This window comes from Acidiluteibacter sp. (genome assembly GCF_055129545.1).
Map to the genome: position 1 here is coordinate 1 of NZ_JBSRUB010000032.1, position 57671 is coordinate 57671.

Annotated in this window: 54 protein-coding genes and 1 pseudogene (1 of these 55 running past the window's edge); 12 read left to right on the forward strand and 43 right to left on the reverse strand. The window is 40.7% G+C overall.

Features of this window, described 5'->3' with window-relative positions:
* The 3 genes and pseudogenes from ACTB0X_RS15200 to ACTB0X_RS15210 all read left to right on the forward strand — a co-directional run.
* A pseudogene (locus ACTB0X_RS15200) lies at positions 1–150 on the forward strand (ergothioneine biosynthesis protein EgtB); the annotation flags it as partial.
* Positions 151–173: 23 nt separating this feature from the next.
* Positions 174–1157 (forward strand): L-histidine N(alpha)-methyltransferase, encoded by a 984-nt coding sequence (gene egtD, locus ACTB0X_RS15205; RefSeq protein WP_463025907.1) that lies wholly within the window; start codon positions 174–176, stop codon positions 1155–1157.
* A 6-nt stretch (positions 1158–1163) separates the two neighbouring features.
* The gene (locus tag ACTB0X_RS15210) at positions 1164–1445 is read left to right on the forward strand and encodes a DUF427 domain-containing protein (protein ID WP_463025908.1); all 282 of its coding nucleotides are present in this window, start codon (positions 1164–1166) and stop codon (positions 1443–1445) included.
* Here the strand turns inward: ACTB0X_RS15210 and ACTB0X_RS15215 are convergent, their stop codons facing one another.
* A complete protein-coding gene (locus ACTB0X_RS15215; RefSeq protein WP_463025909.1) occupies positions 1446–2243 on the reverse strand; it encodes a hypothetical protein in 798 nt (265 codons plus the stop codon).
* Positions 2244–2335: 92 nt separating this feature from the next.
* On the opposite strand from ACTB0X_RS15215, the gene ACTB0X_RS15220 reads away from it, so the two are divergent.
* Positions 2336–3400: a 2Fe-2S iron-sulfur cluster-binding protein gene (locus ACTB0X_RS15220; protein ID WP_463025910.1), complete on the forward strand. Its 1065-nt coding sequence runs from the start codon at positions 2336–2338 to the stop codon at positions 3398–3400.
* Here ACTB0X_RS15220 and ACTB0X_RS15225 read toward each other — a convergent pair.
* The 3 genes from ACTB0X_RS15225 to ACTB0X_RS15235 all read right to left on the reverse strand — a co-directional run bounded on the left by ACTB0X_RS15225 (position 3397) and on the right by ACTB0X_RS15235 (position 6358).
* Positions 3397–4665 carry a choice-of-anchor L domain-containing protein gene (locus tag ACTB0X_RS15225; protein ID WP_463025911.1) on the reverse strand — a complete coding sequence of 423 codons (1269 nt, stop codon included), beginning with the start codon at positions 4663–4665 and terminating at the stop codon, positions 3397–3399. The genes ACTB0X_RS15220 and ACTB0X_RS15225 overlap by 4 nt on opposite strands.
* On the reverse strand, positions 4665–5201 hold the full coding sequence (locus ACTB0X_RS15230; RefSeq protein WP_463025912.1) for a PH domain-containing protein: 537 nt from the start codon (positions 5199–5201) through the stop codon (positions 4665–4667). The genes ACTB0X_RS15225 and ACTB0X_RS15230 overlap by 1 nt, the downstream gene beginning before the upstream one ends.
* Before the next feature lie 65 nt (positions 5202–5266).
* Positions 5267–6358 (reverse strand): acyltransferase family protein, encoded by a 1092-nt coding sequence (locus ACTB0X_RS15235; RefSeq protein ID WP_463025913.1) that lies wholly within the window; start codon positions 6356–6358, stop codon positions 5267–5269.
* Between the two features lie 328 nt (positions 6359–6686).
* Between ACTB0X_RS15235 and ACTB0X_RS15240 the strand changes: the two genes are divergently transcribed.
* Both ACTB0X_RS15240 and ACTB0X_RS15245 read left to right on the forward strand, forming a co-directional pair.
* The gene (locus tag ACTB0X_RS15240) at positions 6687–7007 is read left to right on the forward strand and encodes a hypothetical protein (RefSeq protein ID WP_463025914.1); all 321 of its coding nucleotides are present in this window, start codon (positions 6687–6689) and stop codon (positions 7005–7007) included.
* Between the two features lie 324 nt (positions 7008–7331).
* The gene (locus ACTB0X_RS15245; RefSeq protein WP_463025915.1) at positions 7332–7652 is read left to right on the forward strand and encodes a hypothetical protein; all 321 of its coding nucleotides are present in this window, start codon (positions 7332–7334) and stop codon (positions 7650–7652) included.
* Positions 7653–8058: 406 nt separating this feature from the next.
* Here the strand turns inward: ACTB0X_RS15245 and ACTB0X_RS15250 are convergent, their stop codons facing one another.
* The 6 genes from ACTB0X_RS15250 to ACTB0X_RS15275 form a co-directional block, all read right to left on the reverse strand.
* Positions 8059–8637, reverse strand: coding sequence for an REP-associated tyrosine transposase (locus tag ACTB0X_RS15250; RefSeq protein WP_463025994.1), 579 nt, complete (start codon positions 8635–8637; stop codon positions 8059–8061).
* A gap of 144 nt (positions 8638–8781) precedes the next feature.
* A complete protein-coding gene (locus ACTB0X_RS15255) occupies positions 8782–9882 on the reverse strand; it encodes a porin (RefSeq protein ID WP_463025916.1) in 1101 nt (366 codons plus the stop codon).
* Positions 9860–11242, reverse strand: coding sequence for a TrkH family potassium uptake protein (locus ACTB0X_RS15260; RefSeq protein WP_463025917.1), 1383 nt, complete (start codon positions 11240–11242; stop codon positions 9860–9862). The genes ACTB0X_RS15255 and ACTB0X_RS15260 overlap by 23 nt, the downstream gene beginning before the upstream one ends.
* Before the next feature lie 256 nt (positions 11243–11498).
* Positions 11499–12176: a response regulator gene (locus ACTB0X_RS15265; protein ID WP_463025918.1), complete on the reverse strand. Its 678-nt coding sequence runs from the start codon at positions 12174–12176 to the stop codon at positions 11499–11501.
* Positions 12169–13254 carry a sensor histidine kinase gene (locus ACTB0X_RS15270; RefSeq protein ID WP_463025919.1) on the reverse strand — a complete coding sequence of 362 codons (1086 nt, stop codon included), beginning with the start codon at positions 13252–13254 and terminating at the stop codon, positions 12169–12171. Before ACTB0X_RS15270 ends, ACTB0X_RS15265 begins: the two co-directional genes overlap by 8 nt.
* The gene (locus tag ACTB0X_RS15275; RefSeq protein WP_463025920.1) at positions 13251–13745 is read right to left on the reverse strand and encodes a hypothetical protein; all 495 of its coding nucleotides are present in this window, start codon (positions 13743–13745) and stop codon (positions 13251–13253) included. Before ACTB0X_RS15275 ends, ACTB0X_RS15270 begins: the two co-directional genes overlap by 4 nt.
* A 138-nt stretch (positions 13746–13883) precedes the next feature.
* On the opposite strand from ACTB0X_RS15275, the gene ACTB0X_RS15280 reads away from it, so the two are divergent.
* A complete protein-coding gene (locus ACTB0X_RS15280) occupies positions 13884–16328 on the forward strand; it encodes a DUF5916 domain-containing protein (RefSeq protein ID WP_463025921.1) in 2445 nt (814 codons plus the stop codon).
* Between the two features lie 5 nt (positions 16329–16333).
* Here the strand turns inward: ACTB0X_RS15280 and ACTB0X_RS15285 are convergent, their stop codons facing one another.
* From ACTB0X_RS15285 to ACTB0X_RS15300, 4 genes are all read right to left on the reverse strand, one after another.
* On the reverse strand, positions 16334–16510 hold the full coding sequence (locus ACTB0X_RS15285; RefSeq protein ID WP_463025922.1) for a hypothetical protein: 177 nt from the start codon (positions 16508–16510) through the stop codon (positions 16334–16336).
* 44 nt (positions 16511–16554) lie between these two features.
* The gene (locus ACTB0X_RS15290) at positions 16555–17694 is read right to left on the reverse strand and encodes an MBL fold metallo-hydrolase (RefSeq protein ID WP_463025923.1); all 1140 of its coding nucleotides are present in this window, start codon (positions 17692–17694) and stop codon (positions 16555–16557) included.
* Positions 17695–18007: 313 nt separating this feature from the next.
* Positions 18008–18649 (reverse strand): DUF6266 family protein, encoded by a 642-nt coding sequence (locus tag ACTB0X_RS15295; RefSeq protein ID WP_272987509.1) that lies wholly within the window; start codon positions 18647–18649, stop codon positions 18008–18010.
* A 178-nt stretch (positions 18650–18827) separates the two neighbouring features.
* On the reverse strand, positions 18828–19262 hold the full coding sequence (locus tag ACTB0X_RS15300; RefSeq protein WP_149393321.1) for a DUF6943 family protein: 435 nt from the start codon (positions 19260–19262) through the stop codon (positions 18828–18830).
* Between the two features lie 1541 nt (positions 19263–20803).
* Here ACTB0X_RS15300 and ACTB0X_RS15305 point away from each other — a divergent pair.
* Positions 20804–20989, forward strand: a complete 186-nt coding sequence (locus tag ACTB0X_RS15305) for a hypothetical protein (RefSeq protein WP_339697618.1) — start codon at positions 20804–20806, stop codon at positions 20987–20989.
* Between the two features lie 159 nt (positions 20990–21148).
* Here ACTB0X_RS15305 and ACTB0X_RS15310 read toward each other — a convergent pair whose 3' ends face one another.
* The 24 genes from ACTB0X_RS15310 to mnmE form a co-directional block, all read right to left on the reverse strand.
* Positions 21149–22123 (reverse strand): DUF1259 domain-containing protein, encoded by a 975-nt coding sequence (locus ACTB0X_RS15310; protein WP_339676742.1) that lies wholly within the window; start codon positions 22121–22123, stop codon positions 21149–21151.
* A gap of 36 nt (positions 22124–22159) precedes the next feature.
* Positions 22160–22900 (reverse strand): hypothetical protein, encoded by a 741-nt coding sequence (locus ACTB0X_RS15315; protein ID WP_339676744.1) that lies wholly within the window; start codon positions 22898–22900, stop codon positions 22160–22162.
* A gap of 11 nt (positions 22901–22911) precedes the next feature.
* Positions 22912–23628, reverse strand: coding sequence for an ABC transporter ATP-binding protein (locus ACTB0X_RS15320; protein ID WP_149393319.1), 717 nt, complete (start codon positions 23626–23628; stop codon positions 22912–22914).
* Positions 23621–25177, reverse strand: a complete 1557-nt coding sequence (locus tag ACTB0X_RS15325; RefSeq protein ID WP_339676748.1) for an ABC transporter permease — start codon at positions 25175–25177, stop codon at positions 23621–23623. Before ACTB0X_RS15325 ends, ACTB0X_RS15320 begins: the two co-directional genes overlap by 8 nt.
* Complete coding sequence (locus ACTB0X_RS15330) at positions 25162–26169, reverse strand: extracellular solute-binding protein (protein WP_339676749.1); 1008 nt, start codon at positions 26167–26169, stop codon at positions 25162–25164. Before ACTB0X_RS15330 ends, ACTB0X_RS15325 begins: the two co-directional genes overlap by 16 nt.
* 46 nt (positions 26170–26215) lie before the next feature.
* A complete protein-coding gene (locus ACTB0X_RS15335) occupies positions 26216–26569 on the reverse strand; it encodes a four helix bundle protein (RefSeq protein ID WP_463025924.1) in 354 nt (117 codons plus the stop codon).
* A gap of 91 nt (positions 26570–26660) precedes the next feature.
* Positions 26661–28817 (reverse strand): DUF5916 domain-containing protein, encoded by a 2157-nt coding sequence (locus ACTB0X_RS15340; RefSeq protein WP_149393315.1) that lies wholly within the window; start codon positions 28815–28817, stop codon positions 26661–26663.
* Between the two features lie 11 nt (positions 28818–28828).
* Positions 28829–29902: an efflux RND transporter periplasmic adaptor subunit gene (locus tag ACTB0X_RS15345; RefSeq protein ID WP_149393314.1), complete on the reverse strand. Its 1074-nt coding sequence runs from the start codon at positions 29900–29902 to the stop codon at positions 28829–28831.
* 44 nt (positions 29903–29946) lie between these two features.
* Positions 29947–33081, reverse strand: coding sequence for an efflux RND transporter permease subunit (locus ACTB0X_RS15350; RefSeq protein WP_149393313.1), 3135 nt, complete (start codon positions 33079–33081; stop codon positions 29947–29949).
* A 2-nt stretch (positions 33082–33083) separates the two neighbouring features.
* Positions 33084–34457, reverse strand: coding sequence for a TolC family protein (locus tag ACTB0X_RS15355; RefSeq protein ID WP_149393312.1), 1374 nt, complete (start codon positions 34455–34457; stop codon positions 33084–33086).
* Between the two features lie 110 nt (positions 34458–34567).
* A complete protein-coding gene (chrA, locus tag ACTB0X_RS15360; RefSeq protein ID WP_272987528.1) occupies positions 34568–35917 on the reverse strand; it encodes a chromate efflux transporter in 1350 nt (449 codons plus the stop codon).
* Positions 35918–35996: 79 nt separating this feature from the next.
* Positions 35997–36725: a superoxide dismutase gene (locus ACTB0X_RS15365; RefSeq protein ID WP_226334942.1), complete on the reverse strand. Its 729-nt coding sequence runs from the start codon at positions 36723–36725 to the stop codon at positions 35997–35999.
* Positions 36726–36811: 86 nt separating this feature from the next.
* Positions 36812–38095, reverse strand: coding sequence for a sensor histidine kinase (locus tag ACTB0X_RS15370; RefSeq protein ID WP_463025925.1), 1284 nt, complete (start codon positions 38093–38095; stop codon positions 36812–36814).
* Positions 38092–38775, reverse strand: coding sequence for a response regulator transcription factor (locus ACTB0X_RS15375; protein WP_149393309.1), 684 nt, complete (start codon positions 38773–38775; stop codon positions 38092–38094). Before ACTB0X_RS15375 ends, ACTB0X_RS15370 begins: the two co-directional genes overlap by 4 nt.
* Before the next feature lie 186 nt (positions 38776–38961).
* Entirely contained in the window at positions 38962–41019 is a 2058-nt protein-coding gene (locus tag ACTB0X_RS15380) for a Piwi domain-containing protein (protein ID WP_149393308.1), read from the reverse strand.
* Between the two features lie 253 nt (positions 41020–41272).
* Entirely contained in the window at positions 41273–41563 is a 291-nt protein-coding gene (locus tag ACTB0X_RS15385) for a helix-turn-helix domain-containing protein (RefSeq protein WP_149393306.1), read from the reverse strand.
* 193 nt (positions 41564–41756) lie between these two features.
* Entirely contained in the window at positions 41757–43574 is a 1818-nt protein-coding gene (locus ACTB0X_RS15390) for a DUF3987 domain-containing protein (RefSeq protein WP_149393305.1), read from the reverse strand.
* Between the two features lie 3 nt (positions 43575–43577).
* A complete protein-coding gene (locus ACTB0X_RS15395; RefSeq protein ID WP_149393304.1) occupies positions 43578–44498 on the reverse strand; it encodes a BT4734/BF3469 family protein in 921 nt (306 codons plus the stop codon).
* Positions 44485–44781: a helix-turn-helix domain-containing protein gene (locus ACTB0X_RS15400; RefSeq protein ID WP_149393303.1), complete on the reverse strand. Its 297-nt coding sequence runs from the start codon at positions 44779–44781 to the stop codon at positions 44485–44487. Before ACTB0X_RS15400 ends, ACTB0X_RS15395 begins: the two co-directional genes overlap by 14 nt.
* Complete coding sequence (locus tag ACTB0X_RS15405; protein WP_336093176.1) at positions 44778–45125, reverse strand: helix-turn-helix domain-containing protein; 348 nt, start codon at positions 45123–45125, stop codon at positions 44778–44780. The genes ACTB0X_RS15400 and ACTB0X_RS15405 overlap by 4 nt, the downstream gene beginning before the upstream one ends.
* A 150-nt stretch (positions 45126–45275) precedes the next feature.
* Positions 45276–46301, reverse strand: a complete 1026-nt coding sequence (locus ACTB0X_RS15410; protein ID WP_272987538.1) for a DUF6617 family protein — start codon at positions 46299–46301, stop codon at positions 45276–45278.
* Entirely contained in the window at positions 46298–47392 is a 1095-nt protein-coding gene (locus ACTB0X_RS15415) for a site-specific integrase (protein WP_149393300.1), read from the reverse strand. Before ACTB0X_RS15415 ends, ACTB0X_RS15410 begins: the two co-directional genes overlap by 4 nt.
* Positions 47389–47742, reverse strand: coding sequence for a helix-turn-helix domain-containing protein (locus ACTB0X_RS15420; protein ID WP_149393299.1), 354 nt, complete (start codon positions 47740–47742; stop codon positions 47389–47391). The genes ACTB0X_RS15415 and ACTB0X_RS15420 overlap by 4 nt, the downstream gene beginning before the upstream one ends.
* A 241-nt stretch (positions 47743–47983) precedes the next feature.
* The gene (mnmE, locus tag ACTB0X_RS15425; RefSeq protein ID WP_463025926.1) at positions 47984–49384 is read right to left on the reverse strand and encodes a tRNA uridine-5-carboxymethylaminomethyl(34) synthesis GTPase MnmE; all 1401 of its coding nucleotides are present in this window, start codon (positions 49382–49384) and stop codon (positions 47984–47986) included.
* 160 nt (positions 49385–49544) lie between these two features.
* Between mnmE and ACTB0X_RS15430 the strand changes: the two genes are divergently transcribed.
* Positions 49545–50126: an acyl carrier protein phosphodiesterase gene (locus ACTB0X_RS15430; protein WP_463025927.1), complete on the forward strand. Its 582-nt coding sequence runs from the start codon at positions 49545–49547 to the stop codon at positions 50124–50126.
* Between the two features lie 23 nt (positions 50127–50149).
* Here the strand turns inward: ACTB0X_RS15430 and ACTB0X_RS15435 are convergent, their stop codons facing one another.
* A complete protein-coding gene (locus ACTB0X_RS15435; RefSeq protein WP_463025928.1) occupies positions 50150–50443 on the reverse strand; it encodes a hypothetical protein in 294 nt (97 codons plus the stop codon).
* Positions 50444–50478: 35 nt separating this feature from the next.
* On the opposite strand from ACTB0X_RS15435, the gene ACTB0X_RS15440 reads away from it, so the two are divergent.
* From ACTB0X_RS15440 to tnpA, 3 genes are all read left to right on the forward strand, one after another.
* Complete coding sequence (locus tag ACTB0X_RS15440; RefSeq protein WP_463025929.1) at positions 50479–51279, forward strand: DUF3667 domain-containing protein; 801 nt, start codon at positions 50479–50481, stop codon at positions 51277–51279.
* A 24-nt stretch (positions 51280–51303) separates the two neighbouring features.
* On the forward strand, positions 51304–52506 hold the full coding sequence (locus tag ACTB0X_RS15445) for an NAD(P)-dependent oxidoreductase (protein ID WP_463025930.1): 1203 nt from the start codon (positions 51304–51306) through the stop codon (positions 52504–52506).
* A gap of 124 nt (positions 52507–52630) precedes the next feature.
* Positions 52631–53089, forward strand: coding sequence for an IS200/IS605 family transposase (gene tnpA / locus ACTB0X_RS15450; RefSeq protein WP_463025931.1), 459 nt, complete (start codon positions 52631–52633; stop codon positions 53087–53089).
* A gap of 484 nt (positions 53090–53573) precedes the next feature.
* Here tnpA and rpe read toward each other — a convergent pair whose 3' ends face one another.
* The 4 genes from rpe to rpsO all read right to left on the reverse strand — a co-directional run.
* Positions 53574–54230 carry a ribulose-phosphate 3-epimerase gene (rpe, locus tag ACTB0X_RS15455; protein WP_463025932.1) on the reverse strand — a complete coding sequence of 219 codons (657 nt, stop codon included), beginning with the start codon at positions 54228–54230 and terminating at the stop codon, positions 53574–53576.
* 75 nt (positions 54231–54305) lie between these two features.
* Complete coding sequence (locus ACTB0X_RS15460; RefSeq protein WP_463025933.1) at positions 54306–55172, reverse strand: sigma-70 family RNA polymerase sigma factor; 867 nt, start codon at positions 55170–55172, stop codon at positions 54306–54308.
* Positions 55173–55394: 222 nt separating this feature from the next.
* A complete protein-coding gene (gene pnp, locus ACTB0X_RS15465; RefSeq protein WP_463025934.1) occupies positions 55395–57539 on the reverse strand; it encodes a polyribonucleotide nucleotidyltransferase in 2145 nt (714 codons plus the stop codon).
* Between the two features lie 107 nt (positions 57540–57646).
* Positions 57647–57671, reverse strand: partial view of a 30S ribosomal protein S15 gene (gene rpsO, locus ACTB0X_RS15470; RefSeq protein ID WP_463025935.1) — the final stretch only. The gene runs 245 nt beyond the window's last position; the window shows 25 of its 270 coding nt (coding positions 246–270); its start codon lies off the right edge, out of view; the stop codon is at positions 57647–57649.

Here is a 57671-nt window from a genome sequence, read left to right on the forward strand (position 1 = left end):
TACAATGGCAAGTTTATGATTAATCAAATGGTACTTCGAGGTGGTTCAATTGCCACTCCAAAAGATCATTTCAGGATAACTTATCGGAACTTCTTCCACCCTCAATTGCGGTGGTTATTTAATGGTTTCCGATTGGCAAAATCTTTATAAAAAACGACAACAACTTAAATTTAATGGACACAGAACAAGTAGAAAGCGAGCAACAAGTAAATTTCAAGAAACAGTTTGCAGCTGATTTAATAGAAGGGATGTCTCAGACACCCAAAAAAATGTATTCCAAGTATTTTTATAATGAGCGAGGCGACGAGTTGTTTCAATCCATTATGAAGATGGATGAATACTATTTAACTGCGGCAGAATACGAAATATTCTCTATGCAAAAAGAGAAAATGGTGGCCGATATGAAGTTGGCGCAATCTCCATTTCAGTTGATCGAATTTGGAGCAGGAGATGGCTACAAAACCAAAGTGCTTTTGCGGTTTTTATTGGAAAGTGGAATTGATTTTGAATACATGCCCATTGATATTTCAAGTTCGGCCTTGGAGCAGTTAGAGAGCAGCTTAGCAGAAGAGTTGCCTGCTTTAAAAGTTAGACCCATCGCAAAAGACTACTTCAGTGCATTGGAAGATTTAAAATCGAACAATATCCGAAAGGTGATTTTGTTTTTAGGTTCCAATATTGGAAATTTTACGAAGAGCAATGCTCCAGATTTCTTGACGCAACTGTCTGATCGGATGAATGAAGATGATTTATTCTTGATGGGGGTGGATTTGAAAAAAGATCCAAATGTGATTCTTGCAGCTTACAATGATAAAAATGGAATAACTCGAGCCTTTAATTTGAATCTATTGAATCGAATTAACCAAGAGTTAGGTGGAGATTTTGATATTTTCAATTTTGAACATTTCCCCATTTATGATCCAGTAAGTGGCGCCACAAAAAGCTATTTGATCAGTAAAAGAGAACAAACGGTTTGCATTAGTTCCATTGATTTACAACTGCATTTTGAAGAGGGAGAGCCCATTGATATGGAAATATCTCAGAAATACAGCATTAAAGAAGTTGAACAACTAGCAGAACGATCAGGATTTAAAGTGGAGAAAAACTACTACGACTGCAAACACTTATTTACAGATACGCTTTGGCGAAAAAAATAGAAGTCTATGAAAGCAATATGGAACGGCCAAGTTTTGGCAGAAAGCAAGGAGACGATTAATATAGAAGGGAATCAATATTTTCCGGCAAGTAGTATTCAGTCTAAATTTTTCAAACCGACAGAGACACATACAGTGTGTCCATGGAAGGGCACTGCGTCTTATTACACCCTAACAGTTGATGGGAAAGAAAATAAAGATGCGGCATGGTATTATCCCCAAACGAAAGAAGGTGCTAAACAAATAGAAGGGTATGTTGCTTTTTGGAAAGGAGTGGAAGTGAAGGAGTAGTTACAACTTCACCACCACGCCCAATGAAACACGAACAGTCTTGCCAATATTTCGACCATCCAAAGTATAGGCTGCTCCGACAACTCCGCCTATATGTTTAGTGAATGGCTTGTAAAAGTTCCCACCAACTCTAAGAAAGCTCACGCCTAATTCTTGAAATACAGGGCGAGGCTTTCCTATTGCATAATCGCTACCTCCTTGTGCGTTTAGGTAATCTAAGAAAATGTCGGCGTAAAAGGTTTCTTTAGCGATACCAACTTTGGCAACCAATGGAATGGCATCCGTATTGGGATCATTTCTAAAGCTATATCCGCCTTTTAACATCAAAAAGTAGTTTCCTTTTTCAAGTTGCAGGATTCCTCGAATTTCTTTCGATTCTGCTTGTTGCCCGATTGAGAAGGCGCTTTCTGTTGCGTAATCAGAAACAGGAAATTGATATCCAGCACCCAGCATAAATCGAGCTTTTACCGACTTGATCTCTGTTTCAAAAAGCTTAGCACGTACAAAAAAGGAAGCATCTTGAAGCCCTGCCTCATTTCCGCCATTTGAAATGTAAGGCAAAGAAGCCACAAAATCAATTGAATTGGTAATGCCATAAGCAGTAAATATACTTATAGCAGAAATATCTCTTTTTAAGGTGGACAATTCCTTCCCACGGTAAAAGTCTTTACCTGATTCATAGGAACCTGAAAGCGCAAGGTCTAGGTTTCCTTTTTCTTTCATATAGCCATCTAGTAGACCTTGAGCTGAACTATAAAAAGGTGAAATCAGAAGTATGAAAATTAAAATAACTCGCATTGGTTGTATTGTTAAATTAGAATAAACTCCCAAAATCAATTGGAATTAGGTGATTACAAATAGTATCTTTACGGACGTAAAAATAGTAATATATGAGTAAGCATTTTCGTCAGCTAGTAGTCAAAGAAGTAATTAAAGAAACCAAAGACGCTGTTTCAATTGTATTTGAAATTCCATCAGATCAAAAACAAGATTTTAAATACAAAGCAGGTCAGTACTTAACCATCAAGGCCGACATCAATGGAGAATCAGTAAGGCGATCATATTCGTTGTCTTCATCACCTTCGATTGATTCTTTTCTGAAAGTGACCTCTAAGAAAGTAGAAAATGGAAAAATGTCTCATTATTTATACGACCACGTAAATGTGGGTGATACCATGGATGTGATGTTGCCTGACGGTAATTTTGTGTTGGATACAGACGCTATTAGAGGCAATCGGTATGTGCTTTTTGCAGCAGGAAGTGGAATTACACCTATAATTTCGATTTTAAAAACGGCCTTGGAAGACGAACCAAGAAGCACCGTTCATTTGGTGTATGGAAATCGAAAAATCGAAGACATTATCTTTTATGATGAATTGCAAACCTTAAGCACTAAATATTCCGGTCGATTATCGTTACAGTATATTATTAGCCAAGGAGCGATAGATGGCGGAAGAAACAATACGCGGATCACTCCTGAAATTGTAAGTGCAATAGCGGCAGAAGAGCAACAACACGCTGCGGCTAAAATGTATTTCATTTGCGGTCCTGAAGGAATGATTGAGGTAACGGATGAAGCATTGAAAAGTGCAGGAATTGATTCTAATGCCATCCACATTGAGCATTTTACTAATTCTGCAGTTGACGAAGGCAAAGAGACCGTTTATGAAGGTGAAGTCAATGAAGTGACTGCCATTTTAGATGGTGTAGAGCATAAACTAATTCTTCAAAAAGGAGAAACTATTTTAGAAGCAGCTGATCGTCATGGGATAGATCCTCCATACTCTTGCCAGTCTGGGGTTTGTACCACATGCAAGGCTTTAGTGACAAGAGGAGAAACCGAAATGGGCGAAAGCTTTGGATTGGATGATGAAGAAATAGCAGAAGGTTTTATTTTGACCTGTTGCACTCGACCAAAGTCTGCAGGAGTGATTGTTTCTTACGACGATATTTAATTCAACCGCAATTGAAATTCCACTCTTCTATTTTCTAAACGATTAGATTCTGATGAGTTCGGAACAACTGGTGAAGTATCCCCTTTCCCTTCAAACGACAATCGATTTGGAGCAATACCTGACGAAATCAAGTAATTGTAAATCACATTTGCCCGCTTGGTAGAAAGTGTTTTGTTGTACTCAGCACTTGCTGTGTTGTCGGTATGTCCAATTACTTTTAGTCGGATTCGATCATCGGCTTGCAATAAGGAAACTAGTTTGTTGAGCATGGGGCGCATGTCAGCTCTCAGATGGTATTCATCAGTGTGGTAATTGATTCTTGCGCTGATTGCAAAGCAGTCTTCATTCACTTTTTTAAATGCAGGGGAGTTTTCCCAGGTTATATTTTCAGCGATCAACTTTAAGTATTCTATGCCTTCTAATTTTTCTCCATCGCTTTTCAAAGAGCCGGCTTTTAAGAAAACTGCCGAGTCATAGATTCGATCGCCAATGTCTGCAATGGCTATTTTAATTTGATACCGTTCGCCGGGAATCACTTTTGTTTTCACATGGATCAAACGGGTAAATCCATCAAATTGATACTGCAATGAACGTTCGCCTCTTGCTCGGTCATCTTTCCATTTATTGATGTCTTTGGGGTCCCAAAAAGAATTGGCAATGTATAAATGATTGTTTTTTTGTGCATTGATTTGATCCACAGAAATGGGAATAGCCGCATTTTCAAAAACGGCCAAATTCCGACCAACGGAATCTCCTACTCGTTTTACAATAAATGCGAAAACGTCATTCACTCCTTTATTGATAAACTCAGGGTATTCTTCAGAAGCAAAGAAGTAATCAAATGAAAATGAATTGGAAGTCGGAATAAAATCGATGATCAATATGGCAGCATCATAGCTTTTTCCGTTTCCCAAAAGTTCTAAATCCTCATCGCTTAATCCACTGCTGCTTTCTCCTTTATGATCAGAATCGTTGGGGCCGATGGCATCAAACACATTTCCTGTACTGATCGCGACTCCTTTGGAAATGATGGCGTAATTGCTTGGATCATTGAAGCCTGCAATCGATTTTCGATGACCTTGATATTGAACGGCATTCACAATGATTCCTGAGGTAGGTCCGATTAAATATTCCTTCACCATTTCTTGGTAAGTGGTGTTGGTATCCAAGGATAATTGAGCAAAAGTTAGGGACGTGGAAAAAGTAAATAGGATAATCAGGATGTTTCTCAAAAGCGTTGGTTTGGATAAAAACGTTGATTTCATTAATTAGTTGTTTTCGTTTTTAAGAGGTCCCGAATCTCACGCAATAAATCATTAGTCGCTTTCCAATCTGGTTGATCGCTTGTCACATTAGAGGAAGATTGACGACCAGTTTGCAGGTATTCACGTTGCAGCAACACTTGTTTTTTAAAGTTTTCCGCATCTATGATTCCCACCAATTTCATGTCTGATCCATGAGCTTGCGCATTTCCGGCAGTTTCTACTTTTAGTATTTTTAAGTCCAATAAGTTGAGGATAGGGTTCTGAATAAAAGTCAAGTCTTGAATATTTTCCAATGGAATGGTTTTTTCTATTTTGAAAAAGGCACCTTTCTTAAACTCCAAGTGATGAGAAGTCAGCTGACAAGATAGGTTGTCATAGAACTTTCTACTTACAAATTGTCCTAAACCCAATAACCAGATTAAAATCAATGGAATTCCGAATATAGTCACTGTTAATAACAATACACCAACGAAAAGGATGTAGGATTTTATTTTTGGATTGAAGTTAGCTTGAAGAATAACGGTGGATGAACTCATTTTAAGTGGTTTTTAAATTCGACTCAATTTAAACTATTTCGTCGATTTAGCAACAAGAAATTTCACTATTTAAAGAATTTCTTATCCCGTAAGTTGGTGAATGGCAATTCGAAGTATTTATAAATCAAACTAGAAACCACAACCACTATCACCCAATAAATACCATATTTGATCAAACCATCTGTGGCGTTTTCTTTAATTGGGAAGTTAGTACTGATGACTACTGAGACTAATCCCAAGTTGATCAAATACATGGAGTATGAAATCAAACTGATGTGGGTGACTGCTTTTCCAATGTTTGTTTTGAATGATTTGTAGCCATCAGCTAATGGTAATAAAAGAGTGGCAGAAATAGCGACTAAGTTAAATCCTAGTGTGTTTGAAAACCAATTGGGGAAATTAAAGTAAGGGATGGTTAAGGCCAAAATGATGCCCCAAATGAACAATGGAGGAGCGTATTTTTTCCAAGAATCCAAATAATAAAACTTGATGTAAGCTGCTAACACGCCATACATAATGGCATCTAATCGCATTAATACTACTTTTCTAAAAGTGACATCTCTCCAAAAATCGTCCAATACCAAATCAGCATGAGCGAAACGGTAGAGGAGGGGAACCACCAACATAATGATGATGACGGTTAAAATTCCTTTGCGGGATGGCAGCAACTTTAGAATGAGGAGTAATAAAAATGGTAGAAAAATGTAGAACCACTCTTCGATGGATAAACTCCAGGACTCCCAAAAGAAATCGTAAAAAGGACTTGAAAAGTTATGTAAGAAGAAGAGGAATTTCCAATTGAATTGAGAAATATCACCTGGAATGACTTCCAGTTTTACCACCAAATAATTAGCAAGAAGTATTAAATAATAAGTTGGCAAGGTTCTAAACCAACGTCTTTTCCAAAAAGTGTACAATTGAGAAGGACTAAATTTGAACTCACTTTTGGCCACTTCTTTGATGAGGATGGAACCGATTAGAAATCCACTCAAGACAAAGAAAAACTCCACCCCATCAATCAATTTAATCCACGGAAAACCATCTAAGAAAGTATATTCGAGCATCCCAATGGCGTGCCCGTGCACGACGAGGAGTATCGCCACCGCTCGAAAAACATCTAATCCGTAAGTACGTTTGGAATAATCTAAAACCGACATTAAACTGATTTAGGGCATAAATATACTGACCATAATTGAACTTCGTCTAAAAGGGAATTGATCGAATTCGATTAATTTTATAGGTGGAAATTGGAAAGTGTTGGTGTTGCATACTAGACTTTTGAAGTATATTTCTAGCAGTCAGTAGAGTAAAATGAATATTTGGATGTTTTTGGTTAATTTAGGCTGAATTATAATATGGATATGACGCAGAGCCTGTCCGCCTTTGGAGGGTGTGTCATATTTAAATGTTTACATTAATTAAAAAACGAAACATCAAACGAATAACTTTAAAATCAATCCGATGAATACATTTCAGAAAAAATTAATGCTAATAACGATCGTTATTGCTACCTCTTTATTCACATATGCTTTCTCTGTTACTGAAAATTCCCCCGGTATTTTAACTGTGCGGACAACTGAAGCAGTGAGTGGCATGGTGGATAACAGCATGACGACAGTTTATCCGGATGGCACTCAAGAGAAAGTTGATTTAGAGAAACTTAAAGTAAATAATTTAAGTGGTAATCTGAAAATGATAAATCAACATTTGAATTCTTTAGTAATAAAAGGATACAAGCTCAATTCAGTTGCAGGTGGAAGTGGAGATGGTATTATAGTGACAACCTACACGTTTTTAAAAGAATAAAAACTGATGCTACCTCAGTTCGACCCTACTAGCGATCCGTTTGCACCCTAATATAATCAGACTTTAAGTCCACTGCCTAAGCGTTCTCATTTTTAAAGCATTATTTCTGCCATCCAAAATAATGAAGAATAGTTTTTAGTTAGTTTTGACTGAATTAGAATTAGATAGAATGCATTTTGTCAAACCTTAGAGTCAATTAATCAGATGCCGATACTTTCAATATCCTTTTGGCAGTACTTTAAGCTCAATAGAGTTATTGGAATCTATTGCCTAAAATTTTGCACAATATTATTTTTCAGCATTGGAATTTTAATCGCTGTGGCTTTGTACCTAACAAAAGGATTTGACGAAGACCCATTTACTGTCATAGTTAGTTCTGCTCTATTCGGCTATTGCCTTGCTATCTACATTTTTGGTCTTGCTATTTCAACTGCTTTTCAAAAAGCTAAAAAAGTGTTTAAACAATACAATCAAATACCTGAAAGAATAAAAGAAGAAAAATTATTAAGTGTTAGTTTAAGGGTTTATCCAAACGTAGACCCTAGACACTATTTTATAGAGTTTGTAATATTAAAAGAAAAGGATGGTAAATTGGAATTCGTCACTGAGCTAGAAATAAAAAACTGGCTCTTACATGAGCTATAACAAAAGTGCTAGTTCTTCCAGTTTCGCAGGATGTTTTTTTATGCGGAAAGCTCACGTTCCATGATTTCACAATATGTAATTTTAAGCAGGATGCTCCGCAGTGGTTTGCAACCCTGCGGAATATTTTTTCTACCAACTTATTTAATTAGTAGTCATTACCATTTGAGTTAAACATACTAATTCATTCAGTAAAATTATTTCTGCTTCTGCGTAGTTTGGAGCTGAAGAGTACAACCAACCAGTTTTGTAGGATGTTCTTTTAAGTAGAAAGCTCCCGTTCCCCCAGTTTTGTAGGATGTTCTTTTAAGTAGAAAGCTCCCGTTCCCTGATTTCATAAGAGGTTATTTTAAGCAGGATGCTCCGCAGTGGTTTGCAACCCTGCGGAATATTTTTTCTACCAACTTATTTAATTAGTAGTCTTTACCATTTGTGTTAAACATACTAATTCATTCAGTAAAATTATTTCTGTTTCTGCGTAGTTTGGAGCTGAAGAGTACAACCAATCTTCTTGATTTTTGACCCATCCGGCTCTCACAGGGTTTTGATGAATGTAATTTACTTTTTCCCATGTAAATTTCTCACTGTACAATTCAATTGCATGATTGCCGCTTTTCCAAACCTTATATATTTTATTTTTAGGATCATCCGATCCCGCTTTTCTAAAAATAGTCAATAACCATTCTTTTCTGCTTTCTGTTCCATTTTTTATCTCTGATATTATCTGTTTTGATGTAAATTTTTTAAAATCTCTAATAGTATCTTTTAGTTCAAATGGTTGATTGCAGTTAACTACGAGATGAATGTGGTTCGTCATAATACAATAGGCGTATACATTCAATCCTTTTGATTTTATACAATAACTCAATGAGTTTATTATTATATCTCGTTGCTCTTTACGGCTAAATATATCAACCCACTCAACAATTGTCATTGTTAAATAGTAGGACTTATTCTCTTTAATAGTATGTTTTACACCTTGTTTGATACTTAAATATAACTAATTAATAAACAAAATTCTGCTTCTAATTTCCGCAGGGTTGCAAACGCCTGCGGAGCATTCTGCTTTAAATATCAGCCGAATGGACTTGCAGTCCATTTGCAACCCAATTGAAGTAGACTTACATTCCTCCTACTTCCCAAACTTCACCGCCAAAGAAGCAGCAATAGAAAACGAAGTATAAGGCGAAGAGGTCAACACATTAAAGTCGGAGTCTTTATTTTCTAGGTAGCGCCCTTCTATTCTGCAAGCCACCATTTTATTGGGTGTGTAATCTAAGTTGAGAGAGGTTCCCCAAATGCCAACACCGTTTGGATCCGCTTGTGGTAGAATAACTTCCGCTTCATCCAAGAAGTATTCTGCTCTGAATGAAGTGCTCCATTGTTTATTCCATTTGTATTGAACAATTAAAGTAGGCGCAAACCAATTGTAATATCTATCGCTTTCTTTCCCTGCTTGCTCTAATCCAATATCCACTCCGGCTATCATTTTCCATTTATCAGACAACTCAAAAATGCCATAAAAGTTATTGAAATAGCGCATTCTTCTGGTGGTGTCCGGATATTCAGACCCTATAAAAGTGCTCCAATTGATATTGATTTTATCTGTCAACTGATAATTGACTTGTGTTCCAAAAGAAGGAATGGAGTTGGCTTCTAATCGCTCGATGCGTTGCCATCCATTAGAAATCAAGGCGGCCAATTCTAGTTTAGAAGAGGGGTTGTAAGTCAGTTTAGCGCCCGTTAAAAAATAAGGCGAATTCTCAGCAGCCAATGAACGCATTAATGTTAAATTATCCATAGAAATGGCACTTTCAAAACCCAAGTTGGATGGAAACAACCCAGCATCAAGCCAGAGGTTATTTTTCTTATTCAAGCTGATTCCAACATTGGCCTGAAATACATTTCGAAATACACTGGCTTCTGCCGCATAATTGTCTTGTGGATAGGTTCCGGCTTGTAATCCGATGTTGGCTCGGTACTTTTCATGACTCACTTTCACTTCGAATAATGCCAAGTTGATGTTAAACTCATTGTGTCGGTTGTGATTAAAAAGAAACGGTTGTCGCTTACTATCGGCAGGTTCATTAAAATCGTACACATAAAATGCATCTACGAAACCTCCAAAATTGATGGTTGGCTTTTTGGCCCAACTGCTGTCGGTTTGAGCAAATAAGGAGTTGAAACATAATGTAAATAGTATGATTAGGTTATATCGCAAGGTCTTCTTCATATTGTGTTGTAATTTCATTTTTTCTTCTTGCTAGTATCGCTAGCCCAAAAGTTAGTAAGCCCAATCTTCCTACAAACATTACCGCAATAATTACCATTTTACCAAAAAATGATAAGTCTCCAGTTATTCCAGTGCTTAATCCAACTGTGCCAATTGCAGAGGTCGTTTCAAAAAGGATACGCTCAAACTCTACTTCTTCTGTAAAAGTTAATAAAAATGTAGCGATAAATATCACTGATGCGTATAGAATAAAAATAGAGGTAGCTACAAACATGCGCTCTAAAGGTATTTTCCGACCTAAAAAGGTCACTCTTTTATTACCTCTAATTCGACTCCACATAATGGCGATAAGCGCGGTTAAGGTAGTCGATTTCATTCCACCTCCTGTTCCGGATGGGGATGCTCCAACATACATTAAGAAAATGATAATTAGAAGAGCTGAGCTGCTAAATTGCCCAATTGAAACGGTATTGAAACCAACAGTAGTTAGCGCAGACATTGACTGAAAGAAGGCAATCATGAGTTTATCATTTCCTGAATAATTAGCCATACTTGGCTCAATGAAATAAATAATTGCTGTACCTGCAAGAAGTAATATGGTTGTTACCAAAAAGATGACCTTGGTAGTAAAAGTAATTTTTTTACTGTTTTTTGAAATTCGATTCCAGAGATCAGTCACAACTATAAATCCTAACGATCCAGAAATTGCAAGTACTGATATAATGGCATTGATATATCCATTGTCGGCAAATTGCTCAAAGCTATCATTATAGAGTCCAAATCCTGCAGTGCAAAAAGCTGACACACTGTGGAAGATACTGCTCCAAACGGCAAATGTTGTTTCCACCCCTTCATTTTTAAAAGCAATGTAAAAGCATACTGCCCCAATAGATTCTATGATAATTGTAAACAGGATCACTGATTTTAAGAAATCTTTAACACTGAATCCTTTCGGCATAGTAAACTCAGTAGCAATTACTCTTCTGTGCCAACTAGTAATATTAGCACTCTTGGCTAACAGAAGGTAAGTTGTAAAAGTCATGTAACCCACACCACCGATCTGAAAAAGTAGTAGAATGATGAGTTGTCCTACCCAATTGTATGAATCAAAAATACTGACCGTAACAAGTCCTGTAGTGGAGATGGCTGAGGTGGCTATGAATAAATTGTCAATGAGCGAGGTGGATTGTTTTTGTACTAAAGGAATTGACAGTAGTAAACAACCGATGAGTGTGTAGGAGAGAAAACCGAATAGTAAATTCTGTTGAGGAGAGAGGTTGTGTTGGAATTTTCTGTAGTGGGAGATTAATTTTAGAAATACATTTTTATTTCGAGAATCGTCTACTTTGGGTAGTTTCATTTTTTAAGGGTGTGAATTAAAATAACAAGATGATTAGAACAAAAATGAGTGCGAGAAAAATAAAGAAGGGAAGGAGTAAGTGATTGATTTCTTTTTTCCATTCTTTAAACGAATGAATGTCTTTTTGATCTTCCTCACCATCATAAAAAAAGTCCCACTTCATAGTTGTAATTTTTTGATACTACAAAGTTGAGCAAGGAGAAGAGCTTAAAAAATCAAGAAAAGTGGAGAGAATATAAAGATTTTATAAAGAAAGTTATTGGAAACGGTACCCGATGCCACTTTCTGTGATAATGTGTTGAGGTAAGTTGGGGTTAACTTCTATTTTCTTTCGTAAGGAAGCAACAAATACTCTTAAATACTGCGTTTCATTCTCATACTGTTTCCCCCAAACTTCTCTAAGCAAGTAATTGTGCGTAAGGATTTTATTTTCATTTCTGGCAAGCAATACCAGTAAGTTGTATTCGGTAGTGGTTAATTTTACAAGTGCATCATTTTTGTAAACCAATCTTGCAGTCAATTCAATTCTAAGCGATCCTATTAAAATAGTCGAGTTTTTGTTCTCTGACTGATTATCTCGAATCGCTACTCTAATTCGGGCCAAGAGCTCGCCTGTTCTAAAAGGTTTGGTTAAGTAGTCAGTAGCACCATTGTCTAAAGCTTTTACAATATCTTCTTCAGCATTTTGCACGGATAACATAATAATTGGCTTAGTAAACCATGTCCTTAAATCAATTAGAGTATGGTGCCCTGAGATGTCTGGAAGTCCTAAATCCAATAAGATCAAATCAGGTTGATGACTCGCTGCTAACAATATACCCTCTTTCCCAGAGTATGCTTCAATCACTTTGTATTGGTTGCTTTCCAAGTTGATTTGTAATAGCTTTTGAATTTGAGGTTCGTCGTCTATAACTAATATCTTAGCATTATTCATGTTCTAAATTATTTGATGAAATCGATTCGCTTGGGATCGTAATTATGAAATGTGCACCCATAGAAGAATCAATTTCGGATAATTCTACTTTTCCTGCCAGTGCTTCTGAAAATCCTTTTACAATGGATAAACCCAATCCCGTACCTCCTGCTTTTGAGTTGGATAACCTATAAAATTTATTAAATACATTTTTCTCCTCGGCTTTTGGGAATCCTGGACCATTATCAGAAAAGTTAAGAATAAAGCCATCTGCTGATTGATCCAATTTGATTTTGATGGTTGAATTTTCAGGCGTATAAGTCATCGCATTTTTTAACAAATTATGGATGATCTGTTCCATAAAGAATTGATCTGTTCTGTAAAGCGGAAAATCGGCTTTAGGATCAAACTCTATCTGATGAGCTGCTGATTTTTCTTTGTTCAGTTGAATGGCTTTGTAAACGACCTCGTTTAAATCTGTCCAGTCTAACTTGGGTTTTAAAAGACCTGACTCCAACCTGCTCATATTTAATAAGTTTTCCACCTGATCATTGAGTCGAAGACTAGCTTGTTCAATCTCTATGTACAATTGATTTATATTCTGTTCGCTCAATTGATCGCTGTGTTCTCTAATTGTATCGATAGATCCAATAATGGTAGCAATGGGAGTTCGCAGTTCATGGGAGAGAGAATTTAACAATGTATTGTACAATTTGATGCTTTTCTCACTTTCCTCTTTATCCCTAGCTTTTCGTTCAAACTCTTTAATTTTAAAGGTCAGTACCGCATTTATGGTCGCAATAACAAAATACATCAAAAAGAGCAATCCATCTTCAGGGTTTCCGATGTGAAAAGTAAATTTTGGTGGAATAAAACAGAAGTTCCACAAAAGAGCACTAAGTAAAGCCGTTAGCAATACCGGAAGAATATCAAAAATCATTGCAAGAATCGACACACAAAGCAGCAATATAAAGGCAATGATTCGATAGCCTATGACATCATCGAAAAGATAAGCGATGAAGGAAATAATCAATACTAGAAGAAAGCTGAGTAAGTATTGATAGACTAATTTAAAATATCGATCTTTTCTTATGCTCAAGGTTTATTGTTTAGTTGTTTAATTAACCCGCTTTCGATATTGAATAACCAAGCGCTAGCTTGTTTTGAAACTGATAAACTATTTAATTGTTCGGCATCAATAGAAGCACGAGAGGATTCAAGGATGACTATTAATTTGGAGGCATCAATCTCTTTAGAAATAACACTCTGAAGTGTTTCTAGGTCCTTGAATGTTTCGGTATCAAGGACTGATAATTTAGATTTTGGCTGCTCCAAGACAAAATCTCTGCCATTCAGCGCTTGACTTTTGATGACCCATTTTTGACTGTTTTTTGCAATGAAATGACCTAGGGCATTCACTATTTTGTTGTTCTGAATTTTATCTTCTTGCGATAATTTGGAAGCATCTACCTCAGATAAAAATTTGCCAACATGGTCAATGACTTCATTATTGACACCTTCATTTTGCTTATTTCGTTGCTTGAAAAAGTTTTGCAGGTTTTTGAGTTGATCTTTTGATGCTTCTTCCATGCAGTAAAATTAACTGTTTTTGAAATAGAAATAAGAGGTGTTAAAATACGCTTGAAAGAATGAGTTGCAGTTCATTATATTTGCAGCCGTTCAGTCGGTTAGTTGGATGAATCAAATTAACTTCAAAGCACTTCAATATTGATTAAATACATTACTGTTTTTTTAGTTTTTATTTTTCTTTTTCAAGGCAATGGTTTTGCGCAGAAGAATCAAATTACAACCAATCAATTGTTTGTGGTTTCAACTGATGTCCCACCGAAAATCGATGGAAAGTTAGACGATGAAGCCTGGGTCAATCAACCAAAGGTTTCTGGGTTTTTACAAACCAACCCGAAACCCAAGAAAAAGCCAACAGGTGAAACGGAAGTTCAACTAATTTATGACGATCAAGCCGTTTATATTGCTGCTCGTTTATATGACAATCCCGATAGCATCAATAATTTCCTAACCGAAAGAGACGACATTGGAAACGCTGATTTTTTTATGGTGATTTTTAATAATTACCAAGATGGAATCAATGGAGATGGCTTTATCGTAACGCCAGCAGGAGTGCAAATCGATACCAAATATTCAGCAGATAACGAAAGTGTGGCTTGGGATGCCGTTTGGGAATCAGCCACCAACATAGACGACAAAGGATGGACGGTGGAAATGCGGATTCCGTATTCTGCTTTGCGATTTCCTGAAGTGGAAAAACAGCAATGGGGAGTGAACTTTGGTCGAGAAATCAGACGAAATCGAGAACGTTCGTATTGGAATTTTGTAGATCCGGCGATTGATGGCTTATTAACTCAAACCGGTTTGGTGAATGGAATTGAGAACATACAGCCACCTGTTCGCTTGTCCTTTTTTCCGTATGCATCTGCTTATTTGGAGCACAGCTCAGCAGACAATCGAACTTCTGAATCCGTCAATGGAGGAATGGATGTAAAGTATGGCATTAGCGATGCATTTACATTAGACATGACGCTGATTCCTGATTTTGGACAAACTCGATTCGACAATCAAATTTTAAACTTATCACAATTTGAAGTGGAGTTCAATGAAAACCGACAATTTTTTACAGAAGGATTGGAGCTGTTCAATAAAGCCGGTATTTTTTATTCGAGAAGAGTAGGAGGTCGACCATTGTTTGCAAGAAGCATTTCTAATGAATTGGAAGTGGACGAACAGTTAACCGAGTTGCCTGCGCAGAGCAAATTATTAAATGCAACCAAAGTTTCGGGGCGCAACAAGAAAGGATTGGGTATAGGTGTGTTTAATGCTGTGGAGAACCGAGTGTATGCAACACTTGAAGACACCATTAGTAAGGCTCAACGAACGGTGGAAGTGAATCCATTGACGAATTACAATGTGTTGGTGTTTGATCAAGTTTTGCGCAAGAATTCTTTCATCACATTGACCAATACCAATGTTGCTCGTGAAGGTTCAGCGCGAGATGCAAATGTTTCTCAATTGGATTTTAAATTGGCCAACAAAAAAAACATGTATGCCATTTCAGGGCAAGCAGGAATGAGCCATGTGCTGAATACTTTTGGTACAAAAAGTGGCTATAAGTGGCAAGCAGCCGCTGAAAAAATCAGTGGAAACTTTAAATTGAAATTGTCTCAAGAAAACATTACTGACGATTATGACCCCAATGATTTGGGATTTTTGAATATCAATAATGTCAAGAATTCATACCTGTTTGCACGCTATGCAATCTATGAGCCTTTTTCCATTTTCAATTCTGCTCGCCATGATTTTGAAGTATTCTATACGCGGTCCTATCGTCAAGATGACTTTATGAATTTTGCATTGAGTTACTTCACCGTTTATTCATTGCGAAGTTTCCATGCCATCAGTTTGAATTTTTCATTGGAACCAGTTGAAACGAATGACTTTTTTGAAACTCGAACATTTGATCAATCTTATCGCTATCCGACCAACTTTACTTATGGCGGTTTTTTCTCTAGTGATTACAGTCGACCTTTTGCATTGGATGTTAGCACCTCACAGCGTGTTTTTGATGAGCAAAGTCGATACAACACCTATTATGAAATTTCTCCACGGTTCCGACCAAATGATAAGCTGTTTTTTGTGTTGGAGCACAATTGGGGCGCTCGAAACAATGAAATGGGTTTTGTGTCCAATAAAAATGACTCCATCATTTTTGGGCGAAGAGATGTGAAAGAGTATGAAAGTTCTGTTACTGGAAATTACATATTCAACAATCGAATGGCGCTTAATTTGACGCTGCGTCACTATTGGTCAACAGCTGTTTACGACCGTTTTAATCGAGTTGATCCGGGAAATGGTGAACTATTGCCCACTGATTATGAAGGCTTCAAGGACAATGGCAAATCGATTCACGACATTAGTTTCAATGCCTTTAATATTGATTTGGCTTATAACTGGCGATTTGCTCCTGGAAGTGAAATTTCTTTGGTTTGGAAAAATATTATTTTAGAGCAAGGAGAACCTCTGGACATTAACTACCTCCAAGAAGTAGAGCAGTTGTTGAAATCACCACAATTGAATAATTTCTCAATTAAGGTGCTTTATTACATTGATTATTTGGACTTAAAGAAAAAGAGGAGTTAAGTTTTTTACTTAATAATCGCCTTTTTTCTTTTCGAAATTAATGCAACCGTTAAAAGTCCGATGCCAATTCCCATTAAACCACCATTGATCAAATCTGGAATATTGAAATAGTGTGCAATGATTTGACTTACAGCTATCATCAGTGCTCCTGCTGTGATTAAGGTATTTGGATTATTCTTCATGATAATTTTTTATTTCCATAAAGGTAGGACTTTCTTATGAACGATTATATCAATTCCTTCCACCAATTGCTATTACTGACTTTTAAATCTTCCAACCAAATGGATTCTCCAATTTTGGGAACAATAACTTCGAGTTTAAGCTTTTCAGCTGCAGCAGTTACTCGTCTTGCAGGATCTGTCCAATCGTGGAGGGCTAAGGTAAATGCTCCCCAATGGATCGGCATTATTTTTTTTGCTTTCACATCTAGGCCTGCTTGTGCTGTTTGTTCAGGCATCATGTGGATTTGAGCCCATTTTTCATTGTATTGTCCACACTCCATCATCGCAAAATCGAACGGGCCGTATTTGTCGCCAATGGCTTTAAAGTGATCACCATAACCGCTATCTCCACTAAAGTATAACGTATCTTCTTTCCCGATGATTACCCAACTGCCCCAGAGTGTAGAGTTTCGATTGGTGACTCCTCTACCCGAGAAGTGTCGGCTTGGAGTAAAGGCCAATTGAATGTTTTCCAATTTCGTTTCATCCCACCAATTCATCTCATGAATCATTGACGGGTCTACTCCCCACGCTTCGAAATGCGCACCAACACCTAAAGGAACGTAAAAGGCTTTTGTTTTGGATTTTAACTTTTGAATCGATCCATAATCCAAGTGATCGTAATGATCGTGAGAAATAATAATGGCATCTATCGTTGGTAATTTTTCAATTTCTATTGGTAATTCTTTAGAATAACGCTTTCCGCCTAGCATTGGATGGGGAGCTGGTACATTCCCGAGCATAGGGTCTAACAGAATATTTTTTCCTTCCAATTGCAACAGGAATGCAGAATGTCCAAACCAGATTAATCGCGTTTTCTCAGTATTCTCGACTACTTGTAATGAGTCAATTTTAATCAGCGGAAGCGCTTTATTTGGGCGTCCGTTTGGATTGCCTTTGATGAACTCGATCATGGTTCCAACCATCGATTGGAAACCCATATCCATTGTCGTTTCAATTAGGTTTTCAAATTTTTTATCCTTTGGATTAAAGTTCTGCTCTTTAGAATATTCAGCTATCTTTTCTTTGGAAGGTGTTCCTCCAAATTCTTTACTAAAATTGACAAAGATTACCCCAACTATTAAAAGTGCTGCAATGATAAGACCTATTGTTATTCCCACTAGTTTTAGAATTTTTTTAATCATTATTTATTGTTCAAAAAGGTTGACGGAGGTCGGATTATTTCACTTAAGACTTTTTTGTAACGTACATCTGTAAAGGGAAGTAATTGACACGTATTCATAAAATTATAATATTTAGTTATTTTCCGATACAAAATATTTGAATTGGTTTTAACTTGCTGTATTTCAGTGTGTTGCTAAAGTAATAGAAACGAATTAGCAACAAAAACAGCTGAGTATTAGCAAAATAAGGGATAAGAAAGGAAAATTAGAGCGGAGCGGACATAAAAAAACCGCTCCACAAAGGAAGCGGTTTTTATCGAAAACACCAATCGCTTTACGCAACTGTTACAGAGCCTAAATAAACGCTGTTAGCGACTTTAGTTCCGTCCTCTGACACAAACCCTAAGAAGACTTCAACGTCTTCTCCTGAGTACTCAGGAGGCACTGGAATGGTCGCTGATCCGGCAGACCTTGCTGGTCCCGCAGTGGTGAACACTGCTTCTCCTCTGGTAGTATTCAAAAGAGCAATCAGAGCTTTGTCTGTTGCCAATGCACTACCACTTCCTGAATTGTCTGTCCAGGTTGCTTCCACGTTTCCAGCACTTGGAGAACTGGCAGCACCGTTTGACGCTCCGGTTAGATTACCGCGAGTAACTAATGCATTTGCATAGTCAATCATGAAGTTTGGATAAGCTCCGGTAATCGCATTGTTCAGGTTGTAAGACATAGCCGCATTGAACTGGGTCATTTTGTTAGCATACAACTTGAAACCGACTCTCAGGAAGTCTGTCATAGGTTGCAAGAACTGCAAGACGGTTGAGAACTTAGAACGCTGGTCAACTTGACCTTCAGTTCTTGGGTTCGCTACACTGGAAGGTTTGATGCGCAGGTAATCGATGCCCTTCCAAGTTCCACCGATTACATTCCCTACCTGGCCTGATACACCACCGAGAATACCCTGATTAATTTTTCCCATCTCTTTACGATTTTTTAGGGGTTAAACATTTGCTTGGACTTGACACGGACTTACCATGGATTTGCCCTTCGCCAACTAAATTACTTCAAGAATTAGGCGGTAGTTCTCTCTTTGGTGTTGTTGCGTTTATGTGCTTTATTTTGCTTTTGTTGCCCTGTTCTTTTGGCAGGTCAAGGATTTATCCTGCGCCTGAATCTTTCATCAAGTCATAAAATATGGCTTGTCGGGCAGTATCAATCGTCTTTAAAGCAACCTTGATTTTTTGCTCATTGGTGTCGAGTAGTCGTAGGGCATGAATAGCCTTTTGAAATGCCTGGGCTTTACAGCTTGCCTTAGTTGAACTTTCCCGGATCAGCTTTCGGGTTTCATCAATTGTCACGAATGGAATTACGGAACCTTTCAGAAAATGATGGAAGGATTTTGACTTCCACAATCCGAAGCAGAGCCAGTAGAGAAATTCCATGTCCTCTTTGTTCTCGATAAGGCAGACAAAGCAATTCGGGCAAGGTTGGTTGAGCGGTTTTCCGCTGTTCAGTCCTCTGTTCAGGATGAAGAAGTGCGGCTGATTGTAGCTGCCATCTGGTCGGTGGGTTTTGATGCGAAACGATTTCATACAGTGAGCCATTAAAGTTTTGCTCGCTGCGCTTCGCACACATTTTTTCAAAAGAGAAAAGAAAAAAGGGAAAAAAAGAAAAGAGAAAGCTGTCTTTCAGGCGGGTGAGGGTCGGCTGTCAAGGTTTTTGGAAAAAATACTACCTGAAGGGTGGAGATTTTTTTCAAAACCCGGAGGGCTTGACCTTGACTGTCCGAAAGTGCGGTGGGCATGTGCGAACCCGCCTATCTTTGCTTTCATCTTTTTAAAATTTTCCCTGTACGAGTAAAAAAAAGAGCCCCCTAAAAAGGGAGCTCTGAAAGGCACAACTCGAACCAAAAGACACGTAGCGTATAATCTGTGATGCCACAACGCTGAATGCCTGCATGGAACGGAAGACCTGAGGTGCGAACGCCCGCCAGCAACCACCGGCTGCCGCAACGGACTCTAAATAATAACTTAAACATAATGCCCTCGCACTACAGGACGGTGCGATTGCAGCAAGGGCTGTGGGAAAAAAATACTACCCGCAGGGTGGAGATTTTTTTTCCAAACAGGCGTAGCGAACCCTTGCAGCTCTCGCATCCGCATGCCTGTAACTTTGCTATATGTTTGAGTTATTTATTATTCCGGAATCAGGGCATTAAGAGGGATAGGAAAATTGAAGTATTATTAGATCAGGAGGCAATAGTTACCATCAGTTCCATTAATCCGATGAATGCCACAATCAGAATTTTAACACATAAAGGACTATCGGTATCTGACTTTTAAACTTTCTCTTCATCCCTGGGGAAAATCAAACAATAGAAGTAATCAAACAACTGCTTCATAGTTGAGGAATATACTTCAATCGGAGTGGGAATCCGAGCGGGAAACGCAGGTAAACCAAGGCGAAGCCATTTCTGCGAGCCGCCTGCGAGCGGAGCAAGGGTGGTGGCTGCAAAAGCCCGAAGAATGAGGGCGGCAGACGCCTACCGTTTACGGCAGGGCTGGCGTGTTTTTTTGCTTTCGGGTCGGCAAAGGCAAGGGTAGCGACTGAACGGAACGAAACGATTTAGGGGAAGGAATGGAGCAATAACTGACTGCAATGGTGTTGGCTGTATTTGTTATCTTTTATCGCACAACAAATACATTGAGGAAGGATTGCAGGCAGATTGCGGAATGACGGTGGGTTGGTTCGTGGAGTGAAGAGAAGGAGCTACTCTTGTGTGCGGTGCTGAAAGTGGCTGAGTTGAAGGAGTGAGGAACGAATGACTGAAACGAAGCGACTGTAGGCACAGGGGAAATTGCAAAAAACATGACAGCCCGATCAGCCCGCAGCGACCCGCAGGCGAGCAAAAACAATAAGCAGCGACAGACCCCCAATAAAAAATATTGTGAGTGTAGCGAACACCTTAGATGGGGTTTGGGGGGATGAAGTAGCTGCGAGTGAGGAAGGAGAGAGTGTGTGAAGCAAAACAAGTGAACGGCAGGTGGCGAGCACCCACTGGAGCGCAAGACACCTGGCAAGTGAACGGTATATGCAAGGGCGACCGAAGGGAGTTCATTTTACCCTTGCAGATATGTTTTTGCGGAACAAAACGGAACGACTGACGAACACCGCTTTACCTGCGTTGGGGAGTGCGTTGGAAAAGCAAGTGTGGCACGGTATGGAATGTAGCGTAGCGGAATGGAATAACGGGCTACTCTTGCTATGCGGTGCTGGAAGTGGGCGAATGAAGAGAGTGAGGTACGAACGAACGGAATGAACCTACTGGAGGCACATGGGGGAAGAGATGGCCCAACTGGAACTAAACTAAACTACCCTTATAAGATTATTTTCTATTGTTGGTTGATTAAAAATCTCCATTTTAGTGTACCTAATTGCCGGGATTGGAAAATCCCGGCTGCTTCTTATCAAATTAAGATCATTTCCTTTTTTGTGTATGGTCAAGTGCAGCTCTGAGCCCTCTCGCAAGTTTTTCCACCTGGCCTGTACCCCAATAGTGCAAGAAGAAGATTCGTGGTTCCTCATGCACCATGTGGTTGTGAACCGCAACTACTTCAATGCCGTTTTCTACCAAAGCTTTGATAACAGGGGCTACTTCATCGGCAAGCATCGTGAAATCCCCTGCCACAGCTGCTTTTTCAGGAGTTCCCTGCCAGCTTGCCCAGGTATTGAAGCCCATGAATGTACTCACCGGAGCGCCATGCTCGGTCAAATTGACATCCGGTCGGCCGATCACTACCTTGTACACACCCCTGTTCATGCTTCCATTATAGCCTAATATATCTGCAATCATTGCAGTGTCCAGGGTATTCTCCACATCCGTCTTGGGACCATCAGCCGGGTTGTTTCCGCGCACTTCCTGCACCTTATCAAATACCGCTTTTACACTGGCAGCCAAATCTGCTTCATCACCCATACCTCCGATGTGCATATACATCACATTGGGACGGTTTCTGACAAAATGGTTGTGAATAGCGGTAATAGTGAGGCCCTGCCGGATCACCTCCTGCTGAACGGGCCAGAGGTCAGTTTCCGTAACCACAACATCACCCATCAGCATGGCCCCCTGTGCTGCCGGGGCAAAGGCCGCCCAGCTTCCCAGTCCCATAGGAGGGATGATCTGAAAGCCATCTACAATGATCTTAAGATCATTTTGCGGGATGGTGACTTTGTATTCGCCATTGTTTTCGGTGCCTTTCAAACCTCCCAAGGCGTTCTCAATGACCTGAATATCCAGAGACTCCAGTTCTATTTTCTCAGCATTGCGAGCAGCTGAGGGAGCGTGCATTTCCTTGTCATTCTCACGCTCTTGCTTTGGAGAACAAGAAAACAGCAATAAGCAAACTGTGATGGCAACCAGGGTGCTTCTTTGAATTTTGGTGATCAATATCATAATATCATGTTTTTTATAATGTTAAAAATTAGTAGTCTATTTAAATTTCTGTATTTCAAAATCATCAAAGTACGTCACGGCATCTGCTTTTGTCCAGAAACCCACTTTACCGGCTTTTGTGAAGGTTTTGTCCTGCACTTTGAAAAGTTCTTTATCCTCAAGAAATACCGTGAACACATCGTCTTTTACAATTAATTTCAGCGTATGCCACCGGTTTCCCATTGGCGGAACATCAACTCCATAAGTCCTTCCTTTACCCACCAGCGGCAAGTCTGTGCGTTTACCGTTTTCTACCTTGTATAATACTACATTGTTTTCGAGCGGATTGGCCCGCACTACGTAGTAGTTGTTCTTATCCGTAAACCGCCAAACAAAGCCGCCTCCCTGATCATGGTTGCCTGTAACGCCTTTCAGCCGGACGGTAAGTACCATGTCTTTTGCCGTAATGTCTTTATTGACCACTATATTAAAATGATTGTTGGGATTGTCGCTGTACAATTGTGCCAGCACTTTATTTCCATTATCCTCTGTCACTTTCCATTCCGTGCCGCCCGATCCGGTATAGTATTCCGACCAGTCGTCCGGCAGTTGACCGGCAGTGTAATTCTCAAAATCAAACCGGGTTGTTTCAGTGGGTTTTACGGAATCAGGAAATTGCGCCTGTTCATTGATTTCCTGGATTTGTTCTTCCGAGTGCCTTGATGTCGAATTACCACATGCAACCGTTACCAAAACGGATGCGATTATGGGCATTAAATAATTTACTGTTGTTTTCATAATTCCTCTCTTCAAGTTTTTAGAAATGATTTTACAAATTCAGATGAAGAACGGCTGACTTCTTCCTTTGATCCGGCAGCCTCTATTTTTCCGGCATTCATGACCACTATGTAATCACCTGTGTTCATGGCTTCTTTCTGGTCATGTGTAACATACAGCATAGTGAACTGTTGCTGTCGCTGAATGTCTTTCAAATGCCCAAGTATGCGCTCTTTTAAATGAGCATCAATATTGGCTAGTGGCTCATCCATCAGGAGTATCTTGGGTTGCAGTACCAGCGAGCGGGCAATGGCCACCATTTGTTTTTGTCCGCCCGAAAGCTGATGCGGGTATTTCCTGGCTTTATCGCTTATCCCGAATAATTCGAGCCATTCAAATATTTTTTCTTTGATGTTTGCTTCTTTGCTTTCCTTCAAGGCAAAAGCAATGTTTTTGTACACCGAAAAATGCGGCCAAAGCGCCAGATCCTGAAAGACAAAACCAACCTGACGTTGATGAGGTGGGATAAGGATGACACCCTTTTCGCTTACTTTAACTCCGTCTATTTTTATCACCCCGCTGGAAGGCCTCTCCAAACCGGCAATTAATCGCAGCACAGTAGTTTTACCACAACCGGAAGGACCCAGCAGACAGGTTGTTCCCCCTTGCTCAAAAGAATAGGAGAAATTGTTCAACACTTCTTTATCTCCATAGCAATGGGTGATATGTTGCAGGATGATCTCAGGCATATTGATATCTTTTGAACAACCATTTTCCAGCCACAAAAAACAGCGCGATCAATGCTATGGTTACAGCCAGATTGATCAGGGTCATGCTGCTGGTAAGGGCTTCCGGTGCATTGGCGCTGATGGTGAATGTTTTGACCGGCATCAGCTCCATACCGGGAGGATAAACCAGCATGGTAACCCCCAGCTCTCCCAGGCTTAAAATGAAGGATAGAACAAATGCGGCAAATAATGATGGTACCAATAAAGGCAGATTGATCTTCACAAATATTTTCCAGGAAGGTATGCCCATCACAAGGGCTGATTCCTCCAAAGAAACCGGTATTTGCCTGATACCATTGCCGATGATCCGGGAAGCGATAAAACCAAACTTGCCGAGATAGGCAAGCAGCAGAATTGCGGTAGTGCCATATATAAAATTCATGGCAGGCAGATTATAATACCTTATCAGGGCGATGCCCAGCACGGTAGAAGGAACAATAAAAGTCAGTAAAAGCAATACATTGGGCAGCCGGTTTCCCATACGGTCTTTAGCGTAGGCCGTCCAGAGGCCAACAGATGTCAGCAATAAGGTGCCCGACAGGGCAAGTTTTACCGATTGCAGGGCAGCCGGACGCATCAGTATCCATGCTTCCCTGAAGAATAAGGTTCTTCCGCTCAACGACTGTATTCCCAGCATAAAGACAGGTATCAGCAAAACCATTATCAACAATAACCAAAGCAAAGCGTGAAACAAGGCTTGCCGCTTCTGGATATTGTATTTTTTGGACACGCCTCCCTTTACCGACACGGAAAAGAATGGAGCATCTGAAAGGTAGCGGGCTTCTGCCAGCATAAGCAACAGGCATATAAACAGCAATAAAACAGATTGCCCGATAGCCAAGGGGAAATTATACAGGGCAGAAAACTGGGTAAATATCTCAGTGGTAAAGGTGCGCACGCCAAAGAAAGCAGGAACTGAAAAGTCACTGAGACTGAATATCAGGACGAGCAGGAACGAGATTGTTAAGGCAGGACGGATCAAGGGGAGGACAATTTTCACCACCATTTTCCTGAAAGGCATCAGCATTAATCCGGCTTCTTCATAACCGGCATCTACTTGGGACAGTGCACTTCCGGTAATGAGCATCGCCAAGGGGAAAAAGACTATGGTATGTACCAGGATCACACCTGCATCTGAATAGATGGCAGCATTATTTCCAAATAGCCAGAAAAAACCATCTTTCCAGGCCACCGCAAAAATATAAGGGGAAATGAGTAAAGGCAGTAGCAGCGCCACCTTGTAAATGCCGATGAAAGCAAACCGCAGTTTGTAGAGAATAAATCCACATACCGTTCCTGTGAAGGTGGCAAGCAAAGCCACTATACCAGATATCAGCAGGCTTTTGCCAACAAGAACCAATGTCTCCCTGCTAATGGAAGACAAAAGCGCTGACTTATCTTCACCACTAAGCCATTGCAGAAGCAGTAATACCAGTGGCAACCCTAGCAGCAGAAACAGCAGCAGTGAAGGAACCATCCGTATAATATGCCTGACTATTGCTCTGTCCATGCTTTTAGCCAAGATTGTATTGCTTCCAGTTTATCAGAAGTCTCTTTGTAATCGATTTTCATCGGTTGAATGTTATCCAATGAAGGAACATTTTGCGGCACTTCCGTTCCTTTGATCAGCGGCATCTGTGCACAGGATTTGGCCAGTTTCGTTTCCGTTTCCCGTGTCAGCAGGTAGTTAATGAGCTTTTTCCCGTTTTCATTTTGAGGCGAACCTTTGATAAGACTAAGCGCATTGGGCATGATGAGCGTCCCAATGCCATTTTCCTGTTGATCCAGGAAGATATAATCCACCTCATCACTTTCTTTTTTGGCTTCAAAAGCATCATCGGTATCGGTGAGGCCAAAGGCCAATTCTCCGTTCATCACCCGCTTTTTAACGTCCCCATTGCTGGCAGCTATCACCACTCCATTGGCTTTAATATCATTCACCCACTGTTCGGCTTTCTCATCGCCTAATGTCACAAATAAAGCAGCCATGTGGAAAGTGGTGGTGCCGAACAAGGGGTTGGCAATGGCAAACTGATCTTTGAAGCGGGGTTTTGTGAAGTCGAGAACAGACCGGGGCAATGAATCAGGAGAGATAAGCGTCTTGTTGTAGATCAGCACCCTGGCCCTGGCTGAAAAACCAATCCAATGGTTATCCTTTTCTTTGAACTGGGCAGGGATGAGACGGGTCTGTTCCGATTGATATGCTTCGGTGATACTTTTGGACTGTAGCACCCCGTTGCGCACCGGGTCACCGCTCCAAAATACATCGCACCGGGGATTGTTTTTCTCTGCTATCAGCCGGTTCATCACTCCGGTGGATTTGGTTTCTTCGGTATCGTACACCGCTTTTACTTTAATGCCGGTTTCTCTTTCAAAATCCTTCAATACAGGTTCCGAAAAGACCTGGTCAACGGTGCTGTAAACGGTTACTTCATCGGGTGGAGGGTTACATGCCGTGAGTAGCAGGCAAATAGTGGTGAATAGGATTGTTAGTTGTTTCATAATCCTGAAAGCTGGAAGTTGGGAGTAGGAAGCTGGAGTTTCATCATCATTGTAGTTTTTTTCGGTATGCAATAATCATATTCATCAAGTCAAATGCTGCTTTATAATTGTTCTGAAAGACATCTTCTGCCATGTACTTTCTCCGTTTTGCTTTGTGAAGGCAAGTAACTACTTCAGCAATAGACCGTATGGAATAACCCAAGAATTTGCTGTTCTCCTTGTTCGATTGAAGTATGGAACCTTCTGCAATGTTCAGAGCAATCGAATCCACTGCTCTCCGAATCTGCGAAGTCAGGTTATATATTTCGGATTTGGGGGATTTATCTGCGATCTGATAAACTTCCTCTCCCAAATTCATAGCGTTTTGCCAAATGAGTAATTTTTCAAATTTATAGCTCACGTTTACTATTTTTATTTTGACTTAATCTGTCAAGCTATTTCAGGACATGACATGATATCCCAACTTCCCTCTTCCCTCTCCCAACTCCCTTCTAAATTACAAATCTCCAAATCAATTTCCCCAGGATGGTTGTCCTTTCAAGTTTCCAATCATTCCCTGATGTATCATAGGCCTGGTTGACAATGAAAAAGAAATCAGCCCCGATAATCGGTATCCATTGCAAACGAAAATTGAGGATGGCCTCCTCATCTTCGCTGTTCCACTGTGAAAACAATGATCCAAACAAATTCGGGTTGACTGCATATTCCATCCGGCTTCCGATCAGGTCGGTATCAAAGCTTCCTTCCGGTAAGTCAATCCAGTTTTTCTCATAGTTAGCGCCTATTTTAAGATAGCGGCTGGCTCGCCAGGAAAGTTCGTATGTACTTTCGGTACTTTTGCCTGTAAAGAAATCTCCCCAGTTTATTCTGGAATACACCGACCAGGTGCGACCACTGAATGTAGCGGCTTGTATTTCCATCCGGTTGTACCAGTAATCGCCTTCAGGTATGGTAATGCCTTCTTTGATCTCAAAAGGTTCACGCAAACCTTCTGCCTTCCTTTGCAGGTTAAACTCAAAAAATTCCCCGCTGCGTGTTTCAAAGCCTAATGGCCGGATTTCATAAGAGAACGATTGCAGTTCCCCTGTATCATCAAAGACAAAGTAGTTCATATCAAGCCCCTTAAAGCTGAACTGCCGTATCCATTTCAGAAAGTTTTTAGGCCGGGGCTTCCATTCGAGTTCTGCATAAAACTCCTGGAAATTGTCCCTGCGCAGGAAACCCACCTCCGGGTTGAAAGCGGGAGCGCTTCGTTGCCAGGCCATATCAAATTCCACTTTGTCGTTGGGATAGCTCAGATAGATGCGGTGAGCATTGGCTTTAGAATCATAATTATCAGAATTAATATTTTGAGTAAAAGAAGCTCCAATATTCAAATTTTTATCACCGAATAGCTTGGATGTACTGTAAAGCCCGTAGCCACCGGTAGTGCTGTGCCAGCGTCCATTTTCGTATTTATTGGCAGACAGAATGCCTATGGAGGATTGTTTCATCACATCCTGACGCCAGCTTACCACTGAGTAGTTGGTGGACGGAATGCTGTCCCGGCTTGCTGTCTGCATAGACAATGCTCCCAGGGTGGAATTTTTTACTTTACCCAGAATCCTTGCCCCGGCAATAATGGGTACGGTGGAACGGTCTTCGGCCAACCCAATCCTCCTGCTATAAAATGGGATAATGCTATTTCCCATTCCCATATCAAAATAGTCCTGTCCTTCCAGGAAAAACTCCCTGCGCTCCGGGAAGAACAGGGGAAATCGAGTCAGGTTGATCTGTTGCCGGTCGGCTTCCACCTGCGCAAAGTCAGTGTTTAGGGTAAGGTTCATTCGGAGGGTGGGTGTAATGAGGTAGTTAATATCGCCTCCGGCATTCCATTGCCCTTCTTCCTGACCCGGTGTAAATTCACCCCCGCCAATGGTATAAGGTTTTATCTCAATAAAATCCTTGCTGACGATACTATCCAGGCCAGCCAGGGTACCTGCCCTGTTCAACAGTTCCAGTTCGGAATCCCGTGACCAGCCCTGCCAAAGCAGTTGCTCACGCTTTCTGCGAATATTCCGCTCAAAGTTGATGCCCCATATCTGCTCCTGTGCATCAGTGGGGAATTTTAAAGTGGAAAAAGGGATGGCTATTTCTGCAAACCAGCCTTCATCGGTAATAGTGGTTTTGGCATCCCAAACGCCATTCCAGAATTTATTAAAAGATTCACCGTTATTGAGAACCTGCGCATCCGCTCTTGCCGCATTGGGATTGATAGCAAACAGGAATCCGTTGCGGTCGTCATTGTAGGTATCAATGATCACCTCAAAATTGTCTTCTCCTCCCCAGTCAAAGTCTCTTTTCATCTCGCGGGCTATTATCTTTTGAGGATTCCTGTCATATCCCCAAAACCCGATGTACAGGGTTTTGGCAGTATATAGAATCGCAACTTCTGTTCTTTCGGTAGCCGGTTCACCAATGTTCAATTCCCGCTGTGTGAAATTGTTGATATGTACGGCTCGCTTCCATACTGCTTCATCCGGCTTGCCATCAAGCTGAATTTCTTCCTGAACGTACTCTGCGTAAATCGTATCCGGTTTACTTGTTTGGGCTTTGCAAGTAGCATAGCAAATGGCCCAAACCAGAAACGTGATAAAGAAACGGCCCATACAAACGGAAGTTAGTTGATAGGCATTCCCTCTGTCATTTCTTCATTGGGCTGCAAGAGGATGTGATCCCCGGCATCAAGCGCGCCAAACACCTCAACCGTACTTTCGTTTTTCATGCCTGTTTTTACTTCTACCCATTTCAGCTTACCCTCTACCACCTTTCCCACAGCTTTTCTACGGAGGGTGGTCAATACAGCACTTTGAGGTACCCACATACTTCCACCGGTTCGCTGAATATGTAATTGTATTTCTGCAAAAAGCCCTGCATTCAACTCACCTTTTTGATTGTGCACGATAAATTCCCACATCTCTGTGCGGGTGTCCGGATCGATGCTTCTGGCTCTCCGGTAAAAATCTGCATTGAACAATGTCGCGGGAAATGGCTCTACTTTAAATGTCACAGCGTTCTCCGCCACAGAACTTCCGGTCAAGGCTTCCGGCACCGGTACCTTTAACCGCAATTTTTGATTGTTTTCGATCACCAACAAAGGGACACCATTATTTCCTCCGACAAGATTTCCCGGATCGGTATTCCTTTGGGTGATCACTCCGTTGAAAGGTGCCCGGATGGTAAGATAATCCAGCAATTGTTGCTTTGCCCTGGCGGTATAATCTGCTGCCACCAGCCGGGTGCTGTCAGCCATAGCTTTGTTCTTTGCTTTGATCAGGTCGGATTCTGAAACCGTACCAGGCTTTCCGGAGGCTTTCACCAACCGCTCAAAGACATCTTTGCTGCTCAAATAATCTGCTCTGGCAGACTCTACCTCGCTACGGGCTTCAGCATAAGCTGCCTTTACTTCCGGTGCTTCTATTTTTATCAGGACTGCTCCTTTTTTTACTTTATCACCAATATCCACCAGCACCTCGCTTACATATCCCTGCACCCTGGCATTCAGCCCGGCCTTTTCAAAAGCATGCAACTCTGCCGGGAGTGTCAGGGCCTGTGGGGCATTTTCGTAACTCACTGTTATTATTTCCGCTTTTTTTGCCGGCCCACCTTTGCTTTCCATGTTGCTGTTTTCAGCTTTATTCGAACAGCCAGAAACAATGGCCATATATAAAATTGGTAGGATGTATTTTCTCATTATGTTTAAACTTTACTGTTTTTTCTGGTTTCATGTAAATTTTACTACTGTCCAAAATAGGCGCTCTGCTCATCGTCCGGATCGAGTGATATGCTCTTATAGTGTTTTCTTCCCGTAAGTTGCCAGTAAACGGAAGGCAGGATGAACACGGTGGCAAACACGGAAAACAGCAACCCGCCAATCACGGCTATCCCCAGTGGGGCGGTTTGCTCGCCTCCCTCGCCCAGTCCAAGCGCCATAGGAGTCATACCAGCTATCATGGCAATGCTGGTCATGAGTATGGGTCTCAACCGATCCTTTATTCCTTCCAGGTGTGGGTTTTGTCTTTGATCTTTCCGATATTGCTCGGCTATGGTGACAAATAAAATGGCATTGGCCACCGCCACCCCTATGGCCATGATACTGCCCATGAAAGATTGAATATTGAGCGTGTTCCCACTTATCCAGATAAGAAGGAAGGATCCGGCTATGACGGCAGGAACAGTAGATAGCACTGCGAAGGAAAGCCGGAACGACTGAAAGCTGGCTGCCAGTAGCAGAAATATTACAGCTACTGCCAGCAAAAGGCCGGTGCTCAGTTCATCAAAGGTTTGGGTGAGAGGTTCTGCGAGTCCTCTGAATTTAACACTCATCCCGGCAGGTGGTTCACCCATTGCATTCACCTCATTACGTAGGGTTTTAATGGCGCTTCCCAGGTCTTTGTTATGCAGGTTTCCTGTGATGGTGATGAACCGTTGCTGGTTAAGGCGGTCGTATTCCCCAATCACGGTAGCCGGTTTCCATTTGCTCACGTCACCCACATAGACGGTTTTTCCATTTTCCGATTTAAGCGGCACCTTTTCGATATCACCGGGTTGATCTACCATATATTGTGGAAACTCTACCTGTACTTGATAAGCATTACCCGATCCGGCATCCAGCCAGTAATTGGGCTGGGTGAAACGGCTGGAAGAAGTGGAGGCCGTTACCGACCGGCTGATGTCTTCAATGGTAAGGCCCAACTGGCCGGCACGTACACGGTCGTACTCCAGGTCAATGGAAGGATAGTTCAACGGAATGCCAAACTGTACATCCCGCATAAAAGATAACCCTTCTATTCTGTTCTTTATTTCTTCAGCAAATTTTCGTGATTCAACAAGGTTTTTACCCTGCACGGCAATTTCCACCGATGTATTGGCCCCCTGGCTCATCACCTGGTCTACCAGGTCAGCAGGTTCGAAAGAGAGGCGCATTTCAGGTATGGTTTCCGCTATGCTTTTCCTGAGGGTTTCTTTGAGGACGTCCAAGTCTTGTCCTGTTTCTTTCAGCTTGATCTTGACAACTGCCTCATGCGGACCACTTGTCCATAGAAAAATAGTATTGACCGGGTAGCTCGGAGGCTGGATGCCGACAAATGCTGAAGTGATCTCTACGTTTTCTCTACCCACCACCTCGTCTACTACCTCCAGGAATTTTTTTGTTTTCTCTTCAGTGTTTTCGATACGGGTGCCATCGGGCATCCTTAACCGGACTTGCAACTGTCCGGAGTTTACTTTTGGAAATATCTCTGTGCCGGTAGACTGCCAAACGGACGCAAGCATAGCAATAATGACTACCAGGTAAATACCGATGGCCCATCCGCCCATGTTTGTGATACCTTTTGTATATCCTGTTACCCGGTTTCTAAACCGTTGAAACTTTCCATCTTCGTTTTTAGGAACATGATCTTTCAAAAACCAATTGGAAAGAATGGGTACCATTGTTTGAGAAAGCAGAAAAGAGGCGATCATGGCAAAACCTACCGCCAGCGTAAGCGGTAAGAACATGGCCCTGGGCGTGCCGCTCATAAAAAAGGACGGGACAAATACGGCAAGGATGCTGATCAGGATGAGGAGTTTGGGCAAGGCAATTTCTTTGCAGGCATCCAGAATGGCCCGGGCCTTCGTCTTGCCCATTTCCTGATGCCGGTGGATATTTTCAATCGTCACAGTCGATTCATCTACGAGAATACCTATCGCCAGTGCCAGTCCGCCTAACGTCATGATATTGATTGTCTGTCCGGTCAGATAGAGGCACACTACTGCCGATAATATGGCAAGCGGTATGGTGAGAACCACAATGAGTGCACTGCGCCTGTCACCCAGGAACAGCAATACCATTAAGCCGGTAAGCACTGCTCCCAATACCCCTTCAAAGGACAGGGTTTTCAGGGAGTTGATCACGTAACCCGACTGATCAAATTCATAACTTACTTTGATGTCATCCGGCACAGCCGCCTGCATTTCCGGCAGGCTTGCCTTTATGCGCTTGACGACATCCCAAGTGGAAGCGCTCGCCCGTTTGGTTACCGGAATATATATGGAGCGGCTTCCATTGATCAGGGCATAGCCTGAAGCCACATCGGATCCGTTTTGCACCTCGGCTACATCCCTTACGTATACAGCGGGTCCGGAACCTTTCTTTAAGGGGATATTGGCCAGCTCCTGAATATCACTTACCACCGTATTCTGATTTGCGATCAAGAGTTTGTCCGCTGTCCGGATGTTGCCGGAGGGAGATATGGTGTTGCCTTTGGCAATGGCCATAACCAGTTCATCCGGGCTGATGTTGTAACTACGCAGCTTGGAAGGGTCTGCCTTGATGAGCACCGTACGCTGGTTTCCGCCAAAGGGAGGAGGAGCTGACACGCCCGGGATAGAAGCAAATTTGGGGCGTACTTTAAAAAGCGCCAGATCTTGTATTTCACCCAAGGACCGGGTTTCACTGCTAAAAACCAATTGGCCTACCGGTGCGCCTCCTCCGTCAAACCGGGTAATAAAAGGGGGTACGGTACCCGGAGGCATAAATGCCCTGGACCGGTTGACCTGGGCCACTACTTCCGCCAGAGCCTGAGACATATCGGTTCCTTCATGAAAGGTGAGCTTCATTAAGGAAACGCCCTGGATCGTTTTGCTTTCTACTTCTTTTATACCATTAATGTACAGGAAATGATATTCGTAGTAGGAGGTCATAAAACCCTCTATTTGGTTGGGAGCCAAACCTCCATACGTTTGAGCCACATATATAGTTGGCGTACCCAGCTTCGGGAATATATCGACCGACATGTTCCGGATAGCCAACACAGCAAAAAACACGATAGCCAAAAGGGCTACCATAACTGTTAAAGGTTTCCTTAAAGCAGATATTATTAGTTTGATCATCTCTATAATTGGTTTAAAAAGATTTCCAGATTACCATTTATAGCGGCTACATACAGTAGTGCTTTCCAGGCTTCCCAATAGGATCTTCGAAGTTCGATTTCTGCTGTTACCAGCTCATTCCGGGCTTCAATCAGCTCCGTAAAGGTTATCAGCCCTGCCTGGTACTGGGATTGTATGGCTTCATACGCATAACGGGCATCCTGGAATTGTACAGGGGTTTCCCCGGCAATGGCCAGTGCAGTGATTAATGTGTTATCAGCAACGGACTTTTGCTTATTGAGGGCCAGGCGAACTTTTTCCAGTTCTTGTTTATCGGCATCAGCTTCCAATTCCCTTGCTTTCCACTGGGTTTGATAGCGGAAGATCTGGGTCAGCGGTATGGCAAGTTGTACACCAATGCCATAATTGAACCGGTTGATATTAAATCCGTCAGACGGGTTATCGACAAAGGTGGTGCCGTTGTTGCTGAGCTGCACACCGGAACCACGACCATAAGCAGTACCCAATACACTTAGGGTGGGCAGCCAGCTTAGTTTCTCCGCTTTATATTGGAATTGTGATGTTTTCCACTCGGCTATAGCCAACTGTTCTCTCGGATGGATCATTTCTGTATCTCCTAATAACTGTGGCAATATTCTAAAAAAGGTCGAATCCACCAGGTTTTCAGGTAAATCAGCCGCAACCAATTCCGACAGTGTTGCTTTATATTCATGAAGGATATTTTGTTGTTGCAGGATCTTAATTTTCGTCTTGGATAGTTCGGTATGAAAACGTGCCGTATCCACCCCCGAAACCAATCCGGAAGTAGCCAGGCTTACGGCTTGTTCGTAATTTGCTTCGGCTCTTTTCCGATCGCTTTCCAGTACATCCAGGATTTGAAGGGCGAGGAGGTAATCCAGGTAGGTGCTAGATAATTGCACGTTATGTTCCAATAGCGTAAGGCTTTTCATGGCCACCCCGGCCTCATAGGTGCTTTCGGCTGCTTTTATCTCATTGCCTCTGCGTCCGAAGGTGTAAGGCTCCCATTTCATGAGCAAACCGGCAGCCGAACCCCAGACCATATTGTTGAGATTCTCAGTAGATGGGGGACCGCTCACCGGTAAAATGTATTCAGGATAGAACATCCCGGTGAGGTTGTTATAAGTCGAATAGTTGGCCTGGGCAGAAGCATTAATATCGGGTATAATTGTACGCCTGGTGGATTTGACCCTTTCTCCGGATGCCTCCTTTTGTGCCTCTGCGGCAAGAATTGCGGGGTAGTTTTTTGTGGCTGTTTCCAGTAGCTGTTTTATAGGAACCTGGGTCTGGGAATGTACATTCGTCCAGGCAAAGGTAATGATGGCTACTAGCAGGGGGATCTTGAATATTCGAACCATTTTTCAATTTTGTCATTAATTATCACAAACCTATAATGCGATTCTGTAGAAATATGGGAATGGAGTTGGAAGCGGGGAAATGGGGAGAAGGAAGTGGGGAGGGACTTATATTATGAAAAGGTGAAATAATACAGGATGCCGCATATTATACTGACCAGGATTGTTTTCAGCATGTCCCATTTCAGGATGAAATAAACAAATGCAGCAATAAGTCCAATCACCAATGAAGGAATGTTAATTGTAGCCCACTCAGGTATCATCCACCTAATCCCCAGGGAATGGCTTTCGTTTACTTCTCCAAAAAGTGTATGGATAGCGAACCACACGCCAAGGTTGAGCACGACTCCTACAACAGCAGCCGTAATTCCGGACAAGGCAGTAGTGACGTTTTTATTGCCTCTTAAATACTCAATATAGGGAGCTCCGGTAAATATAAACAGGAAGCAAGGCACAAAAGTAGTCCAGGTTACCAGTAAGGAAGCTAAGATTCCGGCCAGAAGTGGATCCATCGTACCAGATAAACGATAAGCTCCCATAAACCCGACAAATTGCACAACCTGAATGAGCGGCCCGGGGGTGGATTCTGCCATGCCCAATCCGTCAAGCATTTCCCCACTTTTGAGCCAGCCGTAATCCTCCACAGCTTTCTGGGCTATATAAGCCAACACTGCATAGGCACCACCAAAGGTGACCACAGCCGTTTTGCTGAAAAACAGGCCTTCCGAAAAGAAAATATTTTCTGTTCCTATCCACAGGGCGATCAGTACTAACGGCAGTGCCCATAAGGTTATGAACAGCAAAACTGTTTTGACTGTTTTCTTTATTGAAGGCTTAACGGGCTGAATATAACTGTCAATGAAATAATTATTATCCTGATCCGATTTGGCCTCATGTCCTTTTATTACATGAAATTTTTCTTCCCAAATTCTGCCACCAATAAAACCGGTCAGCCCTGCCACAATAATGATGTAAGGAAAATCCACCTCGAAGAAAAATATGGCCACAAATGCCAGTGCAGCCATTATTATCATCACTTCATTTTTTAGCGCCCTTTTACCTATTTTGATGACCGCACCAATAACGATGGCCAGCACTGCTGGCTTTATACCAAAAAATATGGCTTCAACGATTCCTACGTCCCTGTAGGCTGCATAAAGAATACTCAGGATCAGAATGGAGATGAATCCCGGCAGGATAAACAGTACTCCGGCAACCAATCCTCCTTTGGTCTTGTGCAATAGCCAACCGATGTAAGTGGCCAGTTGTTGTGCTTCAGGGCCCGGCAACAACATGCAATAATTCAATGCATGTAAGAAACGGTTCTCGCTGATCCATTTTTTTTCTTCTACCAATATTTTGTGCATCACGGCAATTTGACCGGCCGGGCCTCCAAAACTGTAGATGGCAACTTTAACCCACACTTTTAGGGCTTCTTTATAGGAGACCTGTTTATCGATCATATATTATCTATATATGCTGAATATACTGGTGGTAACAGAGGAGAGGTCATGTGGTCTTAGTTCTATATTCCAACAAAAGTTATCCGTGTAATTTTTTAGCTGTTACAAACCGTTCTGCCACATTGTCCCAATTGATAATTTCCAATACAGTGTCGACAAATTCTGCCCTCTTGTTTTTGTATTTCAGGTAATAAGCATGTTCCCATACATCAATGACCAACAGGGGAACCACACCCCACTGCGTGAGCTTCTGGTGGTTTTCGCATTGCAGTAAAGTGAGGGATTGTGAGTAGGGCTGATAGCCCAATATTCCCCAGCCACTCCCTTCTACAGATTTGGAAATTTTGGAGATGTATGCTTTCAGGTTATCAAAAGAGCCAAAGTCTTTCTCTATCTGTTTCAGTAATTCCGCTTTGGGCTGTGTTTTTTTATTGGTCAGGTTAGACCAGAATATGGAATGCAGGACATGACTTGAAAAATGATAGGCCAGCTTACGAGTCCACATATCTACTTGATCCATCTCGCCTGATTGAAGGTGTTTTTTGATGTTTTCCAAGTCTTTATTCGCCCCTTTTACTGCTCCTCCATGATGAAATTCATAATGCAGGTGCAGGGTTTCTTCATCCATGTGTGGTTCTAAGAATGTCTTGTTATATGGAAGCGATTTTTGGATGAAATTACCATTGCTGTCCACCAGTTTATCCATGCCATTTTCTGTTACATTCTGTGAAAAAACGTTGTTGATGGGAAGGATGCTCGCTCCACCCAATATTGCCGAATTCCTGAGAAAATCCTTTCTGTTCATCATTGAAGTCATTTTATTTTAGATAATACACGTATTTATAAAGGTAAAGTAAATCATCAAATCTGTAGAAATTTGGGAAGATCGTCTGGTTACCCGAAATCCACCTCAAAAATGTGCAACCCTTTTTCTTCACGGTAATGAAGCTCCCAGCCGCTTGTTTCGGCAATCTTCCGGGCAATGGCCAACCCTAGTCCCCAGGTATCGGGATTACCGGATTGCTTGTAGAAACGGCTGAATAATTTGTCTTTCTCTAATACTCTCCCTTTTCCTTGCTTTTCATCCCCTGTGTTGGCAATCACGAGCTTTCTCTCTTTTGTTTGAATGTTCACCGTGCCATTTTCCCTGTTATGCAGAAATGCATTTTTAAGCAGGTTCTGTACCAGTATCTCGGCAAGCATCGTATTACCTTGCACAATCAAGTTATCTTGTGGTTCCGTTTTCACCGATATATTCAGGGCAGCTTTCTGTTCTTCATAATATTCCATTGATCGGCTGATTATTGTGTTTATATCAACCTGTTCTGAAAGGAGAAACTGCCGGTTTTCAATTTTAGATAAGAGCAGCAGGGTTTTGTTCAATTTTTTTAAGCGCTGTGTGGAGCCGATAATGCCTTCCACAATTTCCGCCTGCTCTTGTGTGAGTTCTGCCTGTCCGATAAGCCCTTCCAACCTTGACTGGATAACAGACAGGGGTGTTTGCATTTCATGGGAAGCATTTTCGATAAATTGCTTCTGGCTTTCAAATACTTCCTTGTTTTTTCGGGTCAGCTCATTCACAGCTTCATTCAGCATCCGGAACTCATCAATATGTGTAGGTGGCAGTGCAGGAAATTCTTGTTTATCAAATCGAAAGAGCCGGATTTTTTCGAGTATTTCGAAAAACGGGCCCCATATTTTCCGGGAGATAACGCGCTGGGATACATAAAAAGAAAGCAACAGGCCCAGGAACAAAGATCCCAGCGTGATAGCAATGGTTCCGATCATTTCAGCCGCTTCCAGGTGAGGTTTTATGATTTCCAGCCGGTAATGTTTGCCATGTAGCTTCACAAAAGTGTTTAGCATGCGGTATTCATCGAACTCGTCATCAACAGGCTCATAAATGAGGGTATCGGTATAACTTTCGTATCTTTCCTGAAAAGCAGCTTCTTCAACAAGATAAAAGGTGAAATCGTCCAGCGGGTTGTCCTCTTTATACGGTGCTTCAGGGTTTTGTTCAAGGTAAGCCAGCAGGTTGGCTTTGCGGTTGTACAACACTTCATCTACATTTTGAAGTACGTTCCAGCTTAGCACCAGGTAAAACAATATGGAAAAAATCCCAAACAGGATCAGGAAATAAAGCGATTGAATGCGGGAGGTGTAGGTAAGCAGCTTCATAATGCCTGGATTTGATAACCTACCCCATAGATGTTGTTGATTTCTACCTGCGCCCCGGCATCTTTCAGCTTTCTTTTGAGGTTCCTGATCTGAGAAAACAGAAAATCAAAACTTTGGGCCTCATCCACATAATCGCCCCAAATATATTCCGCCAGCGATACTTTGGAGATCACCCGCTTATGGTTATTTATCAGGTGTGTAAGAATAGCATACTCTTTTTTTGTAAATGAAATAAGATTTTCAAGGTCGTTTACCCCGACCAGGTACTGGTCAGGTTCAATAACCAGGTTAGCAAAGCGGACAAGTTTGTTGGTTTTAAATTGTTTTCTGCGGATGATGGCTTTTATCCGGGCATTGAGTTCGGAAAAGTAAAACGGCTTGGTGAGGTAGTCATCAGCCCCAAGTCCCAGGCCCTTTAATTTGTCATCCAGCGAATTGCGTGCTGAAAGAATGATCACCCCGTCAGTTTTGCCTTCTTTATAAAGTCTTTCCAAAAGGTCAAATCCGCTGCCATCAGGAAGATTAATGTCCAGGACGATGCAGTCATAATTATAGAGACCGATGCGTTCCATACCTTCCCGGAAATTGCTTGCGGTATCGTAAAGAAAACCTTCATCATCAGCAAATTCCTCAAGGCTTTTCAGCAATTGCGGCTCGTCTTCTACGATGAGTAATTTCATAAATACAAAATACGGGGTTAATTCTGTAGAAACGTTGGCTTAACTATATCCTTGACAAATTATGGAAATGCGGCATTGGAGGGTCGCATAATGCTTACAGTAATCATCCACGATATTTCCTCTAGGATCGACAATACCATGAAAGCCAATACCTCATTCAAAATCCCGGTCTTTTATGTATTGCATTCATAAAAACCAAAGGTTGTCTTTTCCATAAGGTGGAATATCATCTCCCTTAAAGTGAGGAGCTATTTGAGCTACCATTTCAGGATATTTTATAGTGACCGGAAGATTTTGTTGCCTTATAGACTTCCAATACATTCTACTGAACTGATACACCTGATCTATCAACTCATTGACTGTTTTCATGTCTTTGGTAAGTTCGGGAATGGAGCATTGGATTTTTAGCTTAATGGGGAAGGGAAAGCCATCTGACTTACCCACCGGACTTCCATTGTATCTGGTATTGTTGAATAGCAGGTATCTATCCTTGCCTATTCCAATGAAGGTGCCACTATTTGGCATCAAACCTTTCCACTTTCTATCAAAAGCAACAATGTCTTCCGATTCCGTTTTGTTGATGGTGATAATGAAAACCGGAATTGATAGTCCCAGATCCTCCAATTGTTGCAGGATGGGTTGCATTTCATCTTCATTCATGGTTTTGTAGAAGTGAATAACCAATTTATCCGGGGCAGCATTGACAGTGGCATATTGCTTAACCGCAGCTCCAATTGATCCTGCGAGGATGTCGATTTCATCTTTTAAAAAATACTCAAAGCGATTGAAACGCCCATTATTGGTAAAACTAAAGGCACTTCCAATATATTGAACACCTATATCTACTTGCTTGAATGCTCCAACGCCAACGACTAATTCATTCTTTACCGGTGTATTTAGACGCCAGGGAATACCATCTAATTTAGCCAACATAGCTACAGCAATGTTGGGTAGGCTGTATCTCCAATTGATACCCTGTTCAACCATTTTTTGAGGATCAATGGCTTGAGAAGTGATTCTTCTTTTTAGAAGTACTTCCTTTAACTGATAGTATATTTCTCGTTTAGGCTTTTCTTTTTCGAATTTGCCATAAGGAGTGACATAGATTGCGATGTACTTGATTTCCGGGTCAAAATTTCTTGTGTTCAGAGCCTTTTCAATCTCAGAGATTGGATCTTCCTTGTCTTTAAAGACAACACTAAATCCTTCTGCAGTGTGAAAATACAACCCTACATAGCTCTGCATGCCATTGAATGAATCGAATCCCTTCTCAAAGTGCTCTTTAATTGTGAAGGTGTGCTCCGCATCATCAGCGTGGACTATAAAGAATAAATGAATATTGGGATAGGGACTTTTCTTAAATGGTTTTAATCTTTTGAGCGCATATTTTGGTGTGGTATCTGGCTGATTGTTGCCGAAAAGCAACTGGTTGCTCTCTTCTGACGTGGAGTCAATTCTTGAAGGAACAACGGAAAGAAAACCTGATTTATGTAATGGAATGAGCTTTTTGAATTTGGGCTGGTTCAGATATTTGCAATAGAATCCCTTGATATAGCTTAGATATACCGGATACCGGTTGTCTCTGAGAGGGAGCCCGAACGGAATGCCCAATGCTGCTTCAAGGTCTTTGTTAATAACCGGATAGCAGTTCTCCGGATCAATAAATTCATTTTCCTGACACTTTTCCCATTTGTATAAACTCTTACCGTGTAGGACTCTGTTGAAGCATTTTGGGCTGATTGTCTGAATCAATTCAGCTACACTCTGTTTTGAGATTTTGGATTGACCATCATAGGATAACACCAACTCCGGATAGTCACTAATCAATGAAATTTGAACCTTTAAAGAGAATTTCTCATATACATCATACAAGTCTGTTCCTCCTACACTTGTTTTTAACCATACCTGGTTTTCATTCACAAATCCCGTCCTAACAATTTTCTTGGCAATCTTTCGGAAATAGTAATTGATCTGATGGTTGTAGTATCTCTTAACAAAATCCTGATTCTCATTTTTGAGATCAATGGATAAAGGTTGAAATCCTTCTGCTGGATAACCAAAGGTGGTATGGAGCGTATTTGTGCTATTGCGGACTAATCCGGGGAACAATGACTCGGCTTCATTAGGGAAAAGGCTGAAATAGAGATCCTGGCACCTGTCATTACTTTCGTTTGAAAAATAGAGTGTTACGGGCTCCTTTGGCCAGTCGAATGTGAGTACATTGAAGAATAAGTCCTGATCCATAGCTCTTCGATAGGTTAAAACACCTGAGATAATTTTTTAGCCTTCAACACTTTGTCAATTGAAGTATATCGAGGGGCTTGCGGAGCAAGTCCTTTCTTGTCTTTATCCAGGGGAATAGGGGTTATGGTTTGATCACAAAAAGTCCAACATACCCGGTTTTCGGGAAGCAATTGCACTATTTTAATAATATAGAGCGCAAATGTTTTTGTCCTTTTTTGTAGGTCTGTTTTATTCATCATTTACAAATTATCATTCATAGATTTGAATGGAGTTGGCGTTCTACAAATTTCAATGCTTCTAATGCCTGTGGTTCGTCTTGGATATCGTCCATGATCTTGTCCGCCAGCCATAAGAAAAGCAGTTCATCTTCCTTTACTTTCAAAAAGTCGGCAATCCTGGAAATTTGGTCCCTTTGGGCTTTTCTCTCTCCACGCTCCAACTTACTCACCAGTGCGGTATCCACTTCGATATGGGCCGCCACTTGCCGGAGCAGTAAACCCTTTGTTTCCCGAAGCTCCCTGATCTTATTGCCCAGATAATTCATTGCCGTATTATTGACTTGTCAGAATTTGTCAAATATAAGAAAAGAAAGCGATAGTAAAAGCAAAAAGAAGTGATAAACTGATTTCAGGAATTTGAGGAAATAGAGGAAACTAAGGATTATTTGTCCTTAGGTTGACCAGTGGTGTAAATTTTTAATGGTCTGGTCGAACCTTCGGAAGGAAAGCCCAACGGGCTTATCCTTCCTTGATTTCCTTAGAATCCTGAGATTCCTCAAGTGAGGTGTTTATATAATTGTCGTGTGCCTCACGGTGAATAAGACCTGATTTCACAAAGTGGGCAATGTAGCCTTCTGCTGTCTTTGCCGGAATACTCATTGTGTTGGCTACTTCAAGGTATTTCTGGCGATTGAAGTTGCGGGGTAGGGCATACAGGAACTTCTCTTTCTTATTCATTCGTGTGGGCTTGGGTTCTTCCTGCGGAAGCTCTACAAACACTTTGCTTGAATGCTTGACCAATACCTTCACCATTGAAAGCGCAGCTTGAAAATCCCTTTCCTCACAAATTAGCTTTCGAGAAGTATCGCCCGTTTCCATGATCCGCAAAGCGGAGCATATCATGCAGATGCGGTAGGCAATTAAACCCAATCTCCTAATAGTGGCCATGTAGTCCAAGCCCTGAAGGTTCATGTACTTTTCCTGAATCTGTCCGAAAAACTGATTGAACTGTTCTTGCTGGTCTGCCGTGAGGTAGAACTGCCGGGGCTCATCCTGCATAATGACTTTGTAGAGTTCATAGAACTCATTGCCCAGGGCTTCAAAGTAATCGTCCAGTCCGTTGTCTGTTTGGCTGGCAAATACATTTTTCCATACCGGCCGCACATTCATGAAATAGAAGATGAAACGGCTGAATAGGCCGTTTTCAGCGTTGGGTATCAATGCCGAAACTTGTTTTGGCGTTCCTGAAAGGACAGTAGAAAGACAAGGGCTTTCAATGTCTACAAACTCACGGTCGGTTCTGCGATAGTAGGAAATGGTTTCATGGTGAAAAGCTTTTCTAAAGCCGTCACTGTAGTTTCCGTAATCACTCTTGAAGGCATGTGCTAAGGTATCACCTTCGGTCTCGAAAATCAGCCCTCTGCCATCACTATCACCCAAAAGCTGGTAAGCTCCCGTTGAACTGTTGTTTGCAGGAATGAACAGCATCTTCTCCGGTGGTTTGGCTGGCTTCTCGATACCTTCTTCCTTTCCTTTTTTGGCATTGTATTCGGCCATTTCCAATTCATAGTGTTGCTTATGGAGTTTAGCCTGTTCTCTCAATTCTTTGTGAACCGGATTCACCAACTGGCGGCAATGCACCAAGCGGCCTTTTCCTGCGGATGCTTGGGCTGTAATGAATAGGAACAGATTGGGGAAAACCCGTTTGCCATCATAAATGCCCGATACTTTGGGTAAACATGCACTGATAGCTCCGAGGGAACCGAGGAGTAGAATATCCCTTTCCTCTTTGGAAGTGGCAATCTCCACAACCTTTTGAAGAAATTCAGGAAGTTCAGGAAACATAGAATCGGAAAATGTCGGCATTTCTTCCGGTTCCTGATTTTCCCTCTGCTGTGGATGCTCTTGACTGCCGGTCAGTTTCTCCCTCTTGAAAGTACGCTGATCCTGCCGTTCTGCCCGTGGAGGCGTAATATCAATTCCTGCATCTTTGGTCAGGAAGAAAAAGGTTTTTAGTGAAACGCCATGACCTTTTGATTTCAAGCAATTGTCAAATTGCTTGTCGCACTCCGGAGCGGAATAGTCGGGGTAGAACTGGCTAACTCTATGAAATAGCGGCCGGCCATTCTCTCCAAATTCATCCGCAAAGGTGAAGCCGATATTAACCCAATCGCTGTAAGTGGAGGTAATATCAACCCGGTTAGCTTCAATGCTCTGGATGATGCGTTCTACTTCGTCTATTTGAGAATCTGAATTGAAAGTTGGTTGCTCAGTAACTTTTGGTTGCGGGGTTGGCTGATTAAGCCAATCCTGCGGATTGAATGTCTTTCTTTCCATGTCCTACAAGTATTTAGGATTGATGAATATTTCTGAATCATGCGGAAGGAAACATGCCCTTGAAATGTCCTTTCCGGATTGGTCTATTTCGAGTTGATAGGTGTGGGAAACGTAGTTTGCCACTGCCTTGAAATAGTCCTGGTGTTTTGCTTGCGTCAAGTGGATTGGAATTACCCATTTGAGGCCATCACCTGAAGGGGATATAAACAGTAGCTCTGTTTCAAAGTAATGGTCGTTGAGCAATGCCGCCTTGAGTGAAGGAATGTCTTCAATGTGGTCAAAATCGATTGTGAGCAAACCTGAATGTTTTTGAAGGTTTGCGTCATTGCGTTTGGAGAACGTGCCTGAGAAGGTCACATAATCAAAATTTTGAGCCTTGTACTTTCGGGCTTCCTTCGGGTCGGGAATGTTGCGTAGTGTACTGGTACACGAAGCAAATTCATTCCCTTTGATAAGGCGGTACACCTCAACTAAGGAGGCTTTCCGACTTGGTGTTACGTTGGTAACAGGCTTGGTGAAATAGCTGAAAACTGGCGGAGCCGGTTTGATTATTTCAGGAAGAGCAACCGCAGGTTGCGATTCTGCCTGTCTGTAAAAACCTTGCTGCTTACCGATACGCAAATGCAGTTCCTCATTCAGCTTGTCGAGAAGGGCTTGCCCTTCGAGGCTGAAATGCAATGCTGCAAAATCAAAGACATTGCCTTGTGCAATGACTTCTTCGGAATCGGTGTGCGTAGCGCAACCGTCAACCACTTTTACCAACAATGTAGGCTTGTCCGCATTGAAAGGGTTTTTCGCAGGTTTACAGTCCCTTCCCGAAAGGGAAAGGACTGTTTCACCCGGATAGTACTGTCGCAACACATGGGCATAGATATTCAGGCCGTAGTGCGTTTTGTCGAGAATGGCTTTTCTACTTACCTCCATAGTGCTTTGATTTTGAAGGTGAGTAATTGGATTCCAGCAAGGCTTCTATATCGGAAACCTTGTAGTAGAATTTACCATTGATTCGGCTGTAAGGAAGAACCCCACTATCCCGAAGGGATTGGAGGGTTCTTTTACTGATGTGAAGCGTTTGCATCACTACCTGTCCATCAATCCATTCTTCGCTGAACTGCTCCAAACGTGATTTATGGAAATTGAGGAGATAGGCTTTGACTGTTTTAATGTCTTGAGCGAGGGTCAAGATCATATCCATTAGCTCGTTCATAGCTTCACCCTCCCTTTCTTGATTAGGTAATCCGCTGCCCGTTGGTCTATTTCTTCCTGAGTGGAATTGCGGTTGCGAAGCAACCAGCTTTCCAACTCGCTTCTTTTGAAATAGAGCTTCTTTCCATTGGGCTTGTAGTGCGGAATGCTCCCTGCACTTGTCAACTTGTACAAGTGGGATTGGGAAAGCTCCAGATACTGACAAGCTTCATTGAAGTTTAAAACTTCCTTTGTGTAAATCCCCTGGCTCTCAATTAGGCGTTGGAGATTGTCAAGACGTTCTATTATTTCGTCCATTGTCTTACTTATTGAAGAGTTAGAAATGGACACTTGGCCAAATGTCATCCTTGATTGTCAAGGACATAGCAAAGGTCAGAAGGGGTCTCTGGTAGTCTTGAAAATGGAAATTTCAACCTGTGTAACAGGCTGAAATTCAGATACTTTAGGAGATGAGTGGAAATTTGAAATGGTAAATTGACAGAAAATTACCGCAATTTAACCGAGGGGTAAACTGGTGAGCCAGTACTGAGAGTCTATGTATTCCGCTAATGCTTCTGCATTTTGGCGGTAGTTTCTGAATTGTTTGTCGAGGTTGGTCTGATAGCGGTGGTCAAGGAATTTCCGAATATCAACGTCTTTAATCGCCTTCATTGGTTGAAAAGTGCGTGCATTGAAATATCCCTTCTTTATTAATTGGTGGTAGATGGCCGCAAATTCATTTTTCATTCCGTGCTTATCGGTGAAGTTGTAGTTCTCATCAATGTACCCATTTTGGAAAAGAGATTCTTCGAAGCTTGCAAAGCGAGTAGGCGTTTTAATGATGGTTTCATAGGGAAGAATACCCTTCGCATCATTTCTTACATCACCTGATATTGCCTTGAATAGTTTAGATGGTTGTGGTGCGGGTCGGGGGGCAGAAGGACTGGCAACCTGTATTTGTACCGCTTCGGCAATGTGTGAAGGATTTGGTGCCGTATGGTTGAAGTATGTCAGGTAAATATCATCTTCAGTAAGTGGTTCTTCTTTTAACTGATCAGGAAAGCACTCCTGAACTTCCATGTACAGGCGCACAAGCTGGTGTTTGAGGTAGCAGATAATGAAAGCTTCATCATTGGTGGAGGTGTTGGTTTGCAAGGTGCCAAACTTTGGATCGTATTGTTCAGGGCTGTAGTTCTGTTCCTGGATCACCTGGGCAATCTCCCGAAGCTTTTCATTGAGTGTTCTGGTCAATGCCATGTGAACGTGATACTTCTTGGCGTTGGCATTGATACTTTCATTCACCTGCTTGTGGAGGTGGTTCAGGTATTCAGTAGCTTCTGAATCTATCAGGGCTTGGAAGTATTTCCGCTTGTTGTTGAGTGCCTTGGGAAATGAAACTTCAAACTGGGGCTGTACCTGATAGAATGCTTTTTTAAGGTCGTTTAAATCCTGTTTAAACTTCAATTCCGAAACGCCCGACAATAACCACGGGCGAAGATCGAGAAACAGAATCCTGTTGTATGTTTCTAATGATGCGCTCATAGATTCAGTTTGATTTTGTTGGCGGCTTCCTTCTTCTTATCATCAATGATTTTGGCATAGACCTGGGTTGTTTTCAATTCCCTATGGCCTAAGAGCTTTGAAACCGTATAAATGTCTGTTCCTGCTGTAAGCTGTAATGTGGCGTAAGTATGCCGGGCGCAATGGAAAGTAATTGTTTTGGATATTCCGGCTTTCATCATCCATTGCTGCAATTTCAGGTTATGCCAGGCTGAATATTTCAGCCCTTTGAAAACCCTCTCGTCTTTGTCCTGACGTTCTCCAAGTAATCCAAAGGCTTGTTCTGAAATGGGCAAGGTTTCGGCTCCCTTAGTTTTCTTTTGTCTGAAACGGATATAGTACCCCATATCATTGGAGTGCTGCACTTCAGACCAAAGGAGTTTGTTTATGTCTGACCAGCGAAGCCCGGTAAGGCATGAAAAGATGAAAGCTGTTTTCATCTGCGGAATTTCACATTCTGCGTTTACTGCAGCTTGCAGCTCTTCCAGTGTCAAAAATTCTCTTTCCGGTTCACCTTGCTTGAATGCTTCAACTCCTTCACTCGGATTGGTTGGAATGATACCATCCTTTACGGCTTGCTTGAGTGCTGCCCTGAGTTTATTGAAATAGGAGTACTTGGAGTTTTGGGATAGTTTCTGTTCTCCGTGGGCTATGGCCTTTTTATCAAGGAAGTGTTTGAAGTCCTGGACAAATTGCCTATCCACTTCTGAGAAAGCAATGTCATAAGCGCAAAAGGCTTTCAAATGCTTGAGCATACTTGTCCAGTTCCCATGATTTCCGGGGCTGTCCTGCCTTTGGTTGGCCAGCAATTCAACATAAGCAAGGAAGCTGCCTTTTAGCTTCTCCTGATCCCGAAAGCCATAAACTCCGTTTTGGATTTCAATCTGTCGCTGTGCTCGAATGGTTTCGGCTAATTGCATAGTCTTTTTATTGACCTCTTTTTCCTCCTTTGTTCTGGCTTTCGGGTTGAGGTATAGTTTTAGATACTCTGTCTTTCTCTTGCCCTTATGGTAGTAGTCAAGGTATAGGCTGGTTTGTCCGCCCTGGTTGCGTTCTCTTAGTGTTACCTTCATGCTTGAAAAAGTTTTTCGATTGCTGCTCTTTTGATGATAGTACGCCTGCCGATCTTGGCAGCCTGGATATTCCCGTTCTTAATTTGACGGTACAGGGTCATTCTGCTTGCTCCAAGGAGTTTGCAGGTTTCCGCAATGCTGAGGAAATCCTTTTCATTGACTTGCTCTTGGATGAACTCTTGTTTTTGGATTGCAGTAGGGGCTACCTCCTGGAGCTTGGCATCCCTTTGACGTTTTTTGTATGCACGTTTGGCGCAGTTGTCTCCGCAATATTGGGTCACCGTAGTTTTGGCAATAAACTCAGTTCCGCAGTGCTGACAGATTTTGGGTACTCGAATGTTGCTGCTCATGGTGTTTCCTTTTGGTGCTTGTTTCTGTATCAGAGTGTATCCCTTTGTATCGGGATGTATCTCTATGTAACATCAATTCGCCAGTGTTTAAAATATCTGTTGCTAACAACAAGTTTGTTGCTATCAGCAACAGATTAGAAACAAATATAAGTAAAAAATGGAAACTTAGCAACAAATAAAGGAAGTAAAAACCGCCCAAAAGCAAGTAAAAGAAGGGTTTAGTGTATCAATGGAAATGTAATTACTTTCCAATGCAAAATTTACTAAATATATTGCCCAACAAATCATCGGTTGTGATCTCTCCAGTAATCTCACCTAAATAATGCAACGACTGACGAATGTCCATAGCTAAAAAGTCGCCGGTGATGTTGACTTCTAGTCCTTCGGTAACTTTCATTAATGCTTCATAAGCTTTTGAAAGGGCTTCAAAATGGCGGTAGTTGCTAACTGTAACATCACTGTTGGTTACGATATTACTTTTTACTAATTCCACCAAATGAGCGCACAACTCGTTCACATTGGTTTTTTGCAAAGCAGATAAATAATGCACGTCTTCTAGCCCTACAAATTTGTCTAAAATAGCAGACGGAACTTCTTTTTTCTCGTTCAGTTCGTCTTCTAGTTTGTTGGCGACTACTATTAGTCTTTTATTAGTATCAACAATACGCGCTTGAATGGTCGCAACGGTTTTTTGAATTTCTACTTTGGTGCTTTTCTTGGCATCTACCAAATATAAAATAACAGTCGCTTGATCTACTTTTTGATAGGTTTTAGTAATGCCTATATTTTCTACCACATCGGTAGTTTCACGCAATCCAGCAGTATCAATAAAACGGAATATTATTCCGCCCAAGTTCACTTCGTCTTCTATTGCATCTCGGGTAGTTCCTGCTATGTCTGAAACGATAGCGCGTTCTTCGTTTAGGATAGCATTTAATAAAGTAGATTTTCCTACATTGGGTTCACCTACAATGGCAATTGGAACACCATTTTTCAACACATTTCCTGCAGAGAAAGATTGGATTAAGTTATAAAGTACAACAGTCAATCGACCAACCAGCTCTTTCAAATCATCTCGATCAGCAAATTCTACATCCTCTTCACCAAAATCAAGTTCCAACTCAATCAAAGAGGCAAAATGAATCAATTCATCCCGCAAGGTTTTAATCTTATCAGAAAAACCTCCACGCATTTGATTCATGGCCAATTCATGTGCACCTTCAGATTCTGAAGCGATTAAATCAGCCACTGCTTCCGCTTGCGCTAAATCTAATTTCCCATTGACGAAAGCACGTTGAGTAAACTCACCAGCTTTTGCAAATCGAGCACCATTTTTCAAGCAAAGAGCAATCACTTTTCCCAGAATAAAAGAAGAACCATGGCAAGAAATTTCGACACTGTCCTCACCAGTATAAGAATTTGGACCCTTGAATAAACTCACCAAAACTTCATCGATGATTTTATTGTCTTCTCTGACAGTTCCAAAGTGGATGGTGTGAGAAGCTTGTTTCGTTAAGTCTTTTCCGTAAAAAATAGTGTTGGCAATTTCATATGCATTCGATCCCGATAATCTTATAATTCCTATCGCTCCAGTGCCGGATGGAGTAGCTAATGCACAAATGGTTTCTTGAGTCGTATACACAAATGCGAAATTAATGAATCAATGTAACAAAGTACCAATCTATCAATGAATTCATAATTAAATTGTTCTTTGTGCGCTTTGTGAAACCCTTTGCGCCCTTTGTGGTTTATTATAGTATAAATCCTGTCGTTCACTACCATTTAAAAACTATCTTTAAAACGTGAATTATTTAGCTCATTTTTACCTCGCCAATGGCGATAAAGGACGAATGGTTGGCAATTTTATAGCCGATCATATTGTTGGCAAACAATACTTAGATTTTCCTGAACCCATTCAGCAAGGAGTACTGCAGCACAGAGCCATAGATACATTTACCGATGAACATCCGGTGGTGTTGGATAGTAAAAAAAGATTGCGACCGATTTTTCATAAATTTTCTCCGGTCATAGTGGATGTGTTTTATGATTATTTATTGGCAAAAAGATGGAGCGACTACTCCAAACAAAACCTTGAAGTTTTCACCTTGAATGCGTACGATGTTATCAATGAATTTCATCACTTGTTGCCCCAAAAAGCATTGCATATGTTCAGTTATATGCAACGCGACAATTGGTTGTATAACTACCGCAAAATTGAAGGTATCGACCGGGCTTTAACTGGAATGTCGCAACGAACATTAAGTGGCTCAAAAATGGAATTAGCTGCTGAGTACCTTCGTAAAGATGAAGCGCTTTATTTAGCAGAGTTTGATGCCTTTTTTCCTGAATTAATAAGGCATGCGTCTAGTTTTGAAGATCAATAAATCGATTAATCATTAGGGATCAATTACCTTTCAATTACAATTCCGCCAATACTCAAGCGCACCTTTTTACTTTTCGCCTCGATTGCTTTTTGTTCTTCTTCGGCGTTAGTGAGGTTCAGTCGTTTTTTAACTTCAAATAATAATAGACCGCTCATGTACTTTAAAGATTCATTGGTATCCATGATAGGCTCAGGTTTGGGTTGAATCTTTTTTGGTTTTACTTGAATAGAAGTAGTGTCTTTGGATGGCACCGATTGTTGCGCTTTAGAAACTAAACCACAACTGATAAAAAATATAAAAAATAGAATTCGTATCATTAAAATCGGAAAAGCTGTTTATCTTGTTTAGGTGAATGCAAATTATACAAATCTTGGATAAAACGACCCAATCATCCGTATTAAAATGTGAAAATTGTCAATATGAATTGAACGAATCGTTTAATTATTGCCCCAATTGTAGCCAAAAGGTTGCCTTTTCAAACAAATTGAGCGAGTTGTTTTCTCACTTTTTAAGCGATTATTTTACATTTGATTCTAAAATTGGTCGAAGTTTACGTCCATTGTTAACTCGTCCTGGTTATTTAACTCAACAATTTATAAGCGGAAAGCGAGAACATTACATCCAACCATTAAGGATGTTTATCTTTTTGAGTATTATCTTTTTCTTGTTGCTGAGCATTTCTGCTAGCTTAAGGACTGATCAATTAGTTGAATCAATTAATCAAACGACACTAGATAGTGACTTTGGGGATGCATTTTGGGATCGGTTTTTTGGTGCTTTGTTGCCGAAACTGTTTTTCTTCTTACTTCCAATTTTTGCATTAATGCTGGCGCTATTGTATCGTAAGAAACGATTTAATCTACTGACCCATTTTCTATTTTCACTTCATTTTCATTCTACCGTATTTTTAATCGGAATTATTTATGAATTAACGAGTATTGGGATTGCTCAAATGGGATATTATTTCGTCAATACCATCCTTTTGGTTTTAGCTTTCACTTATTTGATTTTTAACCTATGGAAAGCCCTGAAAGTCGTTTATAAAGACAATTGGAAGAAGACAAGTCTTAAAATGGGAATCTTGGGAATTTTGTATACGCTTTTACTAGTCTGTTCGACATTTATATTATTTGCCTTGAGCTTAAATCATTAATTTTGCGACTTAAATAGTTAGGTCATGAAAATAGGAATCATAAGAGAAGGCAAAACTCCACCAGACAAGCGAGTACCATTCACACCAAAACAATGTCAGTTGATGGTGAGTAGATACCCTCAATTGGAGTTGGTTGTTCAATCGAGTCCGATTAGAGCCTTTTCAGATCAAGAATATAGAGATTTGGGGATTACTGTGCAGGAAGATATTTCAGATAGCGATGTTATTTTCGGAGTAAAGGAAGTGCCGATAGAGATGCTACATGCTGATAAAACACATTTTTTCTTTTCTCATACCATTAAAGAACAGCCGTATAATAGAAAGTTATTATTGGCCATTATGGAAAGAAGCATCAAAATGGTTGACTACGAATGCTTGACCGATAAAAAGGGAAAGCGACTGGTTGGTTTTGGACGATACGCCGGAATTGTAGGCACATACAATGGTCTTTTAGCATATGGTAAAACGACCAATGCTTTTGCTTTAAAGTCAGCTAATCTATGTGAGGATCGGGTAGAAATGGAAGGCGAGTTGAAAAAAGTTAAGCTACCATGCAATTTTAAGATAGTTCTAACAGGGACAGGAAGAGTAGGCAAGGGAGCTCTAGAGATTTTGAGAAAATTGAACCTGAAAGAAGTGAAGCCAATGGAGTTTTTAAACGAAGCGTTTAATGAGCCAGTTTATACTGTCCTTGGAGTAAAGAGCTATAATAAACGCTTGGATGGAGGAGAGTTTAAGACGAGTGAATTTTATGAAGCACCTGAACAGTTTGAAAGTAATTTTTATCGTTTTGCCCAAGTAGCAGATATGTATATTCCTTGCCATTATTGGGATTCAGAAGCACCATTTATTTTCACAAAAGAGGACATGAAGAAGGATGACTTTAAGATTAGAACCATAGCTGATATAAGTTGTGACATTGATGGCCCAGTGGCGTCTACAATTCGTCCATCGACTATTGTTGACCCAATCTATTATGTCAACAGAATGACCGGAGAGGAAACAACAGAAATTAATTCAGATACAATTACCGTAATGGCGGTAGACAACCTACCTTGTGAGTTGCCAAAAGATGCATCAGAAGATTTTGGTAACGAATTAATCAATAACATTTTACCTAATTTATTAGGCACTGATAATGATCGAATTATTTATCGAGCTACGATTACCGAGCGTGGTGAATTAAACGATGAATACGAGTATTTGCAAGGATATGTGGAAGGTTAATCAATTTAACGATTGAGATAATGTATTAGTGAATCAATTTTGTATTTGTTATCAATCCCGAAGGGATGCTAGGATTATAGTATAAATAGTGAATGAATAAAACCCTGAAAGGGTGACATAAATTATGGCTGGTACATTTTCACAGATTTATATTCAATATGTTTTTGCTGTAAAGGGAAGGGAAAACCTTCTACAGAAACCTTGGCGTGAAGAGGTGTTTAAATATATGACAGGTATCATAAAAGGTAAAAATCAAAAACCGATTATAGTTAATGGTGTCGCCGATCATGTACACATCTTTGTTGGGTTAAAGCCTTCAATTAGTATTTCTGATTTAGCTAGAGATATTAAGAACAATTCTTCGAAATTCATTAACGAACAGAAATTTAGTAATGTGAAATTTTCCTGGCAAGAAGGATATGGAGCATTTTCATATTCCCATTCTCAGATTGGTGATGTTTATCAGTATATCGCTAATCAGGAAGATCATCATAGAAATAAATCTTTTAAAGAAGAGTATTTGGATTTTCTTCAAAAATTTGAAGTTGAATACAACGAAAAATATCTATTTGAATGGTTGTGATGAAGGAATATCACCCTTTCAGGGTTAGTTAAACATTCCAAGTTATATAGACTACAATAATTTCATCCCTTCGGGATTCAGAAAAATTATTATTCGGTAGTAGATAATCCCTTGGGGTGAAAATATTATAGAAAGGTAAAATGTTGGTAAATATCTACCCTGTGGGGTTCGAAATATCTTATAATAATTTCACAAAGGTTATGAATAATCTATCACCCTTTCAGGGTTTTCTTTCGTATTTAGTTTGTTACTAGAATAATGTCATCCCTTCGGGATTTGGATAGCCTATTAATAATTAATCAATGAAGTATTGCATCATTTCATTTTAATTTCTGTCCTAAATTAGTTGGGTTAGTTGTTCGGTAAAAAATCAACGTAACGCAATAGAGAAGCAATCCCGCAGGGATGAAATGATTATAGCACATCATTAATGCAGGATAGTTAAACCCCGAAGGGGTGATATAGAAGAATATCCCTTAGAAAATTAAAAAGCCAACTCCTTCAACCCTTCAATAGTCTTTTCTGGATTATTGGAGCCAAAAACATAACTACCGGCAACTAGCACATCAGCACCACATTCGACTAATTCTTTTGCATTTTTATTACTTACACCGCCGTCGATTTCAATTAATGCAGAGCTGTTTTTTCTGGTGATTAATGCCTTTAGTGCTTTGATTTTGTCGTACGTATTCTCAATGAAAGACTGTCCACCAAATCCCGGGTTAACAGACATTAAGCAAACTAAATCGATATCTTGGATAATGTCTTCTAATAAATGAATAGAAGTATGCGGATTCAATGCCACACCCGCTTTCATTCCTTCTGCTTTTATTGCTTGAATGGTTCGGTGAAGATGAGTGCAAGCCTCATAGTGCACGGTTAAAATGTCTGCTCCTGCAGCTTTAAAGTCTTTGATATACTTATCAGGCTCCACAATCATTAAATGCACATCAAAAGTCTTGGTTGCGTGCTTCTTGATCGCTTTGATTACAGGTAGCCCAAAAGAAATGTTAGGAACAAATACACCATCCATCACATCAATGTGATAATAGTCTGCTTTACTAGTATTGATTAGTTCGCAAGCAGGTAATAAGTTTGCAAAATCTGCTGATAGGATGGAAGGAGCTACTAAGTGTGACATTTCTATTTTTTTTGCAAAGGTACTATTCAAAACATAAAAAACCCTTCTCGAATTCTCGAGAAGGGTGAATATTTGTTAACCTAAATACGTTTTTAAATTTTTACAGCGAGTATTTATCCGCAGTCTTCGAATGGCTTTTTCTTTTATTTGCCTCACTCTTTCACGAGTCAGGTCAAAGTGTTCGCCAATTTCTTCCAGAGTTAAAGGATGTTTTCCGGCTAATCCGAAATAGAAACGAATCACATCTGCTTCACGCGCCGTCAAGGTAGTGAGTGTTCGTTCAATTTCATTTTTTAAAGATTCTCTCAATAATAAATCATCTGGCTCAGGACTATCCATGTTCTGCATCAAGTCAGACATGTTGCTGCTATCATCGTCAGAAGAAATAGGAGCATCTATGCTCACATGGCGACCTGAATGTCTGATGTTATCTTTTACATCACTAGCAGTTAAGTCAAGTATGTCTGCAATCTCATCATTGGATGGCTCTCGCTCAAATTTTTGTTCAAGCTCTGAAAATGCGCGTTTAATTTTATTGATTGATCCAATTTTATTTAAAGGCAATCGTACAATTCTGGCTTGTTCTGCTAAGGCTTGTAAAATAGATTGACGAATCCACCAAACAGCATAGGAGATAAATTTAAATCCTCTTGTTTCATCAAATCGTTGGGCGGCTTTGATGAGTCCTAAATTACCTTCATTGATTAAGTCGGGGAGTCCCAACCCTTGGTTTTGATATTGTTTTGAAACAGATACCACAAACCTTAAATTGGCTTTGGTTAATTTTTCTAAAGCTAAAGCGTCACCTTGTTTGATTTTTCTTGCTAATTCAACCTCCTCTTCTGCAGAAATCAAATCGACTCTGCCAATCTCCTGTAAATACTTGTCAAGAGAAACCGTTTCTCTATTGGTGACCTTCTTAGTAATTTTTAGTTGCCTCATGAAATGGGTTTGGTTTTGGTTAATACTTAAGTTGGTCTCGAAAACGAAATCCCATAAATTTAACGAAAATTAACGTCCAAACTTTATACGTACGTAATTTTTATTACTGCTTCAATATTTTTTTTTAATTCTAGAATCTTGAAATCTCATTTATAAGCAATAGCAAAAAAAAAGAGGAGATAAATAATTTATCTCCTCTTTCTAAAATATAATTAAAAGCAATTAAGCTTTTTCTTCAGCTTTTTCAGGCTTAGGCAATAATGCTTTTCTTGAAAGTTTTAGTTTCTTCGTTTTAGGATCAATTGCAATCAATTTCACTTCAACGATTTGACCTTCTTTCAATTCGTCCTCTACTTTGTCAACTTTGTGGTGAGCAATTTCTGAAATATGTAGCAAACCGTCTTGACCTGGAATTACTTCAATAAAAGCTCCAAATGCTACGATAGATTTTACTTTTCCTTTGTACACTTCACCTACTTCAGGAACTGCAGTAATGGCTTTAATTCTAGCCAATGCATCCTGAGCACCTTCACCGTTTGTAGATACGATATCAATTACACCTTTCCCATCCACTTCTTCCAATACGATTGTTGTACCAGTTTCTTCTTGAATAGATTGAATAATTTTTCCACCTGGTCCGATTACTGCTCCAATCATTTCTTTAGGAATAGTAATTTGAATGATTCGTGGTGCATTAGTTTTGTAATCTTCTCTAGGAGCAGAAAGTGTTTTCATCATTTCTCCTAAGATGTGCATACGACCTTCTTTCGCTTGATTTAAAGCTTGCTCTAAAATCTCGTAAGATAAACCTTCAACTTTAATGTCCATCTGACAAGCAGTGATACCATCTTTTGTTCCGGTTACTTTAAAGTCCATGTCACCCAAGTGATCTTCATCACCCAAGATATCAGAAAGGACAGCAAATTTACCGTCTTTACCGCTGATCAATCCCATCGCGATACCACTTACTGGTTTCTTGATTTTTACTCCTGCATCCATCAACGCTAGCGTTCCTGCACAAACAGTCGCCATAGACGATGAACCATTAGATTCTAAAATGTCAGAAACAACACGAATGGTGTAAGGGTTTTCATTTCCTGTTGGAATCATTGGTTTCAAAGCTCTCATTGCTAAGTTACCGTGACCAACTTCTCTTCTGCCTGGACCTCTATTTGGACGAGTTTCTCCTGTAGAAAAAGATGGGAAGTTGTAATGCAAAATGAATTTATCAGAACCTTCGAAAAGTGCTGCATCAATTCTTTGCTCATCTAGTTTAGTTCCCAAAGTTACAGAGGTTAACGATTGAGTTTCTCCTCTTGTAAATACTGCAGAACCGTGAGATCCTGGCAAGTAATTAACTTCTGACCAAATTGGACGAATCTCAGTAGTTTTACGCCCATCTAAACGAATCTTCTCGTTTAATACCGCGTCTCTTACTGCTTCTTTTTCTACATCATGGAAATACTTTCCAATCAAGAATTTATTTTCTCCTGCTGTTTCTTCATCTAAAGTAGCAACAAAGTTTTCTTTCACTTCTTTAAATAAACGAGCTCTTTCGTATTTGTCAGCTAATCCATTTTTTGCAATATCATAGCAAGGTTGGTAACAAGCAGCTGCGATTTGCTTATTCAAATCTTCGTTACTTTTTTCGTGATTGTACTCACGCTTTACTTTTGCTTTTTCAATTTGAGCAGCTAGTTTATTAATTCCATCTAACTGGATTCTAATCTTATCGTGCGCTAACTTGATCGCTTCTAACATTTCTGCTTCAGAAACTTCTAACATTTCACCTTCTACCATTACTACACTATCTTGAGTTGCAGCAACCATAATATCGATGTCAGCAGATTTCATTTGAGAAAAAGTTGGATTAGTGATCCACTCTCCATCAATTCTTACCACTCTTACTTCAGATATTGGTCCATTAAAAGGAATGTCTGAAACTGCTAATGCTGCAGATGCAGCTAAACAAGCCAATGCATCTGGCTGTGTATCGTCTCCTGAAGAGATCAATGAAATTTGTAATTGTGTGTCTGCATGGTAGTCACTAGGGAATAGTGGACGTAATGCTCTATCTACTAGTCTACAAACTAATATTTCATAATCTGATGATCTTGTTTCACGCTTTAAAAATCCACCTGGAAACTTTCCTGCTGCAGAGAATTTTTCTCTGTAATCTACCATTAATGGCATAAAGTCCACGTCTTCACCAGCTGTTTTTGCTGATACTACAGTTGCCAATAACATGGTATCACCTTGTTTTACAACTACTGCTCCGTCTGCTTGCTTTGCTAATTTTCCTGTTTCGATCGTAATGGTCGTTCCATTACCTAAATCGATTGTTTGTTCAAATCCTAATTTTGACATAATTTATTGTTTTCTTTTGTCAGTTGATAAATAAAAAAAGGGGGACATGTAAAAACAGTCCCCCAAATGATTCTTATGCTATGTAAATTAAAGTCGTGTTCAAGAAATTACTTTCTAATTCCAAGATCTTTA

What these genes read in the sequence shown, in the direction of transcription:
- ACTB0X_RS15315 (WP_339676744.1), bottom strand. Translation starts at nt 22,900, where the DNA reads ATGAAAACAACAGTAAATTATTTAATGCCCATAATCGCATCCGTTTTG.
- ACTB0X_RS15355 (WP_149393312.1), bottom strand. Translation starts at nt 34,457, where the DNA reads ATGGTTCGAATATTCAAGATCCCCCTGCTAGTAGCCATCATTACCTTT.
- ACTB0X_RS15445 (WP_463025930.1), top strand. Translation starts at nt 51,304, where the DNA reads ATGAAAATAGGAATCATAAGAGAAGGCAAAACTCCACCAGACAAGCGA.
- ACTB0X_RS15415 (WP_149393300.1), bottom strand. Translation starts at nt 47,392, where the DNA reads ATGAAGGTAACACTAAGAGAACGCAACCAGGGCGGACAAACCAGCCTA.
- ACTB0X_RS15290 (WP_463025923.1), bottom strand. Translation starts at nt 17,694, where the DNA reads ATGATTAAAAAAATTCTAAAACTAGTGGGAATAACAATAGGTCTTATC.
- ACTB0X_RS15310 (WP_339676742.1), bottom strand. Translation starts at nt 22,123, where the DNA reads ATGATATTGATCACCAAAATTCAAAGAAGCACCCTGGTTGCCATCACA.
- ACTB0X_RS15230 (WP_463025912.1), bottom strand. Translation starts at nt 5,201, where the DNA reads ATGAGTTCATCCACCGTTATTCTTCAAGCTAACTTCAATCCAAAAATA.
- ACTB0X_RS15240 (WP_463025914.1), top strand. Translation starts at nt 6,687, where the DNA reads ATGCTAATAACGATCGTTATTGCTACCTCTTTATTCACATATGCTTTC.
- ACTB0X_RS15210 (WP_463025908.1), top strand. Translation starts at nt 1,164, where the DNA reads ATGAAAGCAATATGGAACGGCCAAGTTTTGGCAGAAAGCAAGGAGACG.
- ACTB0X_RS15255 (WP_463025916.1), bottom strand. Translation starts at nt 9,882, where the DNA reads ATGAAGAAGACCTTGCGATATAACCTAATCATACTATTTACATTATGT.
- ACTB0X_RS15460 (WP_463025933.1), bottom strand. Translation starts at nt 55,172, where the DNA reads ATGAGGCAACTAAAAATTACTAAGAAGGTCACCAATAGAGAAACGGTT.
- egtD (WP_463025907.1), top strand. Translation starts at nt 174, where the DNA reads ATGGACACAGAACAAGTAGAAAGCGAGCAACAAGTAAATTTCAAGAAA.
- ACTB0X_RS15350 (WP_149393313.1), bottom strand. Translation starts at nt 33,081, where the DNA reads ATGATCAAACTAATAATATCTGCTTTAAGGAAACCTTTAACAGTTATG.
- ACTB0X_RS15220 (WP_463025910.1), top strand. Translation starts at nt 2,336, where the DNA reads ATGAGTAAGCATTTTCGTCAGCTAGTAGTCAAAGAAGTAATTAAAGAA.
- rpe (WP_463025932.1), bottom strand. Translation starts at nt 54,230, where the DNA reads ATGTCACACTTAGTAGCTCCTTCCATCCTATCAGCAGATTTTGCAAAC.
- ACTB0X_RS15375 (WP_149393309.1), bottom strand. Translation starts at nt 38,775, where the DNA reads ATGAAATTACTCATCGTAGAAGACGAGCCGCAATTGCTGAAAAGCCTT.
- ACTB0X_RS15390 (WP_149393305.1), bottom strand. Translation starts at nt 43,574, where the DNA reads ATGGAAAGAAAGACATTCAATCCGCAGGATTGGCTTAATCAGCCAACC.
- ACTB0X_RS15330 (WP_339676749.1), bottom strand. Translation starts at nt 26,169, where the DNA reads ATGAAACAACTAACAATCCTATTCACCACTATTTGCCTGCTACTCACG.
- ACTB0X_RS15400 (WP_149393303.1), bottom strand. Translation starts at nt 44,781, where the DNA reads ATGAACGAGCTAATGGATATGATCTTGACCCTCGCTCAAGACATTAAA.
- ACTB0X_RS15320 (WP_149393319.1), bottom strand. Translation starts at nt 23,628, where the DNA reads ATGCCTGAGATCATCCTGCAACATATCACCCATTGCTATGGAGATAAA.
- ACTB0X_RS15285 (WP_463025922.1), bottom strand. Translation starts at nt 16,510, where the DNA reads ATGAAGAATAATCCAAATACCTTAATCACAGCAGGAGCACTGATGATA.
- ACTB0X_RS15405 (WP_336093176.1), bottom strand. Translation starts at nt 45,125, where the DNA reads ATGACATTTGGCCAAGTGTCCATTTCTAACTCTTCAATAAGTAAGACA.
- ACTB0X_RS15225 (WP_463025911.1), bottom strand. Translation starts at nt 4,665, where the DNA reads ATGAAATCAACGTTTTTATCCAAACCAACGCTTTTGAGAAACATCCTG.
- tnpA (WP_463025931.1), top strand. Translation starts at nt 52,631, where the DNA reads ATGGCTGGTACATTTTCACAGATTTATATTCAATATGTTTTTGCTGTA.
- ACTB0X_RS15235 (WP_463025913.1), bottom strand. Translation starts at nt 6,358, where the DNA reads ATGTCGGTTTTAGATTATTCCAAACGTACTTACGGATTAGATGTTTTT.
- ACTB0X_RS15325 (WP_339676748.1), bottom strand. Translation starts at nt 25,177, where the DNA reads ATGGACAGAGCAATAGTCAGGCATATTATACGGATGGTTCCTTCACTG.
- ACTB0X_RS15275 (WP_463025920.1), bottom strand. Translation starts at nt 13,745, where the DNA reads ATGGAAGAAGCATCAAAAGATCAACTCAAAAACCTGCAAAACTTTTTC.
- ACTB0X_RS15295 (WP_272987509.1), bottom strand. Translation starts at nt 18,649, where the DNA reads ATGGGAAAAATTAATCAGGGTATTCTCGGTGGTGTATCAGGCCAGGTA.
- ACTB0X_RS15365 (WP_226334942.1), bottom strand. Translation starts at nt 36,725, where the DNA reads ATGATGAACAGAAAGGATTTTCTCAGGAATTCGGCAATATTGGGTGGA.
- ACTB0X_RS15385 (WP_149393306.1), bottom strand. Translation starts at nt 41,563, where the DNA reads ATGAATTATCTGGGCAATAAGATCAGGGAGCTTCGGGAAACAAAGGGT.
- ACTB0X_RS15395 (WP_149393304.1), bottom strand. Translation starts at nt 44,498, where the DNA reads ATGGAGGTAAGTAGAAAAGCCATTCTCGACAAAACGCACTACGGCCTG.
- ACTB0X_RS15260 (WP_463025917.1), bottom strand. Translation starts at nt 11,242, where the DNA reads ATGAAACTACCCAAAGTAGACGATTCTCGAAATAAAAATGTATTTCTA.
- ACTB0X_RS15340 (WP_149393315.1), bottom strand. Translation starts at nt 28,817, where the DNA reads ATGGGCCGTTTCTTTATCACGTTTCTGGTTTGGGCCATTTGCTATGCT.
- ACTB0X_RS15380 (WP_149393308.1), bottom strand. Translation starts at nt 41,019, where the DNA reads ATGGATCAGGACTTATTCTTCAATGTACTCACATTCGACTGGCCAAAG.
- ACTB0X_RS15435 (WP_463025928.1), bottom strand. Translation starts at nt 50,443, where the DNA reads ATGATACGAATTCTATTTTTTATATTTTTTATCAGTTGTGGTTTAGTT.
- chrA (WP_272987528.1), bottom strand. Translation starts at nt 35,917, where the DNA reads ATGATCGATAAACAGGTCTCCTATAAAGAAGCCCTAAAAGTGTGGGTT.
- ACTB0X_RS15300 (WP_149393321.1), bottom strand. Translation starts at nt 19,262, where the DNA reads ATGAAATCGTTTCGCATCAAAACCCACCGACCAGATGGCAGCTACAAT.
- ACTB0X_RS15215 (WP_463025909.1), bottom strand. Translation starts at nt 2,243, where the DNA reads ATGCGAGTTATTTTAATTTTCATACTTCTGATTTCACCTTTTTATAGT.
- ACTB0X_RS15410 (WP_272987538.1), bottom strand. Translation starts at nt 46,301, where the DNA reads ATGAGCGCATCATTAGAAACATACAACAGGATTCTGTTTCTCGATCTT.
- ACTB0X_RS15305 (WP_339697618.1), top strand. Translation starts at nt 20,804, where the DNA reads ATGTTTTTGCGGAACAAAACGGAACGACTGACGAACACCGCTTTACCT.
- ACTB0X_RS15440 (WP_463025929.1), top strand. Translation starts at nt 50,479, where the DNA reads ATGCAAATTATACAAATCTTGGATAAAACGACCCAATCATCCGTATTA.
- ACTB0X_RS15265 (WP_463025918.1), bottom strand. Translation starts at nt 12,176, where the DNA reads ATGAATAATGCTAAGATATTAGTTATAGACGACGAACCTCAAATTCAA.
- pnp (WP_463025934.1), bottom strand. Translation starts at nt 57,539, where the DNA reads ATGTCAAAATTAGGATTTGAACAAACAATCGATTTAGGTAATGGAACG.
- ACTB0X_RS15370 (WP_463025925.1), bottom strand. Translation starts at nt 38,095, where the DNA reads ATGAAGCTGCTTACCTACACCTCCCGCATTCAATCGCTTTATTTCCTG.
- ACTB0X_RS15345 (WP_149393314.1), bottom strand. Translation starts at nt 29,902, where the DNA reads ATGAGAAAATACATCCTACCAATTTTATATATGGCCATTGTTTCTGGC.
- ACTB0X_RS15420 (WP_149393299.1), bottom strand. Translation starts at nt 47,742, where the DNA reads ATGAGCAGCAACATTCGAGTACCCAAAATCTGTCAGCACTGCGGAACT.